Below are 55,568 nucleotides of genomic sequence, written 5' to 3'. Positions count from 1 at the left end.
CCACCAGCGCGATGGTGCAGTTGACGGCCATCAGCGCGCTGGTGACGACGTGCGGGGAGTCGGGGGAGGACTTGGTCAGCGACGAACTCGAGCCGATGTGCAGCATGATGCCGACGTCGTTGCGTTCGCATGCGGCGAAGAACGGATCCCAATAGCCGCTGTGAATGGATGGCAGGTCAAGCCGTGCCGGAAGCTCGGAGAAGCACACGGCCGGCATACCTTTCGCGGCGACCCGGTCAACCTCCTGCACAGCCAACTCGACATCCCAAAGGGGGATGATTCCGAGGGGGATCAACCGGCCGTCGGAGTCACCGGCCCACTCGTCGATCTGGAAGTCGTTGTAGGCCTGGACACAGAGCAGTGCCAGATCCTTGTCCTTGCCGTACAGGAAGCGCTGGCCGCAGAAGCGGACGAGCGTGTTGGGGAAGCAGGCGGATGCCTCGATGCCCGCGATGTCCATGTCGGCGAGCCGGTCTTTGGGACGGTAGCAGCCGGGGCGCATCTCGTCGTACGTGATCGGGTCTGTCGTGAGCTCGTCGATCTCGTACCCAGCGGCGGCGCTGATGAGCGGGATCGGGACGATCGAGTCCTCGTAGTGCCAGATGTCCGCGTCACGACCGTCGTCGTCTTCGACGAACGCGACATCGGAGGTAACTGTCGGATCCATGCGTCCTCGGTGCCGGATGATCCGCGGACCGACGTCGCGATAGCGCTCGGGCAGCCGGCTGGTCCACAGATCAGCCGGCTCCACCAGGTGGTCGTCCGGCGACACGATCAGGATGTCTGCGCTCATGCTGCACTCCTTCGAAATGCGCCACGCGGCATCAGGGCGCGAAACTCTGATTCCCGCAAGCGAGAATGACCGTTTCCAGGGTAGCGTATCCCCACCGTTCGGCAGACCCTGGGCGAGTGCGGCGCACGCTGGTCCCGGGACGCACGCAACGTACCCGTATAGGTAGGTCGCGCCCTGCTCGGAAGAACGCGTATTCTCAACTCATCATGACTGCGAAGAAACGCGCTGGACAAGAACCCGAAGCAGATCTCGAGCTGGTCGAGTCCGACACCGAGATGCCGACCAGTTGGCAGGAGCGAACGATCGAGAGGCGGCTGAGCCAGGCGCGGGCGCGCGCCCTGGCCCGCAGCTCCCGGTTCCTGGCCACGGCACTCGAGCTGGTCGAGGAGTCCGGTCGAGCCGACTTCACCATCCAGACGCTGATCGACAGGTCGAATCTGAGTTTGCGGGCGTTCTATCAACACTTCGCGGGCAAAGAGGAGCTGCTGTTGGCGCTCTATGAGAACGCCACCAGCCAGTTCATCGAGGCGATCCGGCATGAGGTTGCGGCGGCCTCGGCCGACGGTCCGATGGCACAATTGGAGGCGTTCTGCCGGGGATTCCTCTCCCGCGCGGAGTCCTCCGAGGCCATCGGCGGCCGCGTGATGACGATCTACAACCTCAGCCTCGAGATCGAGCGCCCCGCCGACTTCGCCAAGATCTGGGAGCCGCACCAGAAGCTGCTGACGAAGATCCTGACGTCGTGTTCGCGTGCCGGGTTGGTACGCAAAGACATGACCCCCGCGCAGTTGACGACGTTGCTGAATTCGACGCTCATCGCGCTTGCTCAGATCGGCGTGTTCCATCTGGGCGGCAAGGGCGCCGAACTCACTGAGGACCAGCTGTGGGCGTGGTGCCTGCAGGCGCTCACCCCGCCCGCAGGAACGGCTAAACCGAAAGCTGTCGCCGCCAAGCCTGCGGCCAAACGATCTACCGCTCGCAAGCCCAGAAAGCTAACGGGGTAGGCGAAGTCCACGTTGAGCGATGATCGAGCGCTGTACTTCGCTGGTGCCCGCGTAGATCGTGGTGCCCACCGAGAACCGCATCAGGTGTTCGAATCGGCCCTGCTCCGGGGCGGACGGCTCGAAGAAGCTGCGCATTGCGTCCGGTCCGACGAGCTCGACCATGTCCTGGCTCGCGCGGACCAGGGATTCGGTGCTGAACAACTTGGCCATCGGTCCCTCGGCAACGGGCATCCGTCCGGCCTCGACCATCCACACGCAACGACGCTGAAGCAGCATCGACACTTCGTACTCCATGGCGACTCTCGCTATCCGCCGTCGCACATCAGGCTTGGCGATCTGCCGGACGCCATCGTCCGCCACCGTCGCCTCGGCCCATTGCTCGGCGTGGGTCAGCAGCCGAGCGATATGCGGTCCCCAACCGGACGCATGCTCGTCCTGTAACGACAGGCTCAACACCTGCCATCCGGCATCGACCTCACCGATACGCCACTCGTCACCGATTCGGACATCGCTGTAGAAGGTGATGTTGGTGCGCTCACCCGAAAGCGTCCAGACGGCCTGGGCCTCGACCCCGTGCGAATCGAGCGGTACCAGAAACATGGTCAGGCCCTTGTGTTTGGGCTTCTCGGGGCTCGTGCGGGCGAGCAGAAAAACATAGTCGGCGATGTGACCGTTGGTGGTGAACATCTTGGAGCCGTTGATGATCCACTCGTCACCATCGCGCACGGCTTTGGTGGTGGCGGCCGCGACGTCAGACCCGCATCCGGGTTCGGTGAACCCGAGGGCGATGGTGACGTCGCCCTTCATCGCGCCGGCGAGGATACGGTCCTTCATCGCCTGATGACCCACCTCACGAATGATCGCGGCGACCATTCGCGTGGTCTCTGACAGGTACACCGGAGCATCCGAGCGCATCAGTTCCTCTTTGAGCACCTGGTCGTCCCATGCCCCGCGATTCTGGCCGCCGTACTCGGGCGCCCACGTTGGCGCGAATAAGCCCTTGTCGACGAGGCCCTTGGCGAAGTCATCGTCATGAGCGACGCCACTGCGGTACAGGTGTTCCTCGAATTCAGGGGTCATCACGTCATGCAGGTGGGCCCGGACCTCCGCGCGGTATGCCTGTGTCTCGGCATCGAGCTGAAAATGCATGGACTGTAACCGATCCTGTCTGATGAGTATAAGGGCCGACGTGGGCGATAATGTTACTCTCAAATATGAGAGCATTCATATCCGCATGTGATTGGACTGCATTTTGGACTTGAGCCTTTCCGGCGAACAGCGACAGCTCGTGGATGTCTTCGCGGCCATCTACGGGCGGGAGTCGACGTCGCAGCGGGTGCGAGCCGCCGAACCGCTTGGCTTCGACGTCAAGCTGTGGAAGGCACTGATGCAGGCCGGGGCTCTCGACATGGCTGCGGACGAGGCCGCAGGCGGTGGTGCGTCTGAACTGGATCTGGCGCTGATCGCCGAGCAATTCGGTCGCGCGGTCGCATCCGCGCCGGTCGTGGAAACGCAGGTCGCCGCGCGACTGCTCGCCCGATGCGGTGACGCCGGTGCCGAGCTGCTCGGCCGGGCGCTGGCCGGCGACCAACTAGTCACGTTCTCGCCGCGTACCGCCCGCGATGGCGTGCTGAAACTCGTGCCTGGCGGTGCTGTCGCGGATTCGGTCATCGCGTCTGTCGACGGGCGCCTTGTCGTCACGCCGGCGGGACGGGGCCGTCGCCCCGTGCAGAATCTCGGATCGCTACCTCTGGCGGATGTGGATATCGAAGACGGCGCCGTCGTGTTGGTCGACGGCGAGGATGCGTCGCGGTTGTACGGGTGGGCGTTGAATTTGTGGCTCACGCTGACCGCCTCGGTACTTGTCGGAGCGGCGAACAGGGCGGTTGAAATCGGGGTCGAATACGCAAAGCAACGCCACGCGTTCGGGACGCCGATCGGCACCTTTCAGGCGGTGTCACATCCGTTGGCGGACAGCGCTACTGCTGTCGACGGGGCGCGGTTGCTTGCCCTGAAGGCAGCGTGTGCTTTCACTGACGAACCCGCGCGCGCCGATGAGCTCGCGACGATGGCGTTCGCCTTCGCCTATGAGACAGCACGCGACGCCACCTATCGCAGCCTGCACATCCATGGCGGCTATGGCTTCGGCATGGAATGTGACGTTCAGCTGTACTACCGGCGCGTGCGCGGCTGGGCGATGGTGTACGGCGAGCCCGCCGTCGCACTCGACCGGGTGGCAGACGCCCGCTACGGACCGGTGGCGGGCTGACTCGGCCCACCTGGTTCCATGACGGCGAAGCTCAGCGTCGCGCGGGCAGCCAGCCGATCCCTGGCCACGTCGACGACATCGACAGCGACGACGATCAACCGCCTGCCTGGCCGCACCAGGGTGGCGCTCGCCCGCGCCGGCCCGCCCACGATGGGCGACAGGAAGTGGATCGACATGTCTGCGGTGCCGACGCCTGCGTTGGTATCCGCATACTTGACCGCCAGCCGGCCCCCGGCAACATCGATGAGGGTGGCGACCAGCCCGCCCTGCAACGCGCCCCGAGTGTTCACCAGATCCGGCCGGTGGTGCAGGTCGACGACCACGGTGTCATCGGCGTCGACGACATCGTAGAAGGGCAATCGGGCGAACAGGTGTCCTTCGATGCCCACCGGCATCGGCTCGCCGACGGCGGTCACCCGTCGGCTCGCACTTGGTTCTTCATCGACAACACCACCGGCGGCGCGGTGCGCCAATTCGGCACGCCCTGCTCCTCACCCGCGGTGGCCCGTTTGTCGTCACGCACGCCAACCCAGTGCGAATGGTTGAGCTGGTGCAGGCTGAAGCAGGACTGCAACGCGTTGTAGAAGCCCATGTTGTCCACAGACTGGTTCACCGATTCCTTGATGAGCAGAGCCGCCATTGTCGGCACCGTGGCGATGCGCCGCGCCAATTCGAGCGTGCGATCGGCCAGTTCGTCGCGCTTGAAGATCTTGCTCACCATTCCGAGGCGGTAGGCCTCCTCGATGTCGATCGCATCGCCGGTGAGCATCAACTCCTTGGTGCGACGGGGCCCGAATTCCCACGGATGCCCGAAGTACTCCATGCCGCACATGCCCAGCCGGGTTCCGACGACGTCGGCGAACCGCACCTCTTCACTGCCGACGATCAGGTCACACGCCCAGATGAGCATCAGGCCCGCCGAAAAGACATCACCATGCACCTGCGCGATGGTGATCTTGCGCAAGTTGCGCCAACGCAGGTTGTTCTGGAAGAAGTAGTGCCACTCCTGCAGCATGATCTTCTCCGCGCCCTCGCGGGTGCCGCCGTCGATCACCGCAGTGGGGTGTTGATCCGGTCCCGGCATGAACTCGGCGCGGGCCTGTTTGGAGCCGATGTCGTGCCCGGAGGAGAACATCGGCCCCTCACCGGCGAGGATGACGACGCGGACGTCGTCGTCGGCCTCGGCGCGCCTGAACGCATCGTCGAGCTCGACGAGCATGCCGCGGTTCTGCGCGTTGCGCTGCTCGGGACGGTTCAGCGAGATCCGGACGATCTGACCGTCATCGAACGTCTCCCATTTCAAGAACTTGTAATCGGTCACGATCTCCTCCATGGTGCTGTCGATGCGTAAATGGTGTTATCGACTAATGAGAAGGTATGTTCTCACAGTCGGGTGTGGCCAGGGGAAGGGTGTAGATGACGGACTGCCAACGTAACCCGAGAGTAATCCTCTGGGGTCCCGGACAAGTCGGGGTGGGTGCGCTGCGTGCATTGATCGCGCATCCCGGGCTCGACCTGGCGGGCGTCGTGGTGCATGCCGAAGCCAAGGACGGTATGGATGCCGGTGCGTTGTGCGGTATGCCGGCTACCGGCGTGATCGCCACCCGCGACATCGAGGCCGCGCTGGCACTCGACGCCGACGTCGTCGCCTACTTCGCCTCCGGGGACTACCGCTATCGCGAGGCCGCCGAGGACATCGCCCGCTGCCTACGGGCCGGAAAGAATGTGGTCACCACGTCACTGGTGCCGCTGTGCTATCCGCCCGCCGCCGACACCGAAACCGTCGCACTGATCGAGGCCGCCTGCACGGAGGGCAAAACCACCTTCTTCAACAGCGGCGTCGACCCGGGTTGGGCCAACGATGTGATCGCGTTGACGATGACCGGCTTCAGCAGCCGCGTCGACACCATCACGATGCTGGAGATCCTCGACTACGCCCCGATCAACCAGCCCGAGATCATGTTCGACTTCATGGGTTTCGGCCATCCGCCGGATCATCCTGCGCCGCTGTTCGACCCCGCCCGGCTGGCAGCGTTGTGGGCACCGACGGTCCATCTGGTCGCCGAGGGCGTGGGCCTTCCGCTGGATGAAGTCGACACGACGATCGAGAAGTGGCTGGCGACCGAACGATACGAGGTCGCTTCGGGCTGGATCGAACCGGGCACCATGGGCGGCATGCGGTTCAAGCTGGCGGGCGCGGTCGACGGTGAGGAACGCGTCGTGCTCGAGCACATCACCCGGATGGGCGAGTCCTCCGCCCCGGACTGGCCACGGCATCCGTCACGGCACGGCGGTTACCGGGTGGTCGTCGACGGTCTGCCCACCTACACTGTCGACGTCGAAATGCACGGCCGCGGAAACAATATGCGGGGGCTGACGTACGCCACGGTGATGCGTGAACTGAACGCGATTCCCGCCGTCGTCGCGGCGCCACCGGGTCTGCTGTCGACGCTGGACCTGCCGCTGGTCACCGGTCCGGTGCGCGGTGGCTCCTGGACCGGCACGCTGCCACCGACGTACTCGCGATGACCGACGATCTGTGGACGGTGATGCGCACCGCGTCTGCGGTCCGGCGCTACCGCAGCGAACCGGTCGACGACGCGGTCATCGAGCGGTGTCTGCAGGCTGCCACCTGGGCGCCGTCGGGTGGAAACCAACAGCCGTGGCGGTTCGTCATCGTGCGCAGGGCCGAAGTGCGCGCGGTGATCTCCGCCGCCGCACAGCGGACGTGGGAGGTGATGGCCGAGTTCTACGGGTTCGACGCACCGTCGGAGGATGCGACGGATCCCAAGTCGCGGGTGCTGCGCGCGATGCGCGAACACATGCGGGTCGGCGGCCACGCCCCGGTATGCGTGCTGTTCTGCGTGGAGCCGCAGCCGGGGGCCAGTGATCTGCAGCAGGGTGGGTCGATCTTCCCCGCCGTGCAGAACTTCCTGCTGGCGGCGCGCGCCCAGGGCCTCGGCGCGGCGATCACGTTGTGGCAGGACGCATGCGACAGCGAGTTGCGCGAACTCGTCGGTATCCCGCCGCACTGGCGGATCGCCACCCTGCTCACCGCTGGCTGGCCGGACGGTGGTCACCATCCGGTCCGGCGCAAACCCCTCGCGGAGGTCGCGACGATCGACTCCTGGACCAATCCGTGGCGCGCCTCCTAGTTCACGAAACGTACACTAGCGTCGCGATTTCGGCCGATCCGCAGCGCTGGTGTACGTTTCGCGAGAGGTCAGGTGCGGCTACAGCTGGATCGCGCCGAACACGGGCGCGGTGACGATTCCCGGCGGCGCGGCCAGCACGTAGGGGATCGCCCGCACCGCGCTCATCCCGATCATCAGGTGTCCGGGGTTGGCGTCGTCGAACCCGGGCGGCACGTCATCCCATGCTTGGCCGCTCGCGCCATCCCACCCGACATCGAGTTGCAACTCGAAACTCGGCACGCCCTTGATGACGGCCCGGATGAGCGGTGCCTTCTCGCCGTCGGCCAGCGGCCGAAGACCCCATTGCGGCAGGTCGCGGGTCAACACCCACTCTTCGTGGATGGCCAGCAGACCGCGGCCCTCCCACCAGCCGGTCCACGAGAAGCGTTGGCCCACAACCAACCCCGGGTCGATGGTCCCGACCGCGATTTCGATGGGATGGTCGAGGGTGGTGCACTCGACGCTGACCGCGATGTCCGACAGCGTGATGCCGAGAACGTCGGCGGTGGCGTTGAGCGCTTGACGGTAGGCCATGTCGAGCTTGGCGATGATCGGGGAGTCGGCGCTCACATCCTCAGGTGGACGGCCCATCCCCATCAGGTCGACGAGCATGGGCCTGCTGTCGATGCCCGAGACGTCGACTGCTTCATAGAGGTCGATGCGCTCGATGCTCTTGCTCAACCCGGTGACCGTCGTGACAAGGCGCTCGAACATGAACCCGGGGTTCTCGCCCGCGGCGTGAAACCTCGAGTTCCCCTCCGCGCACGCCCGGGCGAAGGCGGCCTCGACGTCGGCGCCGTAGGTCGGCAGGTGGTTGTAGGAGGTCGTGGTGATCACGCTGGACCCGGCGGCCAGCAACCGGCAGATGTCCTCGGCGTTCGTCTCCACGGCGTGGGCCTTGCTGGCCGCGTGCACCACCACGTCGGCCCCGAGCGCGGCGATCGCCTCCTTGTCCGTCGTCGCGGCGACGCCGGTGGTCGCGGGCAGGCCACACAGCGCGCCGGCATCCACCCCGGCTTTGTCCGGGTCATAGACCAGCACCCCGACCAGCTGGAAATCAGGGTTCTCGATGAGCTCGGCGAGTGCGGCCCGCCCGACCGCACCGGTGGCCCACTGAACGACCCGGATAGCCAATCGAACGCTCCTGGTTGCGGTTTGGTGGGCCCGAATCACCCACGGCCGATCAACCTACCCTATACAAACCGCAACCGACAGGGTGTATGTTGAGTTGCGTGGTGGAGCCGGCGACCGAAGACCTCGAGCAGCAGATCCGGGAAGCGCAGGAGAAGTTCAACGCCGGCATGGGCGCCGACGGCGACGCGTCGCCGTACCCGTTGCTCGAGGAACTGCGCGCACAGGGCCCCATCCATCCGGGCTGGCCGGAGATGGGCATGGTCGGTAACTCCGGCGATGGGCCACCGACCTTCACCGCCTACACGTTCGACACCGTCAAGGCGATCTTCACCGACCACATCACGTTCAGCACGCGCTGCTACGAGGACGTCGTGCGACCGCTGCAGGGACCGACCATCCTCGAAATGCAGGACCCCGAACACGCGGTATACCGCAAGCTCCATGAATTCGCGTTCGCGCGGTCGTCGATGAAACGGTGGGACACCGAACTCGTTGGCCCGCTGGTGAACCACACCATCGCGAAAATCAAAGACGCCAAACACGCTGACCTGGTCGACGCGGTGTTCATGCCGATTCCGGTGCGGGTGATCGCTGCGCTGCTGGGCCTACCTGATTCCGACGTTCCGCAGTTCCACCGACTCGCCATCGACCTGCTGGGCTTTCGCGCCGACATGGACTGCGCGCTGCGCGCATCCGCGCAGATGAAGGATTACTTCGTCGAGATCCTCGCCGACAAGCGTAGGTCGCCCAAGGACGACATGGTGTCGATCCTCGCGGCAGCCGAGGTCAACGGTATCAAGATGTCCGATGAACAGATCTACGGCTTCATGCGCAACCTGCTGCCCGCGGGCGCGGAGACCACTTCACGGTCGACGGCGAGCCTGGCGTTCGGATTGCTCACCCATCCCGACCAGCTCGACGCGGTGCGGGCGGACCGCTCCCTGCTGCCGCAGGCCATCGAAGAGGGAATCCGTTGGGAGACCCCACTGCTCAACTTCATGCGCGAGGTCACCTGTGACACCGAGCTGGCGGGGGTGGCGCTGCCGAAGGGCGCGACGATGATGCTCAGCCTCGGCAGCGCCAACCATGACGAAACCCGCTGGGATCGCGCGGAGAATTTCGACATCTACCGGGAGCGCAAGCCCCACATCGGATTCGCACACGGTGCGCACGTCTGCCTCGGCATGCATCTGGCCCGTCTGGAAACCACCAAGATCTTCAACGCCTTGTTCGACGAACTCCCGGGGCTGCGGCTGGACCCCGACGCGCCGGCGCCCTTCATCACCGGAATGATGTTCCGGTCACCGCCGCGCCTCGAGGTGGTGTGGGACTGAAGCGGTCGCGGCCTAGTTTGCCAGAACCCGCGGGAACCGCACATGTTCGGCGATCGAGGCCTGCCGGCTGAAGCTGGCCAGACCGAAGAAGTGGGTCTGCATCGACGGATCGCCATCGATGGTCAACGTCCAAGCGTCCCTGGGCTGTGGCCAGTGCTGCGAATAGTCGCCGCCGACCGTGACGCCGATCGGCTACCGGTACACCACATACACCCGGGCACCGACCGGCTGGAGATCGGGCCGATGGTCCAGGATCGTGGTGACCATCTCGGTTCCGACTCCACCGGTGGACCACTGAATCACTCGCAGTACAGGCATCTGCGGCATCCTCGGCGAAAACGCGCTGGGCTGGGCCGCGGCGAAATCGGCGAAAGAAAGCGTCAGCGCCCGGTGATCCGCGGTGCAAGGTGGACGATCTCGGGCACCACGGTCGGTGAACGGCGGGCCGCGGCCACCAGCGACACCAACGTCTCGGCGACATCCGAAACGGCCGACATCTGTTGGGGTATCTGACCGTGGTGCGCCCACGCCCGGTACAGCTCGGCGAGCAGGTCACGGTCGGCACCCCGCAGGATCTCGGTGCCCTCGGTCGGTCCGACGCTGACCCGGATGATCGGCAACTCGGGATGTTCGCTACGCCAGGCGCGCAGGATCTCGTTCAGCGCGGCCTTGCTCGCGTTGTAGGCGGCGACCCCGGCGCGCGGACGACCGACATCATGGCTGGACGCCACCAAGATCACCGGATCGGCCGATAGGTGCGGCAGTGCCGCGCGCAGCACATGTGAGGCGCCGACGGCGTTCACGGTGTAGGCATGCACCCACGTGGTGATGTCGGTGTCCTCGATGTGGGCGAAAGGAACCACGGTGCTGGTGAACACAACCACGTCGAGCCCGCCGAGGACATCGGCGACCTGGTTTACGACCGGTTCGATGGCCGGGGGTTTGGACACGTCGAGTTCGTGAGCCGAGCCGTCCAGCATGGCGGCTGACTTCTCCAGTACGTCGACGCGCCGTGCCGCCAACGCTACCCGCGCGCCACGGGCGTGGGCCGCGACGGCGAACGCCTGGCCGATACCCGATGACGCGCCGACGATGAGCGTTCGCGCTCCATCGAGATCGACTGGTTGTCCACCCATCTGACAAGCCCTCTTCCGGTGCGGCCCTCGAACTACAGGAGTATGAGAATAGATATTCTCATACTCGCCCGCCGTTACTGCTCGCGGTCTACCCTGGATGCGGTGGTGGTGCGCGGATGCGGCTGAACGATCAAGTGTCCCCGGACAAGCCGGCGATCATCCTGAACTCCAGTGGCAAGGTGGTGACCTACGCCGAACTGGACCGACGCGCCAACCAGATCGCCCATCTGCTGCACCGCCGCGGGATCGTCGCCGGGGACACCGTCGCGATCCTGATGGACAACAACGAGCACGTCCACGCCATGATGTGGGCCGCCCGTCGAAGTGGCCTGTACTACACGCTGCTCAACACCCACCTCACCGCTTCCGAGGCGGCATACATCGTGGGCGACTGTGCAGCCAAGGCGCTGATCGGGTCGGCAGGAACACGAGACATATGCGCGGTATTCGCCGATCACCTGCCCAACGGATTGCCCGCCGTCACGATGATCGCCGATGCCGACCTCGACGGGTGGCTGCGCTACCCGGAATGCGTTGCCCACGAACCAGCCACCCATTTCAGCGCGCACGACGAAGGTGAGCTGCTGCAGTACTCGTCGGGCAGCACCGGCCGGCCCAAAGGCATCAAGCGCCCGCGCGGCAGCAGCGGTCCCGCGCGGGGCGCCAAACCGTCGACACCGGTGTTCGAAAGGCTCGGCGTGAGCACCGAATCGGTGTACCTGAGCCCGGCGCCCCTGTACCACACCGCCCCAGCGATGTGGACCATGTGTGCTCAGGCCACCGGGGCCACGACGGTGATCATGGAACGGTTCGACGCCGAGGAGGCGTTGGCATGCATTCAGCGCCACCGGGTCACCCACGCACAGTTCGTACCGGCGATGTTCGTCAAGATGTTGCGGCTGCCCGAAGCGACCCGCGTTGAATACGACCTGTCCACCCTCGAACGCGTCGTGCATGCCGCGGCGCCGTGCCCGCCGGAGATCAAGCGTCAGATGATCCAGTGGTGGGGACCGATCGTCGACGAGTACTACGGCTCCTCGGAGGGCGCGGGCATCTCCTTCATCCGCGCCGAGGAGTGGCTGCGTCACCCGGGATCGGTCGGGCGTCCGCTGATGGGAACGCCGCACATCCTCGACGAGAACGGATCCGAAGTCTCCGCAGGGCGAGTTGGTGAGATCTACTACGAGGGCGGATACGAGTTCGCCTATCTCAACGACGATGCCAAAACCGCCGCCGCGCGGTCACCGCAGGGCTGGGTCACGGTCGGAGACGTCGGGTACCTCGACCGGGACGGCTATCTGTATCTCACCGACCGACGAGACCACACGATCATCTCCGGCGGCGTGAACATCTATCCGCAGGAGACGGAGAACATGTTGGTCAGCCATCCGCTCGTCGTCGACGCGGCCGTGTTCGGCGTGCCCGACGAGGTGATGGGCCAGCGCGTCAAGGCAGTCGTGCAGTTGACGCAGCCGGAACTGGCCTGCGACGCACTGGCCGCAACGTTGATGGGTTGGCTCAAAGAGCGGTTGGCGCACTACAAATGCCCACGCTCCATCTCGTTCGAACCGCAGCTGCCGCGTACCGACGCCGGAAAGCTCTACAAACACAGGCTCATCGAACGTTACGGTCGCGGCGCAACGACCTAGGGTGTCGCTTGTTGCCCCACGCCGGTCAGAAGCTCCTTCTCGCGAAATCGCCCGCCCGCGTTCGGGTCCAAGGGCGGGGTGGCCATACCCCCACCCGCCCGCAACCCTTCGAGAAACTCGCCGATCGCCTCGAGCGCCGTGTGGGACGGCGTCCAGCCGAGTTCGGTGCGCGCCCGCGTGGTGTCCATGATCGGCAAGCTCAGCGCCAGATCGAACAGCGTCGGGCTGGCAGGAACAAGATGCAACCGCCACGCCGCGGCCACCGCCGCACGGATGGGCGCGACGGGCAGCTTCACCGGTCGCGCGCCGAGAAGTTCACCGAGGGAACGGGGATCGACAACAGGGTCGGCCGCGACGTTGAACGCGCCGTGCACCGGCCGCAGCACGGCCAACCGAAACGCGTGCGCCGCGTCAAGCGAGTGCAACGCCTGCAGGCGTAGGCCGCGCAAGTCCGGCACGATCGGCAGCAGCGAAGGGCGCGCCAATATTCTGGGCAGCAGCGGGCCCGCGAAGAGTCGGCGTTGCTCGGATGCGGATTCGCGTTTGAAGATGAAGCCCGGCCGCAACCGCACGACCCGGATCTGTGGGTGGTCACGTTCGAACGCGTCGAGAACCCGTTCCAGGTAGGACTTTTCGCGCCCATAGGCCGCAGTCGGCAGCGCATGGGTCGGCCATGTCTCGTCGACACCGCGATCCGTGGGCCCGGGTGAGTACGCCCCAACCGACGACGCGTACACCAACACGCCGACGCCGGCGCGCGCCACCGCGTCGAAGACCCGGATCGCGCCGAGCACGTTGTTGGTCCAGGTCGCCAATTCATCGTGTGTCGGCTGAAAAAGCCACGCCAGGTGCACGACGGCGTCGGCGCTGCGGAAGTGCTCATCGAGTGCGTGACGCGATATGTCGGCCTCGACCCAGGTCGTCTTCGCCGGCTGCCACTTCGGCCGGCGGCGGGCGATTCCCACGATCGTGTCGACCTGCTCGTCGCCCGCGAGCACCTCGACCACGCTCGTTCCGACGTTGCCTGTCGCACCTACCACCACCACGCGCATCGCACCACCTCCAGCGGCGGATTACCCGCTGCTACCCGGCTTAGTCGCCGTCCGGCGGATAGGGCAGTTGGAATTCGTCGGCCAACAAGCTCTGGACGATGATCATCGCGGTTTGGGATCCCGCGGCGATGGCCCCGGCCACATACGGCTGTTCAGCGCACAGGTCGCCAGCGGCGAACACGCCCGGTGCGCTGGTTCGGTGCAGTGCGTCCACGCCGACGGTGTCGGCAGAAAGGGCGCCTTCGGCGCAGGCGGCGCCCAACTTTTCGGCAAGCGGCGAACGCTGGCGCAGCGGGGCTTCGACCAGGAGCCCGTCCCGCGGTAGCCGGTCACCGTCGGCGAATGCGATCGCGGTCAGCGCTCCGTCGTGGCTGATGAGTTCGACGACGCGGCGTTCGTCGATCGCGACGTTGGCTGCGTCCAGTCGTCGGCGCGCATCGGCGTCGAGTTCGGCGGCCCCGTCGGTGAGGAGGACGACGTCGTCGCTCCAGCCGCGCAGCATCAGCGCCGAGTGGACCGCTTCCTCCCCTGCGGCCAGGGTGGCCAGCCGCTTGTCCCGCATTTCCCAGCCGTGACAGAACGGGCACTGAAACACCGAGGTGCCCCACAGCGGGTCGAGCCCGGGAAGGTCCGGCGGGCAATATTGCATCCCGGTGGCCAGCAGCACCCGCCGGGCGGCTACCCGCTCACCGTTGTCCATGTCCAGCAGAAACCCGTCGTCGACGGCGGCTCCACTGACCACCTGTCCCTCGCGGTACTGCACATTCGGATACGCGGCCAGTTCACGGCGACCGGTCGCATACAGGTCGTCGGGCGCGCGGCCGTCGTGGCCCAGCAGCCCGCCGATCGCCGATGCCGCGGAGTTGCTCTGCTCGCCGGCGTCGACCAGCAGGGTGCGCCTGCGCGCCCGGCCCAATACCAACGCGGCGCTCAATCCCGCGGCGCCGCCGCCGACCACGACGCACTCCCAGTCTTCACTCATGGCACGAGCGTTACCGGTGCCGCTGGTAGCGAAACTTTCCGGGTGTTTCAACAGCGCTTGATCGGCTACCCGGCGGCCATGGCAACTCCAGGTACTCAAGGCAGTCCCGCGGCTTCACCGACCTCCGGCCGGGCACCCGTGCAGTGGGCGTCGCTCGCCGTCGGCGCGGTGTTTTTACTGGTGGGCGTGCTCGGCTTCATCCCGGGCATCACCACGAACTACGACACGATGACGTTCGCCGGCCACCATTCCGGGGCCCTGCTGTTGGGCGTGTTCAACGTCTCGGTCCTGCACAACATCGTGCACCTGTTGTTCGGAGTGTTGGGGCTGGCGCTGTCGCGCACCTTCAACGGGGCGCGCGGTTTTCTGATCGTCAGCGGCATCGTCTATGCGCTGCTGTGGCTTTATGGGCTGATCATCGACCATGACTCCGCCGCCAACTTTGTGCCGCTCAACACAGCCGATGATTGGCTGCATTTCGGTCTGGCTGTCGGAATGCTCGCGTTGGGTCTGATTCTCGGGCGCACCCGCAACGCCCCCGATGACCGACGCCACGTGTAGTTGGGCCTTGGAGTGGGCCTGGGCACATCGCGTTTGACATCGCGGCGATCGGTGAAACCCGTCCCCAGACAGTTTCAGGAGGAACAAGTGACCCAGCACAACAAGGCTGATCAGGCGCGTAAGGGAATGCTCGCGTCGGTGAAGGGCAAGGCGAAAGAGGTCGTCGGCGCCGTCACCCGCAACGACTCGCTCACCGCTGAGGGACAACTCGAGCAGACCGAGGCCCGCAAGCGCAAGGAGGCCAGCACCACCGCATCGGTGGCAGAGGCCGAAGCCGAGCAGGCGCGCGCCGAGGCCGCCGAAGCCCGCCTCGAAGGCGCCGCCGAGCGCACCGGGGTAGAGGCAGCGGCCGCGGCCGAAAAGCAGCAGGCCGACCGGCAGCGGGCCGCCGAAAAGCGCACCGTGACCGAGGCCGCCCACCAGGACCTGGCTGCCGAGCGGCAGCAGGCCCAGCGCGATGCGCAACGTCAGGTGCAGGAGGCCAGGGCGGAAGAGCGTGTCGAAACCGCCGCCGCACACGCAGAAGCCGACGAGGCACTCGATGACCAATGGGAGTCCGTGCGGACATCGGCGCATGACCGCGCTGACGCCGCGCGTGCCCGCGAGCGCGCCGAGGAACTGGCCGACGAGGCGGGCGTACCGAACGATCGGGAAGGGAGCTGACGATGAAAATCACCGATGTTCCGTTCGCAGTACTGCGCTTCCAGTACCAGCTCGCCCGGTTGCCCCTGCAGGTGATCGAGGAGCAGGTGGTCTCCCGGATGGACTCCGAGGCGCCGGCGCGGCTGTTCTATGAGCGTTCGCTCGGCAAGCTCGACGTCACCGTCGGAAGCGTGCTCGACGCCCCCGAGGTGGAACAGCGGGGCACGGCACTGCTCGAGCGCAGCGACGCGCTGCGCCGTGCCACCCAGCTCGAGGAGACCGCCACCGAGCGGGTCAAGCACGCCAACACCGAATTGAAGCGCACCCGCCAGGAAGCGGCTGAAGCCAAGAACCAGGCCCGCGAGGACAAGAACCAGCAAGTCAAGCAGGCACAAAGCAACGCTCAGCAGCGCAACCGCGCAGCGGTCGAGAATGCCGAAAACCGTATCTCCGGCGGTACCAAGCGGGCCGACGAAGTCGCTGAGCGGCGGAAGAAGTCCGTCGAATCGGCCAAGAACCAGGAGCGCGCCGAGATCACCAAGGCCGAACAGCAAGCCGCGGCGGCGGCCACCGCGAAGCTCAACGATTCGACGGACAAACGCGTCGCGGCGGCGAACAAGCGCTCCCAGGCCGACCAGATGTCAGATCTGGCCGACGCGGAGAAGCAGAAGCGCCAGGCCGACGGGGAAGCCGACAGCTGAGCGGCTTTACATGCCGATCAGCGACTCGATCCAGCCGCGGGCGAAGTAGAGCAGAAATCCCGCGGCCACGATCCACAGCAGCGGGCTGATTTCGCGGAACTTGCCGGTGGCCGAACGCAATACGACCCAGGCGATGAACCCGACGCCGATGCCGTTGGCGATCGAGTAGGAGAACGGCATCGCGACGACGGTGAGCACCACCGGCAGCGCAACCGAGAACTCCGAGAGGTCGACGTGGCGCAGGTGCGATGCCATCATCACGCCGACGACCACCAGCGCGGCCGCTGCGACTTCGGTCGGCACCACGGACGCCAGCGGCGAGACGAACATCGCGGCCAGAAACAGCCCGCCGGTCACCAGGTTGGCCAAACCGGTCCTGGCGCCCTCACCGATGCCGGCGCCCGATTCGGCGAAGACGGTGTTCGACGACGCCGACGTCGCACCGCCCACGACCGCGCCAGTGCCCTCGACGATCAGCGCCGAGCGCAGGCGCGGGAAGGTGCCCTTCTCGTCGGCCAGGTCGGCCTCGCGGGACAGTCCGGTGAACGTGCCCATCGCGTCGAAGAAGTTCGCGAAAACCAGCGTGAACACGAACATGACGGCGGCGATCACACCGATGCGTCCGAAGCTGTCCAGGCTGACCGCGCCGACCAGCGACAGATCGGGCACCGCGAACGGCGAACCCGACAGCGTCGGCGCCCCCAACGACCAGCCGCCGGGATGCTCGGCCGCCGAGCCGAGATGCCAGATGGCCTCGATGACCACTGCGGCAGTGGTGCCCGCGGTAAGCCCGATCAAGATCGCGCCAGGCACCCGTCGAGCAACCAGAACCGCGGTGAGCAGCAACGTCACCACGAACACCACCGTCGGCACCGTGCTGATCGAACCGCTTCCGTCGCCGCCCAACCCCACCGGCGGGGACGGCAGCCCGGTGGCGCTGATGAAGCCGGCGTCGACCAGCCCGATGAACAGGATGAACAACCCGATGCCTGCCGTGATGGCCAGCTTGAGCGGCATCGGCACCGCATCGAACACCAGCCGGCGCAGCCCGGTGGCGGCCAGGACCACGATGATCACGCCGTTGACGACCACGAGGCCCATGGCCTCGGCCCAGGTCAGCGAGCCGACCAGGGTGGTGGCGACGAACGAGTTGATGCCAAGGCCGGCGGCGAACCCGAACGGTAGCCGCGCCACCAGGCCGAACAGGATGGTCATCACACCCGCGGCCAGCGCCGTCACCGCCGAGACCTGCTCGAACGCCAGGCTGTTGCCTGCGACGTCGTCGCTGCCCCCGAGGATGCTCGGGTTGAGCACGATGATGTAGGCCATCGCGATGAACGTGACCAGGCCACCGCGAACCTCGGTCGCCACCGTCGATCCCCGCGCCGAGATCTCGAAGAAGCGATCGAGGCGGTTCATCCGTCTGAGCTTATGGGCGCCGCCCAGAGCCCGTCATCTCGGCGAGCGCGCGCAGAAACACCCGTCGGTCTCCGGCCGAGAGCACTGAAAGCCACTGCTCCTCGCCGCGTTGGATGTCGGCCTGCGCCGCATCCTTTACCGCCCGGCCGGTGTCGGTGATCGCCAGCAGGCGCACCCGCCGGTCGTCGGGGTCGGGTCTGCGCTCGATGTAGCCCTTGGCCTGCAGTTCGTCGAGCGTGGGAATGATGCGCGTCTTGTCGGCGCCGATGGCGGAGGCCAGCGCGGCCTGGGTGCGCACCGGCGCGTTGTCGAGTGCCAGGAGTACGGCGTACCCCCACATCGACAGCCCGTGTTCGGCCAGCACGGGCTGCTCGGCGGCGATCAACTCGCGGATGAGTGGGGCGAGCATCGCGGCCAGGTCGGGGCGGTTGGCCTCGAAGGGCATGACCGGATATTAGGCATTGACCAATCATAGACGTGTGCCTATCGTAAGCGCATGCATACGAATATCTCTGACGTCCGACCGCTGCATCGCCGCGCCGTCACCGCATCCGTCGACGTCGTCGCGGGCGTGACAACTGAGGACCTCGACCGTTCGACGCCGTGCGCGGGTTGGGATCTTGCCGATCTGCTGGCGCATATGACCGTGCAGCATTACGGGTTCGCCGCGGCGGCCCACGGACAGGGCGCAGACCTGGCGGTCTGGGCGCCCGCCACGGTGGCCGATACGGTCCGGGCCGATCCCGCGGCAGCGTACGCCGCGGCAGCAGCCGAGGTGCTCGCCGCGTTCGACGCCGACGGCGTGCTCGACGCCACCTTCGCCATGCCCGAATTCGGGCCTGGCGCAACCATTCCCGGCGAGATGGCGATCGGCTTCCACTTCGTGGACTATGTCGTGCATGCCTGGGACGTCGCCCGCTCGCTTGGCGTGGCGTTCACGCCAGAGGCCGACGTGCTGAGTGCCGTGCTGCCGCTGGCGCTGGCCGTCCCCGACGGCGACATCCGCACCGCGCCGAACTCTCCGTTCGCCAAGGCGCTCGATGTCAGCACGGCGGCAGGGAACTTCGACCGGCTCCTGCTGCACCTGGGCCGCCCGCCCGAGTGGGCGCCGGCCGCCGCTCAGCTCGGATCGACGAGGTTGCGCAACCTCTCCGCCGGGTAGACCGCTGCACCAGCGGCCCGGACCCGCTCGGACAGCGCGCGATCAGAGGTGGCGACAACGACGTCGGCGGGGTGCTCGTCGGCGAGCACCAACCGCACGATCTCGTCGTCGGCGGAGTTCGCCGCGGCTCGCGGTGCGTGGGCGATGGTGATGACGGAGGACTCGATGGGCGGCGATGGCGGACGTTCGAAGACCACCGTGACGTGGTCGTCTTCGGGAGCCCATCGCTCGAGGTGGCCGACGAGCGTGGCCATCGCCCCGGCCCGGTTACGCCACCAGCCATCGGGGCGCGACCCGATGACGTTCATGCCGTCAACGATCCAGTGCATATGCCCGCCCGTGCGGTGCGGAAGGCGTAGCGCGAAGCGCCGCTGGGTATGCATTCAAGGACACGCAATGAGAACGGAGGAGATGTTGGCACTCCAATGTCATCGCAGTCGAGTGATTTCCGCCGCGGCGCTCATCGGTGCGCTTGCGGCAGTACCCGCGGTCGTGGTGGTGGCTGGTCAAACCAACCCGACCCTGCTACCGAGGGCGCAGTCGTGCACCAACGAGATGACCGGCAGCATCAGGATCGCCGACTGCATACCGAGTGTGAACCCACCGGAAAGGCATATCGATGAGCGGGGCCCGAACCAATTGCCCACGCTGTACGGGATTCCGTGCGGCGGTAGCGAGTGCCTCGGCCTGAGCCGGGCGTTACAGGGCGCTGCGGCGCCGACGCCGGATACCGAGGTGCGAAGCAACCCCTAGGGGCGCTTGTCGTGCCGCCGACCGAGCAGGTATCCCAGCCAGCGAATATCGAGTAGCACGGTATTTGGACCTTTCCGCTATGCGGTCTTCTTGGTCAGCAACGGCAGCAGGCGGCGGCGTTCGTCGATACCTGCGGCGAATCGGTGAAGGGCGTCGGGCACAGAGGCGGCGACCGGGAAGCCGGCCGCGACGCCGCCGAGCGCGTCCTCCACCGCGGCGCTGGTGATCAACGCCCACTGGACCTCGGTGGCAAAGCAGGCTTCGTCTACGCCGTAGAACAACGAAACACATTGCGGGGTAAACGAAGTCACGCCACTCAGGTCGAGCACGAAGCCCTTCTCGGCGAGCACGAACCGCCGGGCGAACGCCGTAACGCGCTCGATGTTGGTGTCATCGACGACACCGCTGATGGTCACGACTGTGGCCAGTTGGCGACAAACCGCGTGAATCTGGGCCCCAGCGCAGTCGAATGACGGATTTCCGTACACCACTGCCTCCTCTCGAGGTCCTCAACTTGAAGTCCAAGGTAGGCGGCCAATCTAAGGCAACCGGGAGTGGTGGCTAATACTTTGGTAAGGAAGCCGTTTTCGGCCGCAGTAGCAAATCGTCAGTCGCGGCGCATCCATTGCGGACCCGAATAGTTCTCCCACGGGTCGTAATCGGCGAGCAAGAGTTCCTGTGGTGGCCGCTGTTTTTCCGGCACATGCTGCAGGTTGATCCGGATCCGATACCAGATCGAACTCGGCCCGCGCATGCCGTCGACGAGAACATCTGCGGGCCGCAGCTTTTCGGCTACCGACGGGTAACGTTGGCGCCACTCGTCAAGGGCTGCCATCGCCTCGTCCTTGGTTTTGGTGCGGGCGATCTCGATGAGCGGCTTCGAGGAGACCCGGCGGCCGGCCGAGCTCTTCTTTGCGCCGCGCGGCGCCTTCTCGGGCGGGCCGAGCCGGTCCGCGAGGTCGAGCAGGGCCTCCAGCGAACCGGCCGAGTCGTCCATGTCCGCCCACGGGTCGCCGATGGCCTCGAACCGTTTGGGCACCGTCGCGATCGTGAACTCCTCGGGCTGACAGTCGGGCACTTCGCCCCACCGCAGCGGTGTCGAGACCCGCGCGTCGGGCGTCGCGCGTACCGAGTACGCGGAGGCGACCGTGCGGTCGAAGGCGTTCTGGTTGAAGTCGACGAACACGCCTTCGCGTTCCTCTTTCCACCAGCGGGCGGTGGCCTGATCGGGTGCGCGTCGCTCGACCTCGCGGGCCACCGCCTGCGCGGCGAGGCGGACGAACTTGAACGGCCACCGCCGTTGGATGCGCGCATAGATGTGAAAGCCGCGCGATCCCGACGTCTTGGGCCACGCCGTCAGCCCGTGGTCCTCGAGGACCTCACGGGCGACCAGGGCGACGTCGACGATCTGGCGCCACGTCACGCCGGGCATCGGGTCGAGGTCGACGCGCAACTCGTCGGGGTGTGCGAGGTCGTCGGCCCTTACCGGATGCGGGTTCAAATCGACGCAGCCCATGTTCACCGCCCACACCAGCCCGGCGGCGTCGGAGATGACGGCCTCGGCGGCCGACGTCCCCGACGCGTATTTCAACTCCGCAACGTCGACGTACTCGGGTCGCTTCGCGGGTGCGCGCTTCTGGAAGACCGCTTCTTCGGTGATGCCCTTGACGAACCGCTTGAGGATCATCGGCCGGTCCGCGACCCCGCGCAGGGCGCCGTCGGCCACCGCGAGGTAGTAGTGGATCAGATCGATTTTGGTGACCCCGAGATCGGGAAAGATCACCTTGTCGGGGTTGGTGACCCGCACCTGCCTGCCGCCCACCTCGAGCTGGAGCGGACCGGCCATGTCGCCATGGTAGTTGCGCGCAGCATTCCTGCCGCCGTGCGACGCAAGTCACATATTGTGGCGGTATGCCCAAGCTGACAGATGTCCCGACGCTGGCCGCGGCCAAAGCGCAGCAGCTTCTCGAACGCGGCTCGGCCGAATTGCACTACTTCACCAAGATGTTCGGCGCTGGAGCGTTCAAGCTCGAGCCGCCCCAGAACATCGCCGCGATGTTGGCGGACATCCGGCGCTGGGGTGAGTTCGGGATGATCCCGGCGCTCAACGCCCGCCGCACCCCGGACCGCGCCGCGGTGATCGACGACGACGGCGAGATCACGTTCGGTGAACTCGACCACGCGGCGCACTGTGTGGCCAACGGCCTGCTGGCGATGGGCGTCAAGGGCGGCGACGGGGTCGCCATCCTGGCGCGCAACCACCGCTGGTTCCTCATCGCGTTCTACGGTGCCGCCCGCGTCGGCGCCCGCATCATCATGCTCAACAGCGAGTTCTCCGGCCCGCAAATCAAGGAGGTCTCCGAGCGCGAGGGTGCCAAGCTGATCATCTACGACGACGAGTATGCCGATGCGGTCGCCAAAGCCGAACCGCCCCTTGGCAAGTTGCGTGCGTTGGGGAAGAACCCCGATAAGGAGCAGCCGTCGGGCAGCACCGACGAGACCCTCGCCGACGTCATCGCCCGCAGCACCGGGCGGCCCGCACCCAAGGCCAGCAAGCACTCGTCAGTCATCATCTTGACCAGCGGCACCACCGGAACCCCGAAGGGCGCCAACCGCAGCACACCGCCCACGCTGGCGCCTATCGGCGGCGTGCTCTCGCACGTGCCGTTCCGGGCCAACGAGGTTACGTCGCTGCCCGCGCCGATGTTTCACGCGCTGGGTTTCCTGCACGCCACCATCGCGATGATGCTGGGCACCACGCTGGTGCTGCGCCGCCGCTTCAAACCGGCCACCGTGCTCGAGGACGTCGAGAAACACAAGGTGACCGCCATCGTCGTGGTGCCGGTGATGTTGTCGCGCATGCTCGACACCCTCGAGGGCATGGAGCGTAAACCCGACCTGTCGTCGCTGCGCATCGTGTTCGTGTCCGGCTCGCAGCTCGGGGCCGAGCTGGCGACCCGGGCGCTCGAGGACCTCGGCCCGGTCGTCTACAACCTCTACGGGTCCACCGAGATCGCGTTCGCCACGATCGCGCGGCCGCAGGATCTGAAGAAGAACCCGGCCACCGTCGGGCCCGTGGTCAAGGGTGTGAAGGTCAAGATCCTCGACGACGACGGCAACGAGTTGCCGCAGGGCGAGGTGGGCCGGATCTTCGTCGGCAACTTCTTCCCGTTCGAGGGCTACACCGGCGGTGGGCACAAGCAGATCGTCGACGGCCTGATGTCCTCGGGTGATGTCGGCTATTTCGACGAGGACGGACTGCTCTTCGTCAGCGGCCGCGATGACGAAATGATCGTGTCCGGCGGCGAGAACGTGTTCCCCGCCGAGGTCGAGGACCTGATCAGCGGCCATCCTGACGTTGTAGAGGCCACCGCGATCGGCGTGGAGGACAAGGAGTGGGGCCACCGCCTGCGGGCCTTCGTCGTCAAGACCGACGGCGCGTCCATCGGTGAGGACGACATCAAGCACTACGTGCGCGATCACCTCGCCCGCTACAAGGTTCCGCGTGAGGTCGTCTTCCTCGATGAACTGCCGCGAAATCCGACCGGCAAGATCCTCAAGCGCGAACTCCGGGAAATAGAAGTCGGCGAGCAGACGTGAAAAACCCGAAAAGCGAGGGTTTTTAGGGGAGTTTGCGTCTGCTCACGGTCAATTGGAGCCCATCATCGCGGCGCCGGGAACCGACAGGCAGACCAGCATCAGCAGGAGCAGAAACCAGCCGGCGCCCTGCCACGCCACCCAGCCGCTGTCCTGGGCCTTCCACATCCGGTAGGTCCTGACGAACGCAACGATGCCGCCGATGAGCAGGATCGCGGGCACGGTCGAGGCCGCGACGACCGAGGTTCGGTCGACGAACGCGTAGATCGCGAACGCGGCAGCGGCGATGGCGATCACCACGGCCCCGTACTTGACGGCCGCACGAAACGCGTCGGGCCGGTTGAACCGCTTCTCAACGTCGTTGGTCATAACACCTGTGTTTCCGTAGTTGTGGCCGCTAAAACGAACGTCACGGACCGTTGATGTACCAGGACAGACAACCGGGGAAGCCGCGGCAGGCGATCACTGCGTTCTGGTCGGGCAATCCGCCGCGCACCTTCGGCGGCCGCGGGCCGAAGTTGCACGACGTCACGTACGGGTTGCCCGGGGCGATGCCGTCGTAGCAGGGCGCAGCCTCGTGCTGGGCTGCCGGTTGGTCAATCAGCACAGTGGGCGCGACGAACAGGCCCACCGCCGCCGCGCCGACGGCCAGCACCCGCGCTGTGCGAACCCTCAGGCTGCTCATTCCACCAGGTTACGCCCGGTGGCAACCCGTTTTACGGATCGCGCGGCAGGCCGAGCAACCGCTCGGCGATGATATTGAGCTGCACCTCGGTGGTGCCGCCGTAGATCGTGGTGGCCCGGCTGCCGAGCAGGTACTCGATCCACCTGCCCTGGGTCTCGTCGGGTTCGGCGATCGCGCCGTCGGTGCCGAACGACGTCACCGCGAACTCCGCGTAGCCCTGCCCCGTCTTCATCGACAACAGCTTAGAGATCGCGGCGGCGGGCATCGGGTCACCGCCTGCCAGGGTCAGCAGCGTCGAACGCATGTTGAGGATCTTGGCGGCGTGACCCTCGGCGATCAGGTGACCGGCGTGGTTCTGCTCGATCTGGTCGAACTGGCCGTCGCGAATGAACTCCACGAACCCGTTGAGGTTGGCCAGAAACGGCGGCTCGCTGCTGCCGATCGAAACCCGCTCTGCGGTCAGCGTGTTGCGGCTGACCTCCCAGCCGCGGTTCACCTCCCCGAGAACCATGTCGTCGGGCACGAACACGTCGTCGATGAAGACCGTGTTGAACATCGCGTTGCCGGTCAGCTCCCGCAGCGGCTTGACCTCGACGCCGTCGCTGGCCATGTCGAGCAGGAAGTAGGTGATGCCATTGTGTTTCGGAGCGCTGGGGTCGGTACGGGCCAGCAGGGCACCCCACTGCGAGTACTGCGCACCGGTGGTCCAGATCTTCTGCCCGCTGATCCGCCAGCCGCCGTCGACCTTGGTGGCTTTGGTGCTCAGGCTGGCCAGGTCCGAACCGGCGCCGGGCTCGGAAAACAGCTGACACCAGATCATCTCGCCGCGGAACGTCGGCGGCAGGAAGCGCTGCTTCTGCTCATCGGTGCCGAACGCGACGATCGACGGGATGATCCAGGCGGCGATGCCCATGGCCGGGCGCTTGACCCGTCCCGTTTCGAATTCCTGAGCGATGATGATCTGCTCGACGGGTCCGGCCGAACGGCCCCACGGCTTGGGCAGGTGCGGCTGCACCCAGCCACCCTCCGCGATCGCGGTGTTGCGCTCTTCACTCGGAATCGCTTTGAGCCCAGCGACTTCCGCGCGGATCTCGTCACGCAGCTTTTCGGTATCCGGATCGAGGTCGATGTTGAGTGGGCGCATCCCCGCGTTGGTCGCGACGTCGACGACCTGCTGCGGATAGTCGGCGAGGCGCCCGAACGCCGCCGCCAGCACCAGCGCGCGCCGGTAGTACACGTTGGTGTCGTGCTCCCAGGTGAAGCCGATACCGCCGTGCACCTGGATGCAGTCCTGGGCGCAGTGTTGAGCGGCCACCGGGGCCAGGGTCGCGGCGACGGCCGCGGCGAACTCGAACGCGCTGTCGTCGGCGCTGTTCTCGGTGCCTTCACGCGCTTCGTCGATGGCGCGGGCCGCGTCCCACACCGCGGCGGTGGCCCGTTCGGTCTCGGCGATCATGTTCGCGCACTTGTGCTTGACGGCCTGGAACTGGCCGATCGGGCGGCCGAACTGCTCGCGGATCTTGGCGTACTCCGACGCGGTGTCGGTGGCCCAGCGCGCGACGCCGATGCACTCGGCCGACAACAGCGTCGAGATCAGCGCGCGCGCCAGCGTCGGGCTCAGGTTCTGCAACACTCGGTCGTCGCCGACCTCCACGGCGTTGGCGCGCACATGGGCCACTGGCCGCAGCGGGTCGACGCTCTTGACGGGTTCGATCTCGAGCTGGTCGGCGTCGAGCACCACCCACTTGGAACCGCTCGTTCCCTCCTCCAGGCCGGCGACGGGGAGCACCAGCAGCGACGCCTCCGCGGCGGCCGCCACCGCGCGCACTTCGCCGCGGATGACGAGGCGCGCCGAATCGTCTTCGCTCTGCCGGGTGGCGGTCAGCCCGGAGTCGATGGCGTATGTGGCGATGGTGCTGCCGGACGCCAGGTCGTTGAGCAGTTTGGCGTCAGGGTCGTGCGCTGCGATGAGCGCGCTGGCGATGGCCGACGGGACGAACGGCCCCGGCACCGCTCCGTAGCCGAACTCGGCGAGGACGATGGCCAGCTCGAGGATGCCGAACCCCTGTCCGTCGACGCTCTCGGCGAGGTGCACCCCCTGAAGACCCTGCTCGGCCGCGGACTTCCAGTACGGCGGCGGGTTCGGGATCGGTGTTTCCAGCGCTTCGTGCAGCACCTCCGACGGCGCCACCCGCTCCACCAGGGACCGCACCGAATCGGCGAGGTCGTTGTGCTCAGTGCTGATTGCGATCGGCATGGTCGTCTTCCCTCGTATCGTCTGTCCCCAAACTAACCGGTGGGTTGGGACCGAGGCTACCTTGACGCGATCGGTCCCGAGCAGGCGTGGCGCGCAACGTGGCCACTACGACCGCCGAGAGCACCATCACCGCGCCCACCGTCCACATTCCGGCCCGCTCGCTTCCGGTGAGATCGACGAGTGCGCCGGTCACATACGGTGCGGCGAAGCCGCCGAGGTTGCCGACCGAGTTGATCAACGCGATCGCGCCGGCGGCGGCCACCCCGGTCAGGAATCGCGACGGCAACGCCCAGAAACTGGGTATCGCACTGAACACCCCGACCGCGACGACGGCGACCGCGATCATCACCAGGACCGGGCCGTCCAGATACAGCGCGACCGGAATAGTCAGGCCGCCGATCAGCATCGGGACCCCGACGTGCCACACGTGTTCGCCGGTCCGGTCGGCGTGGCGCGACCACAGATACATCCCGATCGCCGCGCAGGCGTAAGGGATCGCGGTGATCATCCCGATCTGCAGGATCGACAGCGTGAGCCCGAAGCTCTGCTGGAAACCTGAGATGATCGACGGCAAGAAGAACGCCAGCGCGTACAGGCCGTAGGCGATCCCGAAGTACACCACCGCCAGCGCCCAGATCCGCGGGCTGCTCAACGCGCGCCGCAGCGAGAAGTCGAAGTGCTCGCTGACCTGACGCTCTTCGTCGGCCAATACCTCGACGAGCCAGCGGCGTTCCTCGTCGGTGAGCCAGCGCGCGTCGGCGGGTTCGTCGGTGAGGTAGAACCAGCACACCACCCCGAGCACCACCGCCGGGATGCCGCAGCAGATCATCATGAACTGCCAGCCGGCCCCGAAGACGTCGTCGCCGACGTGGATCAGCCATGCCGCCAGCGGTGTGCCGACGGCGGCGGCGATCGGGGTGGCCAGCATGAACATCGCGACGATGCGGGCCCGGTAGCCGCTGGGAAACCAGCGGCTCAGGTAGAAGATGACGCCGGGAAACAGCCCCGCCTCGGCGACCCCCAGCAAGAACCGCAACACCAGCAGGGTGGCTGCGTTGGGGGGCAAATCCGATGGCCACCACGACAATTCCCCACGACACCGCGATCCGGGCCAGCCAGCGTCGCGCACCGAACTTGTGCAGCGCGAGGTTCGACGGCACCTCCACCAGGACGTAGCCGATGAAGAAGATGCCCGCCGCAAAACCGAACATGGTCGCTGACAGCTGCAGGTCTTCGCTGATGCTGGCTTTCGCGATGCCGAGGTTGGTCCGGTCCAGATAGTTGACGAAGTACAGCGCCATCAGAAACGGCACCAACCGCACGACGGCTTTGCGCACGGTGCGGGCCCGCAGCGACGGCGCGCTAATGGCGTTTCCCGTCGACCGCGTTGACCACATTCTCCAGGCCGTGGCCCTCCTGCAGCCGCCGGCAATTGGCCACGGCGTGGGTCAGGTAGCGCTGCATGGTGTCGACGGTGTACCAGCTGACGTGCGGGGTGAGCACCACGTTGTCCAGGCGCAGCAGCGGGTTGTCGGGGGAGACCGGTTCGGTGGCGAACACGTCGAGCCCGGCCGCGGCCAGCCGACGGGCGCGCAGCGTCTCGGTCAGCGCGATCTCGTCCACGATCGGACCACGCGAGGTGTTCACCAGCACCGCTTCGGGTTTCATCCGGGCCAGCGCGGTCGCGTCGAGCAGGCCCAGCGTCTGGTTGGTCAGCGGAAGGTGCAGCGAGACGATGTCGCTGGCGGCCAACAGGTCCGGCAGCGACCGCCAGCCGGGATGCCCGTCGTCTGCAGTGCTGGTGTGCAGCACCTTCGATGGCGGTGTGCCCATCGCGACCACGATCCGTTCGACGCGTCTTGCGATGTTGCCGTAGCCGATGAGCCCGACGGTGCAGCCGCTGATGTCGCGCACGGTCTCACCGAGGCTGGGGTCCGACGGCCAGCCCCGTCCCTCGCGGGTGGCGCGGTCCAGTTCGATCAGCCGGCGCAGCGCGGCCAGCATCAGCAACACCGTGCCTTCGGCTACCGACGCTGCGTTGGCTCCCGGCATGTTGGCCACCGCGATACCCAGCCGGCTGGCGGTGTCGACGTCGACCGTGTTGACCCCGGCGCCCAGCTTGTGCACGAGCCGCAGCCGACTCGCCTTCTCCAGGTCGGCGCCCGAGATCGGGCGCAGCACATGCCAGAGCACGTCGGCGTCGGGTAACTCGCGGTAGAATGTGTCGTCGTCATCGGCTGCGCAGTAGCGGATGTCAAGCCAATCAATGTGCGGGGCAAGGGATTCGGCGACCTTGTCACCAGGCGCGAAGTGGGCGAGGACTTTTAACGCCATCGCTTCGCAATCCACTTGGCGATCAGGTCGGCCTTCTCGCTGCGGGCCCCGGGCGTGGTGAAGTAGTGGTCGGTGTCGACCGAGCACGGCGTCTTGTCGGTGCTTGCCAGCGCGTCATAGATGCGCTTGGCGTCCGACGGGTAGACCCCGGTGTCCTGCTCGGCGTTGATCACCATTGCGGGACAGTCGATTCGGGCCAAGTGCGGTTCGGCGCGGGTCTGGGCGTGACGCAGGCTCCACATGCCGATCCAGTTGCGCAGCGTGGATGCCGCGGCGATGCCGTGCGCCGAGCGGTTGGCCTTCACCGGGACGCCGGCGTAACACATGTTGGGCGGTCGTTTCGTCGGTTCCAGGGTCGGATCGACCATGCGCGGATCAGCCCAGGTGCGCATCACCGTAAACGGGCGGTCCGAGTAGCCGGCGGCGCGCACCCGCTTGAGTTCGGTGTCGGCCCAGTCGGTGATCGCGTGATTGCGGGCGATCTGGGCGGCGCGGTAGCGCTCGACGAACTCCGCAGAGTACGGCGGCCCGTTCCGCTCGTTGAACAGGTCCAGGTCGGGATCGGTTGCGACGGCGTTGTTCTCGTCGGTCACCGCACCGTCCATCCAGGCGGTGAGCACGTCCGGCCGGCCGGGGTGCGCGGCGCTGGCGATGTAGCCGTCGGCGGGCGGCAGGTCGCTGAGACCGGCTGCCGGCCGCATCCCGAGCAGCGGTGTCGCATGCGGGTCGACGGCCTGCGCCTGATAAGCCGCCATCAACGACCCGCCACCGGAGTTGCCGAGCAGCACAACGGTTTCCACCCCGGCGACCTCACGCAGCCAGCGCACCCCGACGCCGATGTCGACCAGCGCATGGTCGAGCAGGAAGCTGCTCTCGAAGCCGCGGTAGCGGGTGTTCCAGCCCAGAAAACCGATGCCGCGGGTGGCCATGTAGTCGGCCAGATAGTGCTCGGAGAAATCGATCTGGTAGTGCGTGGCGATCATGGCCACCTTGGGTTTACGGCCCAGCCCGCGGTGGTAGAGGCCCTGGCACGGATGGCCGCCGGCGCCTGCTCGGCGCGCGGTCGCCGAGTCGAGCCCGACGAACTCGCGGGTGACACCCGGCGCGCCGCCATTCACCGGTGTTCTGCTCATCTGGGTCCCTTGCAGTAGATCGTCCGGTAGAAGATGTTGGCCAGCGTGGTGATGCACGCTTCGTCGTTCACGGCGGCCGTTCCCTCGCCCGACAGCTGCGTGTAGCAGAACTGGTTGAGCATCGACACCAGCGCCACCGCGATCAGGTGTGGATCGTCGTCGCGGCAAAACCCTTGCCGCGCTGCATGTTTGACCATCTTAGTGATCAGCGCGATCGGCAGCGCGCAGATGTCCTTCCAGTACTGGGCGAAGTCGTCGTTGACCATCGCCAGCTGTGACACGCTGATCATCTCGGCCAGCCGGTCGCGGTACGTGGTCCAGTGCGCGGTGGCGGCCTGATGCGAGCGTTCCCAGTTGGTCAGCGCGGGATCCTCCGCGCCGCGGGACCGTTGCCTGGCCTCGTCGCGGAACCGCACGGCCCACTCGCGGACCATCGCTTCCTTGGAGTCGTAGTAGTTGTAGAACGACGCCGTGGACCGTCCGGCTTCGGCCGCGATATCTGAGATCGTCGTGGCCAGAATGCCTTTGCGTGCAATCACCGCGCGGGCGGCGGCGTCGATGGCCGCCTTGGTCTGCCTGCCGCGCACGGTCGGCAGCGGCATGCGCGGCGTGACGGTCATTCCGGTGGACTCCTTCGAATGCCATTGCTCGAAACTGAACCTGATGTTAGATTCAGTTTGCGTTCTTGGCCATAGGTTCGCCCGAGGAGGCGCGGCATGATCAAGCCCAACAATCCCAACTCCGAGTTCGAGCTCGGCGGCATTAACCATGTGGCGTTGGTCTGCTCGGATATGGAGAAGACCGTCGACTTCTACAGCAATGTGCTCGGCATGCCGCTGATCAAGTCGCTGGATCTGCCGGCCGGCATGGGCCAGCACTTCTTCTTCGATGCGGGTAACGGTGACTGCGTGGCGTTCTTCTGGTTCGCCGATGCGCCGGACCGGGTCGGGGGCATCTCCTCGCCGGAGGCCATCCCCGGCATCGGCGATATCGTCAGCTCGGTCAGCTCGATGAACCACCTGGCGTTTCACGTGCCTGCCGAGAAGTTCGACGAGTACCGCCAGAAGCTCAAGGACAAGGGTGTTCGCGTCGGGCCGGTGCTGAACCACGATGAGAGCGAGATGCAGGCGTCACCGACCGTGCATCCCGGTGTGTACGTGCGCTCGTTCTATTTTCACGACCCCGACGGCATCACGCTCGAGTTCGCGTGCTGGACCAAGGAGTTCACCGAGCAGGACACCGCGACCGTGCCGAAGACGGCCGCCGACCGCCGCCCCCGCGTCACCGCATAGCGCGGCATAGACGCCGAAAGGGACAAACGGGCGGGAAAGTGCGAGAGATCGGCGCCTAAACGTCGGTTTCGGCGTGGCGGGGGCCGCAGATTCACCCCTGCGCGAGGATATCCAGCGTCGTCGCCAGCACCTCGACGAGTTGGTCGGGCGCCAGATCGAGGTCCCCCGACAGCCAGGCGCTGATGGTCTGACCGACCCCGCCGACCGCGAAGTGCGCGCTGGCCTTGGTGCGGTCGTCGCTTCCGGCGCCCAGCGCGCCGGCGTGCTGAAACAGCAGCGAAGCGAACAACACCGTGGACTCCGCGCGTTTGCGCACGATCACCGTGTTGGACAACTCGACGCTGAACAGCAGCCGGCCCACCCGGGCGTCGGCGGCGATGCTGTGCACGATGTTGGCCATCCCAATGCGGGCCTGCTCGTGCGGTGGCGCTGACGCGACGGCGGCCTGCGTGGTGGTGGCGATGTCGGCGACGACGCTGTCGAACACCGCGCCCACGTAGTCGTCCTTGTCGGAGAAGCTCTCGTAGAAGTAGCGCACCCCGAGACCGGCCCGCGCGCAGATCGCGCGCACGGTCAGCTCGGCCGGATCCTGGTCACCGGCGCCGAGCAGGTCCAGACCGGCGTCGAGCAGCCGTCGCCGACGCCCCGCGAGGCGCTCGGCGGCATCGACGCCGCGGTACGGCCGCACCTGTGCCATACCCGACATCTTGACACCCGTCATCCAGGTGCGGCAATATCGGGAAACATACGTTCTCAGATTTGCTCAAATTTGGAGTAGGGGTCGCCAATGACGGTCAGCGAGCCTATTGCGCACGTCGAACGGGCGGTCAGCGATCCGCCTAAGCCGGCAGCAGTCGCCAAACGCGGCCGCGGAGCGCACTTCGACGACGGTCTGATGGGCGTCGCGCTGCTGGCGGGCCCGGCCAACGTGATCATGCAGCTGGCCCGGCCCGGCGTCGGCTACGGCGTGATGGAGAGCCGGGTCGAAAGCGGCCGGGTGGACCGGCACCCGATCAAGCGCGCGCGCACCACGTTCACCTATCTCGCGGTCGCGACCGCAGGCAGCGATGAACAGAAGGCCGCGTTCCGGCGCGCGGTGAACGGCGCCCACGCGCAGGTCTACTCACTCGACGACAGCCCAGTGCAGTACAACGCCTTTGACAAGGACCTGCAGCTGTGGGTGGGTGCATGCCTGTACAAGGGCGGCGTGGACATCTACCGCCTGTTCATCGGCGAGATGGACGATGAGACGGCCGATCGACACTTCGAAGAGGGCATTGCGCTGGGCACCACGTTGCAGGTCCCCGAGGACATGTGGCCCAAGGACCGCGCGGCCTTCGACAAGTACTGGCAGGAGTCGCTGGAGAAGGTCCACATCGACGACGCGGTGCGCGAGTACCTGTGGCCGATCGCCGCGGGCCGCATCCGCGGGGTCAAGCTGCCGGGCCCGATGCAGCGCCGCATCGACGACTTCAACCTGCTGATCACCGGTGGGTTCCTGCCGCAGCGCTTCCGCGACGAGATGAAGATCGAGTGGAACGCCGACAAGCAGCGCCGGTTCGACCGGGTGATCGCCGTTCTGCGCACCATCAACAACCTGCTGCCGCGGCTCCTGCGGCAGTTCCCGTTCAACGTGCTGCTCAAGGATCTGGACCGGCGGATCCGCACCGGCCGACCGCTGGTCTAGGCAGACGGGCGTATACGCGCAGAGTGCGCGCCGACGACGACAGCTGGGACATCACCACCAGCGTCGGCTCGACCGCGCTGTTCGTCGCCGCCGCGCGAGCGCTCGAGGCGCAGAAGCCACACCCGGTGGCCGTCGACCCGTTCGCCGAGGTGTTCTGCGGCGCTGACCCGACCCCGCTACCGGACGTGTTGCGCGACAACGGCGGAACCATACCTGCGCCCGACCCCGACACCGACCTGATGACAAGCACTATCACGCTGGTCAGCGCGCTAAAACGGGGAATCGGGCTCCGGTAGCGGACCCGACCGTGCGTCTCGACAGTTAGCTTATGCAATGCTAACTTCAGCAAAAGTTTTGGGTAGCCATATCGAGGCCATATCGAGGGAGACGACGGGGCATGCCCCTTTCGACGGGAATTGCCGCTGCGGCCCGGGTCGACCGCGATGTCGTCAGCCGGTTCGCCACTTGTTGCCGGGATCTGGGGCTGTCCGTGCACGACCGGCGACGGCCGACCGACCTGGCCGCCGCGCGCTCGGGGTTCGCCGAACTCACTCGTATCGCCCGTGACCAGTGCGACGCCTGGACGGGGCTGGCCGCCGCCGGGGACACCAGCCCCCGGGTGATCGAGGCTGTGTGGCAGACCGTGGCGACCGCCGGTGTGCTGCAGCGGCAGGTCGAGCTCGGCGACGGCGATCTCGGGTTCACCTATGACACCGGCCTGTACCTGCAATTCCGCGCCGCCACGGCCGACGATTTCCAGCTGGCCTACGCCGTCGCCCGCAGCGACGCCGGTGACTTCGCCGGCGCCGACAAACTCGTCGAACCGCTTCTGGCCAGGCGGCCCGACTGGGGTGAGGCCCGCTGGGTGCGCGTCGCGATGTACTACCGCACCGAACGCTGGTCAGATGTCGTGCGAATGCTGAGCCCGATCGTCAACGACTCCACGTTGGACGAGACGTACGCCCATGCCGTGCGCACCGCGTTGGGCACGTCGTTGGCGCGGTTGGGCATGTTCGCGCCCGCGCTGTCCTATCTCGAGGAGCCCGGCGGTCCCATCGACGTCGCCGCGGTGGACGGCACCCTGGTCAAAGCGCTGTCGATGCGCGCCCAAGGCGAGGATCTCGACGCGGCCGACGTGCTCGCTGAGCTGTATGCGGCCAACCCCGAGAACCACGAGGTCGAGGTGGCGCTGTCGGATTCCTCCTACGGCATCGTGCCCACCACGGCGGCGCGCATCGAGGCGCGCACCGACCCGTGGGATCCGCAGACGGAGCCGGACGAAACCGACTTCGTCGATCCCGGCGCCAAGGAACGCAAGGCGCACCTGTTGATCGAGGCCGAGGCCGAGCTCGCCGAGTTCATCGGCCTCGAGGAGGTCAAGTACCAGGTGGCCCGGCTCAAAAGCTCGGTGGCGATGGCGATCCGGCGTCAGGAACGCGGGCTGGCGGTCGCCAACCGCGCCAACCACTTGGTGTTCGCCGGACCGCCCGGCACCGGTAAGACGACGATCGCGCGCGTCGTCGCCAAAATCTATTGCGGCCTGGGCATTCTCAGGAAAGAGACCGTCCGTGAGGTCCACCGCGCGGACCTGATCGGTCAGCACATCGGCGAGACTGAAGCCAAGACCAACGCGATCATCGACAACGCGCTGGACGGCGTGCTGTTCCTCGACGAGGCGTACGCGCTGGTGTCGACCGGCGCCAAGAACGACTTCGGGTTGGTGGCCATCGACACGCTGCTGGCCCGCATGGAGAACGACCGCGAACGGCTGGTCGTGATCGTCGCCGGCTACCGCAAGGACCTCGACGCGTTCCTCGACACCAACGAGGGGCTGCGGTCCCGGTTCACCCGCAGCATCGATTTCCCGTCGTACACGCCGCATGAGCTTGTCGAAATCGCCACCCGCATGGCCGAAAAGCGCGACAGCATCTTCGAACCCGCCGCGCTGACGCACATGGAGACGCTATTCGGGCAGCTGGCCCAGGGCACCACGCCCGACGCCAATGGGGTGGAACGGCGCAACCTCGACATCGCGGGCAACGGCCGGTTCGTCCGTAACCTCGTCGAGCGTTCAGAGGAGGAACGTGAGTACCGGCTCGACCACCGTCCGCCGACGGGCGATTCGACCGCCGATGCCACCGAGTTCACCGATGACGAGTTGATGACGATCACCGACGAAGACGTGACCAGATCGGCGACTCCGTTGCTACGCGGACTCGGCCTGCCGGTGCCCGAATGAGCACACCCGACGACCAGAACGAATACCCCGCGCACGGAAACCGCCGGGGTTTCAGTTCGCGTACACCGACCAACCACAACCCCGACCACGTTGCCTACCGGCGCGGGTTCGTCACCCGCCACCAGGTATCAGGGTGGCGATTCATCATGCGCCGCATCGCATCTGGTGTCGCACTGCACGACACCCGCATGCTTGTCGATCCGCTGCGCACCCAGTCGCGGTCGGTTCTGGTGGGTGCGCTGGTGCTCATCACCGGGTTGGCGGGCTGCTTCGTCTTCTCGCTCATCCGGCCGGCCGGGGAGCCGGGCGACGACGCGATCCTGGCCGACCGCACCACGTCGGCGCTCTACGTGCGCCTCGGCGACAAGCTGCATCCGGTGCTGAACCTGACCTCCGCGCGGCTCATCGCGGGCCGCCCCGACAACCCGACGATGGTCAAGAGCGACGAGCTCGACCAGTTCGCGCGCGGCAACCTCATCGGCATCCCGGGTGCGCCGGAACGCATGGTGCAGAACATGACTCGCGACGCGGACTGGACCGTCTGCGACGGCGGTTTCGGTCCGGCGACCGGCGTGACGATGATCGCGGGTCCGCTGACCGACGGTGGTGAACGGGCTGCCACGCTGCCCGCCGACAAGGCCGTCCTGGTCGACAACGCCGGCGGGCCGAACGCAGGAACGTGGCTGCTGTGGGACGGCAGGCGCAGCCGCGTCGATCTCAACGACCGCGCCGTCACCAGCGCACTCGGGTTCGGCGTCCAGGCACCGAGCATCCGCCCCATCGCGCCCGGACTGTTCAACGCCGTTCCCGAAGCGCCCCCGCTGAGCGCGCCCGCCATCCCCGGGGCCGGCGAACCGCCTCGTTTTGCGCTGCCGGTGGGTGCGCCGGTCGGGGCAGTCGTGGCGTCCTTCGATGCGAACAACACGCTGCGTCACTACGTCGTGCTCAGCGATGGGCTGCAGCCGGTCTCACCGGTTGTCGCGGCAATCCTGCGCAACACCGACTCGTTTGGTCTCGATCAGCCTCCGCGGCTGGCCGCCGATGAGATCGCCCGGCTGCCCGTCGCGAGCGTGATCGACGATTCGGCGTACCCCAGCCAGCAGGTGACGCTGGTCGACGCCGCAGCTGCGCCACTGACGTGTGCACAGTGGACCCGACCCGCCGACGCCACCAGCGGCACCCTCGATCTGCGTTCCGGTGTCACGCTTCCGGTCTCCGAAGAGCTGGGCAGCGTGCCGTTGGTGGGAGCGGGCTCGGGCGCCACCGCCGACCGGGTCGTGATCGCACCGGGGCGCGGCTACCTGGTGCAGAGCGGAGGCGCGAACTTCTGGCTGTCCGACACCGGGGTGCGCTACGGGCTCGACACCGACGGTGACCAGGAGACGCTTTCAGCGCTCGGACTCAATCCGCCCGCGCTGCCGATTCCGTGGTCAATGCTGAGCCAGTTCGCGCAGGGCCCGACGTTGTCGCCCGCCGATGCCTTGCTGGCCCATGACGGGCTCGCCGCCGATCCCCGACCCGCCGTCGTGAGGGAGACACCGTGAGCGACGCTTGCGAGCGAACCATGAGCACAGAACGCGCCGGTCGAGCCTGCGAGGACGACGCGTGAGCCGCCTCATCTTTGAAACGCGCCGCCGAATCCCGCCGCCGACGACGCGCCAGGGCACTATCACGATCGAGCCGCCGCCGGAACTGCCGCGGCTGGTGCCGCCGTCGCTGCTGCGTCGAGTGCTGCCGTATCTGATCGTCGTCCTCATCGTCGGCATGATCGTGGCGTTGGTGGCCACCGGCATGCGACTGATCTCCCCGACGACGCTGTTCTTCCCGTTCGTTCTGCTGCTGGCGGCGACGGCGCTCTACCGCGGCACCGACAACAAGATGCGCACCGAAGAGGTCGACGCCGAACGCGCCGACTACCTGCGTTACCTGTCGGTGGTGCGCGACAACGTCCGCGCCCACGCCGCCGAACAACGCGCCGCACTGGAGTGGTCGCATCCGGATCCCACCCTGCTCGCCGACGTTCCCGGCACCCGGAGACAGTGGGAACGTGACCCCGGCGACGCCGACTTTTTGGTGCTGCGCACCGGATTACACGATGCGCCGCTAAACGCGAAGCTGCGCGTGAAAGACACTGCGAACGAGATCGACCTCGAACCGGTGTCGCACAGCACGTTGCGCGGCCTGCTCGATGTGCAGCGCACCGTGCGGGCCGTGCCGTCGGGCATCGACCTGGGCAAGGTGTCGCGCCTGACCGTGCTCGGCGACCCCGACGAGGTCCGGGCAGCGCTGCGCGCGTGGATCACCCAGGCTGTGACGTGGCACGACCCGGCCGTGCTCGGGTTGGCTGTACTGTCGCCGCACATCGAGGGCGACGACTGGTCGTGGGCGAAGTGGTTGCCGCACGCCGACGTTCCCGGCGCCGCCGACGGGGCAGGTCCGGCGCGGTTCCTCAGCAGCGACGTGGCAGAGCTGCGGTCCATGATCGCCCCCGTCCTCGAAGACCGCGAGCCCTTCGGTGTGACAGCCGATTCCGGGGCCAAGCACCTGCTGATCATCATCGACGACCCCGACATCGACCCCGCCGTGCTGTTGCCCCGCACCGGGCTGTCCGGTGTGACCGTGGTGCACCGGTCCGTCGAACCGCCGCACCGCGAACAGTACGTCGACCCCGAACGGCCGTTCCTGCGTATCGTCGACGGGCGGCTGGAGCGCTGGCAGACCGGCGGGTGGCAGCCCTACGTCGACGCCGCCGACCGACTCGATGTGGCTGCGGCCCGCCACATTGCGCGTCGGCTGTCGCGCTGGGACTCCAACCCCGGCCACGCGCGTACCAGCAACGCCGGGGTCGCGACGTTCTCCACCCTGCTCGGCATCCCCGACGCCGCGGCGCTGGATGTGGCCAGCCTGTGGGCACCGCGCCCACGCGCACAGGAGCTGCGGGTGCCCATCGGCGTCACCGCGACCGGTGACCCGTTGATGTTCGACCTCAAGGACGAGGCCGAAGGCGGCATGGGCCCACACGGCCTGATGATCGGCATGACTGGATCGGGCAAGTCGCAGACGCTGATGTCGATCCTGTTGTCGCTGTTGACCACCCACTCCGCTGACCGGCTGATCGTCATCTACGCCGACTTCAAGGGTGAGGCCGGCGCCGACATCTTCCGCGAGTTCCCCCAGGTGGTCGCGGTCATTTCGAACATGGCCGAGAAGCGTTCGCTGGCAGATCGTTTCGCCGACACCCTGCGCGGCGAGGTGGCGCGGCGCGAACAGCTGCTGATGGAGGCGGGCCGTCGGGTACAGGGCAGCGCGTTCAACTCGGTGCTCGAGTACGAGGCCGCGATGGCGGCAGGCCACGATCTGCCGCCGCTGCCGACGCTGCTGGTGGTCGCCGACGAGTTCTCGCTGATGCTGGCCGATCACCCCGAATACGCCGACCTTTTCGACTACGTGGCGCGCAAGGGCCGGTCGTTCCGCATCCACATCCTGTTCGCGTCGCAGACGCTGGATGTGGGGCGCATCAAGGACATCGACAAGAACACGTCGTACCGGATCGGGCTGAAGGTCGCCAGTCCCGCCGTCAGCCGCCAGATCATCGGCGTGGAGGACGCATTTCACATCGAGTCGGGACCCGAGCACAAAGGTGAGGGTTTTCTGGTGCCGAACCCCGGCGCGATGCCGGTGAAGTTTCGCAGCACCTACGTCGATGGCATCTACGACCCGCCGCGGGTGGAGAAGTCGGTTGTGATGCAAGCGGTTCCGACACCGCAGGTGTTCACCGCCGGCCATGTGGAGGCCCCCGCCGACACCGTGACCGTCGTCGAACCCGCCGCGCATGAGGACCGCCCGCCCCGCAAGCTTGTCGCCACCATAGGTGATCAGCTCGCGCACTACGGTCCCAGGGCGCCGCGGCTGTGGTTGCCGCCGCTCGATGAGAACATCCCCCTTGACGGGTTGCTGGCGCGCGCGGATGTGCCCGAAGGGCAATGGCGTTGGCCGTTGGGCGAGATCGACCGGCCGTTCGCGATGCGGCGTGACCCGCTGATCTTCGATGCAACATCGGCGGCGGCCAACATGCTGATCCACGGCGGGCCGAAGTCGGGTAAGACGACGGCGCTGCAGACCTTCATCCTGTCGGCGGCCGCGCTGCACTCTCCGCGTGAGGTCACGTTCTACTGCCTCGACTACGGCGGTGGCCAGTTGCGGCCGCTCGCAGATCTCGCGCATGTCGGGAGCGTCGCGTCACCGCTGGAGCCCGAACGGATCCGGCGTACGTTCGGTGAACTGGAACAGCTGCTGCGGGCCCGGCAAGCCCGCACGCACAACGGTTCAGCCGAAGAAGGTGACGAGTACGGGGAAGTGTTCCTGGTCATCGACAACCTATACGCGTTCAGCCGCGACAACACCGATACGTTCAACACCCGAAACCCGTTGCTGACTAAGGTCACCGAGCTGGTCAACACCGGAATGTCCTACGGCATCCACGTCGTCGTCAGCACGCCGAATTGGCTGGAGGTGCCGTTGGCGATGCGCGACGGACTCGGGTTGCGCCTCGAGCTCAAACTGTCGGACGCGCGTGACAGCAACGTGCGGGTCACCGGCGCGCTGCGCCGCCCTGCCGAGGCGGTGCCTGCCGATCAGCCGGGCCGCGGACTGACGATGGCCGCCGAGCACTTCCTGTTCGCCCAACCGGATCTGACCGACATCGCGGTGATCAACGCCCGCTACCAGGGCGTCGGGGCGCCCCCTATCCGGCTGCTGCCACACGATCTGTCACCCGGAGCGGTCGCGCCGCTGTACCCGGCGCCCGAGCGGGTGGTCGTCGGCCAGCGCGAAGAGGATCTGGCAGCGGTGACGGTGGATTTCGCGCGCAACCCGTTGTTGATGGTGTTCGGAGACAGCAAGTCGGGCAAGACGACGCTGCTGCGTCACTTGATCCGGACCGTGCGCGAACACTCCACGCCGGATCAGGTCGCATTCACGGTGATCGACCGGCGCCTGCATCTGGTGGACGAGTCCCTGTTCCCCGACAACGAGTACACCCCGAACATCGACCGGATCACCCCGGCCATCCTCGGCTTGGCGGGGCTACTCGAGAAGCGGCGCCCGCCTGCGGGTTTGACGCCCCAGCAGCTCGCCGACTGGAGCTATCGACCCGATGAGAGCGGGCACACCCACTACCTGATCATCGACGACGTCGACCAGATCCCCGACGCTCCCGCGGTCAGCGGTCCCTTCGTCGGGCAACGCCCGTGGACAGCGCTCCTGGGCCTGCTGTCACAGGCCAGCGAGCTCGGGCTGCGCGTCATCGTGACCGCGCGCGCCACCGGGTCAGCACATGCGTTGATGACCGCGCCGCTGCTGCGCAGGCTCAACGAACTGCAGGCCGCGATCCTCATGCTGTCCGGTAATCCCCAGGACAGCGGCAAGATTCGGGGCCACCGGTTCCGCCGGTTGCCTTCCGGGCGAGCGATGCTGCTCGACGCCGACGGCGATGACGCCACATTCCTACAACTGGTCAATCCGTTCGCCGACGCGGTTGTGGGCAATCCGAGAGGCAACCGAAGAGACAATGGAAGGGAGTTGAACTGATGACTCTGCGTGTTGTTCCCGAAGGCCTGACCGCGGCCAGCGCCGCCGTCGAAGGGCTGACCGCACGGCTGGCCGCAGCGCATGCGGCCGCAGCGCCACTGGTTACCACCGTCGTGCCCCCCGCGGCGGATGCGGTCTCGCTGCAGACCGCTGTCGGCTTCAGCACCCTTGGGGCGCAGCACAATACGATGGCCGCCCAGGGCGTCGAAGAGCTCGGCCGGGCCGGCGTCGGCGTCGGCGAGTCCGGGGCAAGCTATGCCGCCGGTGATGCGATGGCCGCTTCGTCGTACCTGGTGTCGGGTAGCTGACATGACCGCCCCCATCTGGATGGCGCTTCCCCCGGAAGTGCATTCGGCGATGCTGAGCAGCGGCCCCGGGCCGGGTTCGCTGCTGGCCGCCGCGGGGGCGTGGCAGTCGCTGGCCACCGAATACTCCGCGGCCGCGGCGGAATTGACCGGCCTGCTGGGCGCCGTGCAGAGCGGTGCCTGGGAAGGTCCCAGCGCCGAGCAGTACGTCGCAGCGCATACGCCGTATCTGGCGTGGCTCGCGCAGGCCAGCGCCAACAGCGCGGCCAGCGCCGCTCAGCACGAGGCCGCCGCGGCGGCGTACTCGACGGCGTTGGCGACCATGCCCACGCTGGCCGAGCTGGCGCTGAACCGCAGCACCCAAGTCACGCTGATCGCCACCAACTTCCTTGGCATCAACACCATTCCGATCGCCATCAACGAAGCCAACTACGTGCGGATGTGGATTCAGGCGGCCACGACGATGGGCACATATCAGGCCGTGTCAGGTGCCGCGGTGGCGGCCACCCCGACGACCCCGCCCGCCCCGTTCGTGCTCACCCCTGGCGTGGGGGAGGCCGGATCGGCGGCGGCGACGGCGCAACAGTCTTTCGCGCAGCTGACCGCGGCCGATTCCGGTTCGGCGCTGGCGAATTCAGACATCATCGCGCAGCTGTTGCGGTTCGTCGGGCAGATCTTCGATGCCTATGGGCAGTATGTCTATCAGCTGTTCGAACCCATCATCGAATTCATGGCCGACCCGATCGGCAACACCCAGCAGCTGATCGTCGGGCTGCTGACCAACCCGGGCCCGACGCTGGTGACCTACGGTCCCTTCCTGTTCGCCGTCGCCTACCAGGCCGTCTCGTGGGTCGGCGCGTCGGTGACCTACCCCAACCTGCTGCTGACGACGTGGATGGCACCGCTGGCGCTGGGAATCGGCGGGTACTTCCTGCACCAGTACCTCAACCCGCCGGCTCTCCCGGCGCCGGAAGCTGCACCCGCGCCGCCGCAACCGGCGTCGAACACGCCCGCGCCCGCACAGCGCGCCGACCCGCTGCCCGCGGCCGCCGTCGCCCCGACGGTGCCCGCCGCGCCCGCAGCACCCGCCGCATCGGTGGCCGGCGGCGTCGCTCCCGCGGGCGGTGTGGCCGCTGCGGCCGCCGCACCGGTGGTGCCCTACGCCGTCGCCGGTCCCGGACCCGACGAGGGTTTCACGCCGACCCTGCGCGAGGGCACCGGAGCCAAGGCCCCCGCATCCGATATCGCCGCGTCGGCATCCGCCGCGGCCGCGGCGTCGTCGCTGGCCAAACGCAAGGCACGGCGGCGCCGCGCGGCACCGGTGCACGAACGCCAGTACGCCGACGCCTACATGGATTACGAACCCGACCCGGAGGACACGCCGCCGGAGCCGGTCCGCAAGCCGCGGATGAGCGCATCCGACAAGGGCGCGGGCCCAATGGGTTTCACCGGTGCAGCGGCCAAGCCGGAGACCGAAGAAGCGGCCGGGCTGACCGAACTGGCCGGCGACCCGTTCGGCGGCGGTCCGACCGAGCCGCTGCTGCCCGGCGACTGGGATACGGAAGGGGGCTCGCGCAACTGAGAAGACCGACCGATCACCACCGTCCAGTTACGACAATCCGAAAGGTAAACCCATGAGCCTCTTAGACGCTCACATCCCGCAGCTCGTCTCGTCGGAGGCGGCGTTCTCCGCCAAGGCCGCGCTGATGCGTAGCACGATCGCCCAGGCCGAACAGGCTGCCCAGTCGGCGCAGGCGTTCCACATCGGCGAATCCAGCGCCGCCTTCCAGGCCGCGCACGCCCGGTTCCTCGAGGTCTCCGCGCGGGTCAACTCGTTGCTGGACATCGCGCAGGTCAACCTGGGCGACGCCGCGGGCAGCTACGTCGCGCAGGACGCCGCCAACGCCAGCACCTACACCGGCATCTGAACCACGAACTGACAAGAGGGAGAACCTGATGTCACAGATCATGTACAACTACCCGGCGATGCTGGCGCACGCGGGTGAGATGGCCGGTTACGCCGGTGCGCTGCACGCCGTCGGCGCCGACGTCGCCAGCGAGCAGGCCGCCCTGGCCGCCGCATGGCAGGGCGACACCGGCATGACCTACCAGGCGTGGCAGGCGCAGTGGAACGTCGCCATGGAGGAACTGGTCCGGGCGTACCGCGCCATGGCCACCACCCACGAGACCAACACCATGGCGATGAGCGCGCGCGACGCCGCCGAAGGCGCCAAGTGGGGTGGCTGACCGTCGGTGTCTGCTAACGCAGTCGAACTGACCGCGGAGCAGGCCTGGTTCATCGCTGATGCGTTGGGCGCCGGGAGCTTTCCCTGGGTGCTCGCCATCACGCCGCCGTACAGCGACCATGCGGCGCGCAGGGCGGTCGAGGACAGGCTTACCGCGGAACTTGTCTCGCTCGGGTTGATGACCGCGGACCGCGTCGTCAATCCCGATGTGCAGCAGTGGGTCACCACCACATGTCGGCCGCGGCGCTGGCTGGAGCTGAGGTTCGTCAGCGCCTCGAACAACCTGTTGCGCGGCCATGTTGCGCGCCAAGGGGACTCCACGATCGTCGCGCTGCGCGGCGGAGGGCTGGTGACGTTCACGGCGGTGGATATCGACCATCCGCAGGCGCTGGTGCCGGTGCTGACCGCAGGCCTTCCGGGACGTACGCCGGCCGCGTTCGAGGAGTTCGCGATCCCCGCGCGCATCGGGGCGCGCGCCGACGAGCAGTTGCGCAACGGCGCAACGCTCACCGAAGTCGTTGACGACCTGGGTCTTCCGGCGTCGGCGCTGCCGGTCGTGGAAGCCGCATACGCACCCGGCCGCAGCTATGTGGAGATCGTGGCCGGTGACCACCGCGACGGACACCGCGTCAGCACCGACGTCGGCGTCAGCGTCGTCGACACCAGCGCGGGACGCGTACTGGTGCACCCGTCCCGCGCCTATGACGGCGAATGGGTGTCGACCTTCACCCCAGGCACCACCCTTGCGATCGCGACCGCGGTCGAGCGGCTGACCGCGACGCTGCCCGACGGCGCGTGGTTCCCACACTTGCAGTTGACTCGAGACTTCGATCTCGACCAGAGAACGGAACACCGGAAATGGCGTCACACAGTTCATTGAACGGCAGCACCGTGTTGAAGGCGATGCCGATCGTTCGCGTCGCCGTACTCGCCGTCGGCGACGGCGGCGGAGGCCGCGTCACCGACATGGTGCTGCCCACCGAACTTCCGCTGCGCGAAATCCTTCCCGCCGTGCGGCGGATGGCGATGCCGGACGACGGCGACGGTGAGCACAGCCTGGCGGCGCTCTCGCTCGCCCCGGTCGGCGGTGCCCCGTTCAGCCTCGACGCCACCCTGGACACCGTCGGCGTCGTCGACGGTGATCTGCTGGCCCTGCAGCCCGTCCCCACAGGCACACCCGCCCCGCGGATCGTCGAGGATATCGGCGACGCGACGGTCATCTTCTCCGCCGCCCGCGAAAAGCCGTGGGGCGCCGAACACATCGCCCGCGGCGCGGGCGTCGCGGTCCTCGGGCTGACCCTGGTCGCCACCGCGCTGGCGACCGCGCATCGCATCGTCAACGGCGGTGACGCGGGCCTGTTCGCGGCCGCGGGTATCGCCATGGCCGCGGTGCTGACCGCTCTGCTCACCCGGGCCCCGTTGCCCCGTTTCGCCACGGCGATGTCGGTGGCGGCGTTGGCGCCCATCGCCGCCGCGCTCGCGCTAGCGGTGCCCGGTGAATTCGGGCCATCGCAGGTGTTGCTCGGCGCCGCCGGTGTCGCGGCGTGGTCGATCGTCTGCATCACCGTCGCCGAGCGCGGGATCGCGCTGTTCACCGCAACCAGCGTCGTCGGGTTGGGCGCGCTGATTACCGCGGGGGCTGCGGCGATCTGGGAGCTGGACTCCGTGGTGATCGGATCGGTGCTGGTGGTGCTGGCGCTGTTGATCATCGTCTCAGCGCCGCAACTGTCCGCGCTGTGGTCGCGGCTACCGGTGCCGGTGATTCCCGCGCCGGGCGACCCGCCGCCGTCGGCGCCGTCGATCTCGGTGCTTCGGGACCTGCCGCGTCGGGTGCGGATCAGCGACTCTCACCAGACGGGTTTCATCGCCGGTGGTGTCCTGCTGATCACCGCCGGGGCAGTGATACTGGCTGCGCCGGAAGGGGTCTCGAACTGGACGTGGTACGTCGGCGGGGCGGTGGCGCTGGGAAGTGTGTTGAAGGCGCGGGTGTGGGACTCAGCCCCGTGTAAAGCGTGGCTGCTGAGCCAGCCGTTCCTCATGGCGATCGCGTTTCTCGCGGTGTTCGTCGCCGACGGCCGCTACACCGCGGCATGGTGGACGCTCGCGGCGGTGACCGGTGTGACGGCCGTGTGGGTGGTTGCGGCGCTGTTCCCGCACGTGGCCTCACCGGACACCTACTCGCTGCCGATGCGTCGCCTGGTCGGGTTCCTGGCTTCTGCGGTGGACGCCTCGCTGATCCCGGTGTTGGCCTACCTGGTCGGATTGTTCGCCTGGGTTTTGAACCGATGAGGCGTCGGTGATCCGCACCAGGCTGCGCCCCGCACTCGCGGCCGCGACGGTCCCGCTGACCGTCGCGATGGTGAGTTGCCCTGCGGCACTGGCGATCACGTCGCCGGAAGTCGACCCCGCGGTGACGCCGCCGTCGGGCAGCGCAGGCCCCGTGCAGCCGATGACGCAGCGCGCGCCGTGCGTCGCCGCAGCGGTGCTGCCCGGCACCGATACCGGCGTGGTCAACCCGAACCAGCTCATGCTCAACCTCGGCGACGCCTGGGAGTTCAGCCGCGGGGAAGGCCAACTGGTCGCGGTGATCGACACCGGCGTCCGGCCCGGACCGCGGCTGCCGAACGTCGACCCGGGCGGCGACTTCGTCGAGTCGACCGACGGGCTCTCCGACTGCGACGGGCACGGAACGCTGGTGGCCGGCATCGTCGCCGGCCAACCCGGCGCCGACGGCTTCTCCGGCGTCGCACCGGCCGCGCGGGTGCTGGCGATCCGCTCGACGTCGGCGCGGTTCGCACCGAGCACCACCGGTGAGGACCCGGCCACCGCACGGGTCGCCCACGACGTCGCCACGCTGGCACGGGCCGTGGTGCGTGCGGCGGACCTGGGTGCACGCGTCATCAACATCTCGGCCGTCACCTGCCTGCCCGCCAACGAGACCGTCGACCAGAACGAACTCGGCGCTGCGCTGCGGTACGCCGCCGTCGAAAAGGATGCGGTGATCGTCGCGGCGGCCGGTAACAACCGGGCCGGGTTGAACCCCGGGTCGGCATGTCCGTCCAACCCGCTGTCGGATCCGGGCCGTCCGGAGGACCCGCGGAACTGGGCGGGCGTGACGTCGGTGTCGATCCCGTCCTGGTGGCAGCCATTCGTGCTGTCGGTGGGATCGGTCAACACCGCGGGACAACCGTCGGATTTCACGATGGCCGGCCCGTGGGTGGGCATCGCGGCGCCCGGTGAGAACGTCACCTCGGTCGGTAACGGCGAGGGCGGCGCTCTGGCAAACGCCCTGCCCAACGAGCGTGGGGAATTATTCGGGCTCAACAGCTCGAGTTTCGCCTCGGCCTACGTCGCAGGTACTGCCGCGTTGGTGCGCAGCCGATTTCCCCAGCTGACTGCACAACAGGTGATCGACCGGCTGACGGCAAGCGCTCGGGGCGCCGCCCGGACGCCGTCCAACCTGACCGGCGCGGGCCTCGTCGACCCGGTGGCGGCACTGACCTGGGACGTCACCGACGCCGCTGACAACGGTGTGGCCGAGCCCAAACCCGTTGCCGCACCGCCACAGCCGCCGCCGACCGATCCCACTCCGCGCACTGTCGCGTTCGTGGGCGCCGGCGTACTGGCGGCCGTCGCCGCCGTAACGGCCGCGGTCGCAGCCCACCGCAAACGGACCACCGCGGCCGACGCCGCACCTGGGAGGCACTCGAAGTGACCATACGACTGGCGTTGGCGCTGTTGGCTGTCGTGGCCGCGGCGATGGCCTATCCGTGGGAGACGACCACCGAACGCTGGGTCCTCGGGGCGGCTGTTGCCGTGGTGGTTGTGGTGTTCGCGTGGTGGCGTGGGCTTTTCCTGACGTCCAGGGTCGCGCGGCGCTTCGGCGTGTGGCGCCGCAACCATTCGAAGCCGAAGCCGCAGCCGTCCAACGAAGCCACGGTGTTGTTGCGGATCGACGATCCGAACGGCGTGGGGCTGTCGTTGCCGTTGGTAGCCGGCTACGTCGAGCGGTTCGGGATCCGGTGCCAGAAGGTGCGGGTCACCAGTCGCGACCAGGCCGGTGTGCGTACGACGTGGATCAGCATGACGCTCGACGCCGCCGATAACCTCACCGCGCTGTTGGCCCGCTCACCGGAGCTTCCGCTGCTGGCCACCACCGAGGTGGTCGGCCGTCGACTGGCCGACCACCTGCGCGAGACCGGACTGGAAGCGGTGATCGTCGATGTCGCCGATCCCCCCGCCGGCCCGGGCCGCGAGAAATGGCGCGCGGTCATCGACGACCACGGCGCGGTCTCGGCTTACGGCATCCCCGTCGATGACCGGCTCGGCGAACGACTTGACGAGGTGTGGTCACGGCCGAGCGAAACGTGGACTGCGCTGGAATTCAGCGGCACTGCAACACATCCCACGGTCACCGCGATGTGCGCATTCCGCACCGCGGAGGCCGTCCGGGAGACGCCGCTGCCCGGTCTCGTCGCGCATCCAGGGATCCAGCGGCCGCTGCTCAACGCGTTGGATCCGCGGACCGCAGAGCGGCTCGGCACACCGACCGGCCCGTTGCCGTCGGGTCTGCTGGAGCGGATCGACTGGCGCGTGGGCCCGTCGGGCGGTGTCAGTCGAAAAGGAACGGCCGCAGAAAGCGCGTCATCCGGCGCAGGTAGTCCGGTTGGCTGACGTGTAACACGTGATTGCCGGGGAACCAGTGAAACGCGCAGCGATCCCAGTGTTCCCACAACATCTCGGCTTGTTCGGGCGGGGCGAGCCGGTCACCGAGGCCGGTGATGATCAGCCGTCGGTCCTTGGGCACCAGGGGTGTGTAGTTCAGCGGTGACGAATACATCGTTGCCGCACCGGCCAGTTCGTCGTCGGTGTGGGCGAGCACGTTGCGCAGCCGCATCACCTGGTTAGCCGGGAACCACTCGTCGGCCGTCCGATCCGGCGTGACCACAGGAACATTCGGAATCACCGCCTGGATGCGGTCGTCGATGCAAGCGAGCAACGCGGCGGTGTAGCCGCCCAGCGACATGCCGGTCAGCGCGACCCGGTCTACCCCGGTGTACTCGAGATAGTCGACCAGAGAACGGAAGTCGTGTACCGCCTGGGCCATCGCCTCGGCGAACCCGGCGAAGCCGTGTGCGAAGTAGCCGTAACCGGAAAACGGTGAGAAGCGTTCAGCGCGCCGACCGTGAAACGGTAGCGTGAGCAGCAGCACGTCGTAGCCGGACCGGTAGAACCACGGCAGCGAGAAGAACAGCCCGTTGAACAGGTAGGCCGACCCCATGAAACCGTGGATCAGGCACAGCGTCGGATGCGGTCCGTCGCTGTGGCGCCAGTGCTGGGCGTGTACGATGTTGTTGCGCTGGTACGCCCGGCACTCGTCGCGCAAGGCGGGGTTGACCGCCTCGAAGCTGCTGTTGAACCGGATGTTGTGGACCTGGCCTTTGGCGATCCACTCGGCGACCGGATTGGCCGGCCGCGACGAGATCCGCGGTTCGATTGTCGGCGCGGGAAACGACAGTTGGGCATCCTGTTCGGCGGCTAGTTCGGCGTAGAAGCGCAAATGCTCGCGCTCCACGCGCGATTGCGACCGCAGCGCGGCGCCGACAAGCGATGGCAGCACCGATGCGCCGATCATCGACGCGATCGCCGTGCGCAACGCGATGTCGGCAACGGCCGAGGAATCCACGATCAGGCGCTGCCGCAACGTGAGGTCCATCCGACGCGGAAGGCCACGAGAACCGGCGTCGGCGCCTGGGACATCGAGAACAGGGATGGGCGGATCGACCGGGGCGGCGTCCGACGTGATCACATTCGCATGTTAACGCGGTCGTCTCGCGCCGAGTGTGGGGTCGTGTCACGCCTGGCGCGCTGCGGGCGTGCGGGTAACCCACGTTCGGCGGAGCAAAGCTAGGGGTCGTAGGGCACGCCGACCGCGCGGAAGACGTATTCCGGCGGCACGTCGAACGCCAGGGACCGGCGCGGCAAGCACGTCAACAGCTCGTCCGGGAGCGCCTCTTTGTAGTGCAGCGACAGCTGGCCCTCGCACCGCGGATCCACCGCGTGGATGTCGACCTCGATGAACAGGCCGGTCTCGGACAACTCGGCGGTCACGGCGCCCGCCTGCGGGCCGTCCCAGCGCTGGTCGACCGTGCGCGGCGCCAACTTCGGCACCGTCGACAGCGTGGCCAGCACCCGCTGCTTCGTCAGCACCAGCGAGCCGACATAACTTGCGATGTCGCCGCTGGCGCGTTTACCCGGGATCTTGCCGCTGAACCGGCGCGTCACCGGCACGTACTCGGCCAGGTGAAGTACTCCCTCGGCCTCCACCTCGGCGCGCAGTTCGGCGGGTAGACCGCCGATGCGGAACAGCTTGCGCAGAAATACGGCCATGTGCAGCCACCCTAATCCGCGCGGCATCGTAGGTGGTAGAGCTAATGCGTGGCACCGAACAAGCGCTGGCTGATCGGCTCGGCCGTCGCCGCGGTCGGGGTGTATGCGTTGTTGTGGATCGGATACGCCCAGCACTGGCGGTGGCTCACCGATCTGGACAACGCGCTCCTGGACGGCTTCTACCGCTACGGCGACGCGCATCCCGGCTGGGTGCTCGGGTGGCATGTGTTCTGCACCGTGTTGGGGCCGATGGCTTTTCGTTTGGTGACCCTCGTGGTGATCGTGATCGCGCTCGTGCGGCGCAACGTGCGCATCGCGATGTTCTTGCTCATCACCGTGGAGATCAGTGGGCTCATCACCGAAGCCGCCAAGCGGGCCGCCGATCGGCCGCGGCCCGACACCGCCCTGGTGTCCGCGATGAGCTCATCGTTTCCGTCCGGCCACGCGCTCGGCGTGATGGTGGCAGTGCTCGCGCTGCTGACCGTGGCCCTACCGGTCGTGCGCAGGCCGCTGCGGGTATGGCTTGTGGTGTTGGGCGTCGTGATCGTCGCCGCGATCGGACTGGGCCGGGTGATCCTCAACGTGCACCATCCCTCCGACGTGCTCGCCGGATGGGCGCTGGGGTACGCCTATTTTGCGGTCTGTTACGCGTTGGTGTCGCCGACGCAACCGATCACGCAGCCGGACGATATACCGGAAGCACGCGGTACCGCGTGACGAAGCTGGCCTCCTGACATTCGGTGCCGACCTCGCCGTCGTGCGCCAGCGTCGTCGTACCGTCGACGACCGTGAAATGAAACTCCGGCACCCGAAGCTCGTGGTAGAGCGGGCTGCGTTCCAGGCGTCCGGTCGCCAGCGCGGCCAGGATCCGCAGCTTGGCCCACCGCCGCCCGGTCTCCAGGATCCGGATGTCGAGCAGGCCGTCGTCGATGCGGGTACGCCGCGACGGAGCGAATCCGGACGGCAGATACGTCGAGTTGCCGAGGAAGAACAGCGACGTCTGCAGCGTCTTGTTGTCGTAGCGGATGCGGACCGGATCGTCGTAGCGCAGCGTGTGATACATCGCGTACACGCTGGCCAGCGGTTTGCCGATCCGGTGCTCGTACTTCTCCCGCGTTTCGACGAACGACGGGTAGGCGCCGATGCTCGCGGTGTTGATCACCATGTGGTTGTCGTTGAGGCACACCAGGTCTACGCAGGCGACAAGGCCCTCCCGGATCGCCTCGACGGTCTTGGCCACGGTGTCGCAGCCGATGTCCTTGGCGAAGTGGTTGAACGTCCCACCCGGAAACACCGCCAGCGGAATGCCCGCCTCGACGGCGATCCCGGCCGCACACGACACCGTGCCGTCCCCGCCGCTGACGGCCAGCACCTCTGCCTGCTCGGCGGCTGACCGTAACGTCGCGGCAATATCGTCGTCGCCGTCGAGCTCCACAACCTGCGTGCGCGGCAACGCTTCTCGCACCTCGTCGATGGTGTCGGCTCCAGCGCCGCCGCCCGACGCGGGGTTGGCGACCAGCACCACGCCCGCACCGTCTGGACGTTTCGGGGCACCGACCCACAGCGGGTCGGCGGCGGGAATTTCGGTCGGAACCACCGGCGGCACCACCCGCCCGCCGAGCACGGCCACCGCGGCACCGACGCCGAACCCCGCCAGCACATCACCGGGGTAGTGCGCACCGGTTGCCACCCGCGACATCCCGACCAGGCCGGCCAACAGCGCCAGCATCAACCCCAGCAGCGGACTCTCCAACCCGACACCGACCGCGAACGCCGCCGCGCTCGCCGAATGACCCGACGGCAGCGAGTTCGACGTCGGGGTGCGCCGCGCGCGACGCGCCAACGGCACCAGGGTCCAGTTGGGGCGCGCCCGTTTCCACACCCGTTTGGCCACCTGGTTGGTGAGCAGGCTCGTCACCGCGAGGCTCAGCACGCCCCGAGTTGCCCCACGTCTGACCGACGGCCCGCCGACGAGCGCCAGCACCGCCGCGATCGCAAACCACAGCTTCGAGTAGTCCGCGGCCCTGGTCAGCTTGGGCATCACCGCATCGAGCAGCGGGCTGGGCGAATCCGCGATGGCCTCGAACACCTCCTGGTCGAGGCTGCCGAGGCCCTGACCGATCTGGCGGATACCGCGGCGCCGTCGTACGGGCAGTAAATCCATCCCTTCAACTTATCCAGCCAGCGCGCGGCTTAACCCAAACCGAACGCACCGCGACTTAGCATGGTTGCGTGCGCCGGCTGTTGATCTTGATGTGCGCCTTGGTGGCGTTGGTCGGCACCGCCGCGGTCGGGCGCGCCCAACCCGCCCCGTGGTTCGCCGACTCCGTCGGATCGGCAACGCAGGTGATTTCGGTTGTGGGCGTGGGTGGTTCGAAGGCCAAGATGGACGTATATCAACGCACCCCGGCGGGCTGGCAGCCGATCGGAGTGGCCATCCCCGCCTGGATCGGGGCCAAGGGGATGGCGCCGCAGACCCACGACGGCCAGATGAAGACCCCGATGGGGGTCTTCACCCTCGATTTCGCGTTCGGCACCGCGCCCAACCCCGGCGGCGGTCTGCCCTACGTGCAGGTCGGTCCGGACCACTGGTGGGACGGCGACATGAAAAGCCCCACCTACAACACCATGCAGGTGTGCAAGAAGGCGCAGTGTCCGTTTGACACCGACCCGGCGAGCGGCACCGAGAACCTCGACATCCCGCAGTACGTGCACGCGGTCGTGATGGGCGTCAACAAAGCGCGTGTCCCCGGCAACGGCGGCGCCTTCTTCCTGCATGCCACCGACGGCGGACCGACGGCGGGATGCGTGGCGATCGACGACGACATGCTGGTCAAGATCATGGCTTGGCTGCGCCCGGGCGCGCTGATCGCGATCTCGAAGTAGACCTCAGATGTTCAGCGCACGACCGGGTTTCACCTTGAAGTTCAGTGCTTCGGTGGACATCGACGCGTCGTAGGTGCGGTCGTAGCCGGTCTCGCAGATCTTCCAGCCGTCGCCGGTGCGTCGGTAGCGGTCGTGGTAGAACCCGGCGCCGATCAGCATGAAGTTGAAGTCCGGGGCGATCACCCGGTCCTGCAGGTACCAGGTCGCCGACGCCTCGTCGCCGTCGACGCGGATCTCGGGGTGGGTGACGCGGTGCTCGGTGATGATCTCGGGCCCCAGCGAATTGCGCATGAACGTCACCAGCTCGTCGCGGTTGGTGAAGTGATGCTCCTCGCCGATGGACTCGCCGTACCTGCCGACCACGTCCTCGGTGAGGGTGTCGGCGAACTCGTCCCAGAACTTGGTGTCCAGCGCGCGCAGGTACCGGTACTTGACTTGTTTGATCTCATCGATGTCGCCCATGGTCGACATTGCAGCACAACCGCCCAGCACCGCATAAAGTGCCACCATGAAATTTGTCGACGGGTACCTCAGGTCGCCCCTCGCGGGCATCGCACCGTGGATTCTGATGGGGATCATCAACGGTCCCGGCCGCTTCGAAGAGGCCGCCTCTGTCGCGCTGGCACTGTCGCTGCTGACGCTGTGGGTCGGTGCGCGCCGCGGCGTGCCCGTGCACCTGCTGGAAGCGTTCACCGTCGCCTACTTCGGCGTTCTCGCGGTGCTCGGCCTGGTGGCCTCCGACCGCGTCATCGAATGGCTGCAACTGTGGGCCGGCGCGCTGAGCAATGTCGCGCTGGCGGTGTTCGCGATCATCACCCTGCTGATCCGCAGACCCTTCACCCTTGCCTATGCCAAGGACACCACACCCGAAGAGTACTGGGACAGCCCGGTGTTTTTGCGGATCAACTACGTCATCTCAGCGGCCTGGGCCGGTGCGTTCTTGTTCTCCGCCGTGGCCGGCGTGTACGGCGACGCCGTGCTGGGCGACAACGACAACTTCTGGACGGCGTGGATTCTGCCGATCGGCGCGATGATCTTCGCCGTGTCGTTCACCGAGTTCTACCCGGACTACGCCACCGGGGAGAAGACGTCGATCGCCGCGGTCGTCGACTGGTTCCCACCGTTTGTCACCGTGGTCGGCATCGTCGGATGGGTGAGCGACGCGCTTCCCGACATCCCGGCGATCGCGCTGATCGTCGTCGGCGTGGCGGGGTCGGCACTGATGAAAAGGCTCGTGCCGGACCAGGCGGAAACTACTGCGCCGCAGTGAGGTTGCGCGTCGCCGGGCCCTCCAGCAGGGTGCCGTCAGGGGCGAACCGTGACCCGTGCAGCGGGCATTCCCACGCCTCGTCGGCGTCGTTCCAGTTGACGATTCCGCCCAGGTGCGGACACACCGGCGACACCCTGTGCTCGACGCCGTCGACGACGCTGCGGGCCTCCAGATCCCATGGGGGACCGCTGACCACGCCGCCCTCATCGGGCGTCCGGTCGCCCATGCGGGTCGCCGGGGTGATCCAGCCCCGCGCCAGATACATTGCCACCTCGAGGTTGAGCTGCATGGCTTTGGGAATCCCCGACAGTTCGTGGGGGCTCCAGCTGGAAAAGGCCTCGGCCCAGTCCATCCGCCCGCCGAGGATACGGCTCGACAGCGCCAGCGCCGCCGCCGTGCCGTTGGTCATCCCCCATTTGTCGAAACCCGTTGCGACGAAGATCTTGTCGTGGCCGGGCAGGATGGGCCCGACATAGGGCAGCTGGTCGATCGGCGTGTAGTCCTGCGCTGACCAGTAGTTGGTCTGCATCGCGCCGGGGTAGTGGGTCTTGGCCCACGCGTCGAGTTCCTGCACCGACGACGCCGGGCTCTTCTGGTGGCCGACCGGGTGACCGGCGCCGCCGACCAGCAGCCGGTCGCCCTCGGCCGTCGGCGCGTACCGGATCGACCTGGTCGGCGAATCTGCTGAGATGTACATACCGCGGGTGATGTCGCCGGGCACCTGATAGGCCATGCAGTACGAGCGGCTCGGCTCCAGGCGCGCGAAGAATCCGCCACGGTCGAGGATCGGAATGCCCGTGGCGAGCACGCATTGCTTTGCGCGCGTGTCGAACTCGGCGCCGTCGTTGGTGCGCACGCTGAGCTTCAGGCCGTCGCCTTCGTTCGAAACCTTCTGCACCCGAACGCCTTGCGCAAGCCGACCACCGCGCTCGTCGAGCTCGACGATCAGGCTGTCCAGCAGCGGCATCGGATCGAACTGCGCTTGATCGGCCAGCCGCACCCCGCCCGCGAACGGAAACGGCACCCCGGCCTCGTCCACCCACGACACGTCGAGGCCGGCGGACTTGCAGGCCGCCAACTCCTCGCGCACCGACGGCACACCCTTTTCGGACTGCGCGTAGGTGTAGGCGTCCTCGCGCTGCACCGAGATACCGTGCGACTCGCAGTGCCCGATCAGCCACTCCAGGCCTTCGCGGTTGCCGTCGACGTACTGCTTGGCCTTTTTGACCCCGTGCTTGCTGACGATCTTCGAGATCTTCGTGCTCTGCAGCAGGGAGATCTTGGCGGTGGTGTTGCCGGTGGCGCCGGCGCCGGGGAACAGCGCCTCGAGCACCAGGACGTCCTTGCCGGCCCTTGCCAGCAGGACAGCGGTGATCAACCCGGTGATGCCCGCGCCGACGACCACGACGTCGGCAGATCGGTCGGCATCGACCATCGGATTGGCTGGAGTCGCTCGGTTGGCGCGGTTTGCTAGCCACAGTGACGTCATGGCTTGCGTAGTACCCGTTCCGGTCGGTCCAAAACCGTGACGGCCGAACGTCGTTGGACCGGAGTGTCGGACGGGTTTCGGCAGGTGCGACGGCTATCGTGTGGTCCGTTATGAGCGACCCGTTGGGGTTGTCGATCGGGACGACGAACTTGGTCGCGGCGCGTATCGGCAATCAACCCGTGATACGACGTTCCGTGCTGGTCGACGCCGACGGCACGGTGTTCAGCGGTTTCGTCGACCGCGTCGGTGACGCCGTGCCCTTGGTGGCGGCCGACGGATCGACGCATCGGGCCGAACAACTGGTGGTCGACGCGCTGACGGAGCTGGTGCACGCCAGCGGAGAGCCGCCAGCAGACATCACCATCGCCGTGCCCGCGCACTGGA

The 55,568-nt window shown here is 67.3% G+C and carries 55 protein-coding genes and 2 pseudogenes (2 of these 57 cut by a window edge); 30 read left to right on the top strand and 27 right to left on the bottom strand.

Annotated elements, in window-relative coordinates:
- On the bottom strand, positions 1–793 hold the 5' portion of the coding sequence (locus tag ABQE44_RS09765; protein ID WP_448392519.1) for an amidohydrolase family protein. Its footprint begins 395 nt before the window's first position; 793 of the gene's 1,188 nt are visible here — the first part of the coding sequence; the start codon lies at positions 791–793; its stop codon lies off the left edge, out of view.
- 206 nt (positions 794–999) lie between these two features.
- Here ABQE44_RS09765 and ABQE44_RS09760 point away from each other — a divergent pair, with 206 nt between their 5' ends.
- Positions 1,000–1,797 (top strand): TetR/AcrR family transcriptional regulator, encoded by a 798-nt coding sequence (locus ABQE44_RS09760; RefSeq protein WP_448392518.1) that lies wholly within the window; start codon positions 1,000–1,002, stop codon positions 1,795–1,797.
- Here the strand turns inward: ABQE44_RS09760 and ABQE44_RS09755 are convergent.
- Positions 1,786–2,946, bottom strand: coding sequence for an acyl-CoA dehydrogenase family protein (locus ABQE44_RS09755; RefSeq protein ID WP_448392517.1), 1,161 nt, complete (start codon positions 2,944–2,946; stop codon positions 1,786–1,788). The genes ABQE44_RS09760 and ABQE44_RS09755 overlap by 12 nt on opposite strands.
- Before the next feature lie 103 nt (positions 2,947–3,049).
- Between ABQE44_RS09755 and ABQE44_RS09750 the strand changes: the two genes are divergently transcribed.
- Entirely contained in the window at positions 3,050–4,066 is a 1,017-nt protein-coding gene (locus tag ABQE44_RS09750) for an acyl-CoA dehydrogenase family protein (protein WP_448429415.1), read from the top strand.
- Here ABQE44_RS09750 and ABQE44_RS09745 read toward each other — a convergent pair.
- Positions 4,045–4,461 (bottom strand): PaaI family thioesterase, encoded by a 417-nt coding sequence (locus tag ABQE44_RS09745; RefSeq protein WP_448392688.1) that lies wholly within the window; start codon positions 4,459–4,461, stop codon positions 4,045–4,047. The genes ABQE44_RS09750 and ABQE44_RS09745 overlap by 22 nt on opposite strands.
- 17 nt (positions 4,462–4,478) lie before the next feature.
- Positions 4,479–5,387 carry an enoyl-CoA hydratase gene (locus ABQE44_RS09740; RefSeq protein WP_448392515.1) on the bottom strand — a complete coding sequence of 303 codons (909 nt, stop codon included), beginning with the start codon at positions 5,385–5,387 and terminating at the stop codon, positions 4,479–4,481.
- Positions 5,388–5,482: 95 nt separating this feature from the next.
- On the opposite strand from ABQE44_RS09740, the gene ABQE44_RS09735 reads away from it, so the two are divergent.
- Positions 5,483–6,595, top strand: coding sequence for an NAD(P)H-dependent amine dehydrogenase family protein (locus tag ABQE44_RS09735; RefSeq protein WP_448392514.1), 1,113 nt, complete (start codon positions 5,483–5,485; stop codon positions 6,593–6,595).
- A complete protein-coding gene (locus tag ABQE44_RS09730) occupies positions 6,592–7,221 on the top strand; it encodes a nitroreductase family protein (protein ID WP_448429413.1) in 630 nt (209 codons plus the stop codon). The genes ABQE44_RS09735 and ABQE44_RS09730 overlap by 4 nt, the downstream gene beginning before the upstream one ends.
- 78 nt (positions 7,222–7,299) lie before the next feature.
- On the opposite strand, the gene ABQE44_RS09725 is transcribed toward ABQE44_RS09730, so the two are convergent.
- A complete protein-coding gene (locus tag ABQE44_RS09725) occupies positions 7,300–8,394 on the bottom strand; it encodes an NAD(P)H-dependent amine dehydrogenase family protein (protein ID WP_448429411.1) in 1,095 nt (364 codons plus the stop codon).
- A 98-nt stretch (positions 8,395–8,492) separates the two neighbouring features.
- Between ABQE44_RS09725 and ABQE44_RS09720 the strand changes: the two genes are divergently transcribed.
- Positions 8,493–9,728: a cytochrome P450 gene (locus ABQE44_RS09720; RefSeq protein ID WP_448429409.1), complete on the top strand. Its 1,236-nt coding sequence runs from the start codon at positions 8,493–8,495 to the stop codon at positions 9,726–9,728.
- A 192-nt stretch (positions 9,729–9,920) separates the two neighbouring features.
- Here the strand turns inward: ABQE44_RS09720 and ABQE44_RS09715 are convergent, their stop codons facing one another.
- Positions 9,921–10,046 carry a hypothetical protein gene (locus tag ABQE44_RS09715; protein ID WP_448392510.1) on the bottom strand — a complete coding sequence of 42 codons (126 nt, stop codon included), beginning with the start codon at positions 10,044–10,046 and terminating at the stop codon, positions 9,921–9,923.
- 62 nt (positions 10,047–10,108) lie between these two features.
- Positions 10,109–10,864, bottom strand: coding sequence for an SDR family oxidoreductase (locus tag ABQE44_RS09710; protein WP_448392509.1), 756 nt, complete (start codon positions 10,862–10,864; stop codon positions 10,109–10,111).
- 116 nt (positions 10,865–10,980) lie between these two features.
- Here ABQE44_RS09710 and fadD4 point away from each other — a divergent pair, with 116 nt between their 5' ends.
- Positions 10,981–12,513 (top strand): fatty-acid--CoA ligase FadD4, encoded by a 1,533-nt coding sequence (gene fadD4, locus ABQE44_RS09705; RefSeq protein ID WP_448429407.1) that lies wholly within the window; start codon positions 10,981–10,983, stop codon positions 12,511–12,513.
- Here fadD4 and ABQE44_RS09700 read toward each other — a convergent pair.
- Both ABQE44_RS09700 and ABQE44_RS09695 read right to left on the bottom strand, forming a co-directional pair.
- Entirely contained in the window at positions 12,510–13,565 is a 1,056-nt protein-coding gene (locus ABQE44_RS09700; RefSeq protein WP_448429405.1) for an NAD-dependent epimerase/dehydratase family protein, read from the bottom strand. The genes fadD4 and ABQE44_RS09700 overlap by 4 nt on opposite strands.
- Positions 13,566–13,605: 40 nt before the next feature.
- Positions 13,606–14,547, bottom strand: coding sequence for an NAD(P)/FAD-dependent oxidoreductase (locus ABQE44_RS09695; RefSeq protein WP_448429403.1), 942 nt, complete (start codon positions 14,545–14,547; stop codon positions 13,606–13,608).
- 78 nt (positions 14,548–14,625) lie between these two features.
- Here ABQE44_RS09695 and ABQE44_RS09690 point away from each other — a divergent pair, with 78 nt between their 5' ends.
- From ABQE44_RS09690 to ABQE44_RS09680, 3 genes are all read left to right on the top strand, one after another.
- Positions 14,626–15,108 carry a DUF4383 domain-containing protein gene (locus tag ABQE44_RS09690; RefSeq protein WP_448429401.1) on the top strand — a complete coding sequence of 161 codons (483 nt, stop codon included), beginning with the start codon at positions 14,626–14,628 and terminating at the stop codon, positions 15,106–15,108.
- An 87-nt stretch (positions 15,109–15,195) separates the two neighbouring features.
- The gene (locus ABQE44_RS09685; RefSeq protein WP_448429399.1) at positions 15,196–15,771 is read left to right on the top strand and encodes a CsbD family protein; all 576 of its coding nucleotides are present in this window, start codon (positions 15,196–15,198) and stop codon (positions 15,769–15,771) included.
- 2 nt (positions 15,772–15,773) lie between these two features.
- Positions 15,774–16,451, top strand: a complete 678-nt coding sequence (locus ABQE44_RS09680) for an IF2 family translation initiation factor (RefSeq protein ID WP_448392503.1) — start codon at positions 15,774–15,776, stop codon at positions 16,449–16,451.
- A gap of 6 nt (positions 16,452–16,457) precedes the next feature.
- On the opposite strand, the gene ABQE44_RS09675 is transcribed toward ABQE44_RS09680, so the two are convergent.
- Entirely contained in the window at positions 16,458–17,870 is a 1,413-nt protein-coding gene (locus ABQE44_RS09675) for an NCS2 family permease (protein WP_448429397.1), read from the bottom strand.
- A 10-nt stretch (positions 17,871–17,880) separates the two neighbouring features.
- Positions 17,881–18,315, bottom strand: a complete 435-nt coding sequence (locus tag ABQE44_RS09670; protein WP_448392501.1) for a MarR family winged helix-turn-helix transcriptional regulator — start codon at positions 18,313–18,315, stop codon at positions 17,881–17,883.
- Positions 18,316–18,366: 51 nt separating this feature from the next.
- On the opposite strand from ABQE44_RS09670, the gene ABQE44_RS09665 reads away from it, so the two are divergent.
- Positions 18,367–19,032, top strand: coding sequence for a TIGR03086 family metal-binding protein (locus ABQE44_RS09665; RefSeq protein WP_448392500.1), 666 nt, complete (start codon positions 18,367–18,369; stop codon positions 19,030–19,032).
- On the opposite strand, the gene ABQE44_RS09660 is transcribed toward ABQE44_RS09665, so the two are convergent.
- A complete protein-coding gene (locus ABQE44_RS09660) occupies positions 18,990–19,361 on the bottom strand; it encodes an NYN domain-containing protein (RefSeq protein ID WP_448392687.1) in 372 nt (123 codons plus the stop codon). The two genes, ABQE44_RS09665 and ABQE44_RS09660, sit on opposite strands and share 43 nt — an antisense overlap.
- Before the next feature lie 67 nt (positions 19,362–19,428).
- Here ABQE44_RS09660 and ABQE44_RS09655 point away from each other — a divergent pair, with 67 nt between their 5' ends.
- Positions 19,429–19,785: a hypothetical protein gene (locus ABQE44_RS09655; protein WP_448429395.1), complete on the top strand. Its 357-nt coding sequence runs from the start codon at positions 19,429–19,431 to the stop codon at positions 19,783–19,785.
- Positions 19,786–19,862: 77 nt separating this feature from the next.
- Here the strand turns inward: ABQE44_RS09655 and ABQE44_RS09650 are convergent, their stop codons facing one another.
- Together ABQE44_RS09650 and ABQE44_RS09645 are read right to left on the bottom strand one after the other, a co-directional pair.
- Positions 19,863–20,201, bottom strand: a complete 339-nt coding sequence (locus ABQE44_RS09650) for an STAS domain-containing protein (protein ID WP_448392499.1) — start codon at positions 20,199–20,201, stop codon at positions 19,863–19,865.
- 191 nt (positions 20,202–20,392) lie between these two features.
- A complete protein-coding gene (locus ABQE44_RS09645; protein ID WP_448392498.1) occupies positions 20,393–21,631 on the bottom strand; it encodes a DNA polymerase domain-containing protein in 1,239 nt (412 codons plus the stop codon).
- Positions 21,632–21,696: 65 nt separating this feature from the next.
- Here ABQE44_RS09645 and fadD2 point away from each other — a divergent pair, with 65 nt between their 5' ends.
- The gene (gene fadD2 / locus ABQE44_RS09640; protein WP_448392497.1) at positions 21,697–23,385 is read left to right on the top strand and encodes a long-chain-fatty-acid--CoA ligase FadD2; all 1,689 of its coding nucleotides are present in this window, start codon (positions 21,697–21,699) and stop codon (positions 23,383–23,385) included.
- A 48-nt stretch (positions 23,386–23,433) separates the two neighbouring features.
- Here the strand turns inward: fadD2 and ABQE44_RS09635 are convergent, their stop codons facing one another.
- The 7 genes and pseudogenes from ABQE44_RS09635 to ABQE44_RS09605 form a co-directional block, all read right to left on the bottom strand.
- The gene (locus ABQE44_RS09635; RefSeq protein WP_448392496.1) at positions 23,434–23,751 is read right to left on the bottom strand and encodes a hypothetical protein; all 318 of its coding nucleotides are present in this window, start codon (positions 23,749–23,751) and stop codon (positions 23,434–23,436) included.
- 40 nt (positions 23,752–23,791) lie between these two features.
- Positions 23,792–24,067 carry a hypothetical protein gene (locus tag ABQE44_RS09630; protein WP_448392495.1) on the bottom strand — a complete coding sequence of 92 codons (276 nt, stop codon included), beginning with the start codon at positions 24,065–24,067 and terminating at the stop codon, positions 23,792–23,794.
- Between the two features lie 31 nt (positions 24,068–24,098).
- Complete coding sequence (locus tag ABQE44_RS09625) at positions 24,099–26,324, bottom strand: acyl-CoA dehydrogenase family protein (protein WP_448429394.1); 2,226 nt, start codon at positions 26,322–26,324, stop codon at positions 24,099–24,101.
- A pseudogene (locus ABQE44_RS09620) lies at positions 26,302–27,721 on the bottom strand (MFS transporter). The gene ABQE44_RS09625 and the pseudogene ABQE44_RS09620 overlap by 23 nt, the downstream one beginning before the upstream one ends.
- Entirely contained in the window at positions 27,687–28,658 is a 972-nt protein-coding gene (locus tag ABQE44_RS09615) for a 2-hydroxyacid dehydrogenase (protein WP_448392492.1), read from the bottom strand. Before ABQE44_RS09615 ends, ABQE44_RS09620 begins: the two are co-directional and overlap by 35 nt.
- Positions 28,649–29,791, bottom strand: a complete 1,143-nt coding sequence (locus ABQE44_RS09610) for an alpha/beta hydrolase family protein (RefSeq protein WP_448429392.1) — start codon at positions 29,789–29,791, stop codon at positions 28,649–28,651. The genes ABQE44_RS09615 and ABQE44_RS09610 overlap by 10 nt, the downstream gene beginning before the upstream one ends.
- On the bottom strand, positions 29,788–30,411 hold the full coding sequence (locus ABQE44_RS09605) for a TetR/AcrR family transcriptional regulator (protein WP_448392490.1): 624 nt from the start codon (positions 30,409–30,411) through the stop codon (positions 29,788–29,790). Before ABQE44_RS09605 ends, ABQE44_RS09610 begins: the two co-directional genes overlap by 4 nt.
- A gap of 96 nt (positions 30,412–30,507) precedes the next feature.
- On the opposite strand from ABQE44_RS09605, the gene ABQE44_RS09600 reads away from it, so the two are divergent.
- On the top strand, positions 30,508–31,083 hold the full coding sequence (locus tag ABQE44_RS09600; RefSeq protein ID WP_448392489.1) for a VOC family protein: 576 nt from the start codon (positions 30,508–30,510) through the stop codon (positions 31,081–31,083).
- A gap of 91 nt (positions 31,084–31,174) precedes the next feature.
- On the opposite strand, the gene ABQE44_RS09595 is transcribed toward ABQE44_RS09600, so the two are convergent.
- Positions 31,175–31,780: a TetR/AcrR family transcriptional regulator gene (locus ABQE44_RS09595; RefSeq protein ID WP_448429390.1), complete on the bottom strand. Its 606-nt coding sequence runs from the start codon at positions 31,778–31,780 to the stop codon at positions 31,175–31,177.
- Positions 31,781–31,870: 90 nt separating this feature from the next.
- On the opposite strand from ABQE44_RS09595, the gene ABQE44_RS09590 reads away from it, so the two are divergent.
- From ABQE44_RS09590 to eccE, 13 genes and pseudogenes are all read left to right on the top strand, one after another.
- The gene (locus tag ABQE44_RS09590) at positions 31,871–32,770 is read left to right on the top strand and encodes an oxygenase MpaB family protein (protein WP_448392487.1); all 900 of its coding nucleotides are present in this window, start codon (positions 31,871–31,873) and stop codon (positions 32,768–32,770) included.
- Positions 32,771–32,793: 23 nt separating this feature from the next.
- A pseudogene (locus ABQE44_RS09585) lies at positions 32,794–32,946 on the top strand (SAM-dependent methyltransferase); the annotation flags it as partial.
- 221 nt (positions 32,947–33,167) lie between these two features.
- On the top strand, positions 33,168–35,009 hold the full coding sequence (eccA, locus tag ABQE44_RS09580) for a type VII secretion AAA-ATPase EccA (protein ID WP_448429388.1): 1,842 nt from the start codon (positions 33,168–33,170) through the stop codon (positions 35,007–35,009).
- Entirely contained in the window at positions 35,006–36,553 is a 1,548-nt protein-coding gene (eccB, locus tag ABQE44_RS09575; RefSeq protein ID WP_448429386.1) for a type VII secretion protein EccB, read from the top strand. The genes eccA and eccB overlap by 4 nt, the downstream gene beginning before the upstream one ends.
- A 61-nt stretch (positions 36,554–36,614) precedes the next feature.
- Positions 36,615–40,598 carry a type VII secretion protein EccCa gene (gene eccCa / locus ABQE44_RS09570; protein ID WP_448429384.1) on the top strand — a complete coding sequence of 1,328 codons (3,984 nt, stop codon included), beginning with the start codon at positions 36,615–36,617 and terminating at the stop codon, positions 40,596–40,598.
- Positions 40,598–40,906, top strand: coding sequence for a PE family protein (locus ABQE44_RS09565; protein WP_448429382.1), 309 nt, complete (start codon positions 40,598–40,600; stop codon positions 40,904–40,906). Before eccCa ends, ABQE44_RS09565 begins: the two co-directional genes overlap by 1 nt.
- A gap of 1 nt (position 40,907) precedes the next feature.
- The gene (locus ABQE44_RS09560) at positions 40,908–42,485 is read left to right on the top strand and encodes a PPE family protein (RefSeq protein ID WP_448429380.1); all 1,578 of its coding nucleotides are present in this window, start codon (positions 40,908–40,910) and stop codon (positions 42,483–42,485) included.
- A gap of 52 nt (positions 42,486–42,537) precedes the next feature.
- Positions 42,538–42,831, top strand: coding sequence for a type VII secretion protein EsxS (locus tag ABQE44_RS09555; protein WP_069407214.1), 294 nt, complete (start codon positions 42,538–42,540; stop codon positions 42,829–42,831).
- A gap of 28 nt (positions 42,832–42,859) precedes the next feature.
- Entirely contained in the window at positions 42,860–43,150 is a 291-nt protein-coding gene (locus ABQE44_RS09550; RefSeq protein WP_069407215.1) for a WXG100 family type VII secretion target, read from the top strand.
- A gap of 6 nt (positions 43,151–43,156) precedes the next feature.
- Positions 43,157–44,029 carry an ESX secretion-associated protein EspG gene (locus tag ABQE44_RS09545; RefSeq protein WP_448392481.1) on the top strand — a complete coding sequence of 291 codons (873 nt, stop codon included), beginning with the start codon at positions 43,157–43,159 and terminating at the stop codon, positions 44,027–44,029.
- On the top strand, positions 44,008–45,438 hold the full coding sequence (eccD, locus tag ABQE44_RS09540) for a type VII secretion integral membrane protein EccD (protein WP_448429378.1): 1,431 nt from the start codon (positions 44,008–44,010) through the stop codon (positions 45,436–45,438). The genes ABQE44_RS09545 and eccD overlap by 22 nt, the downstream gene beginning before the upstream one ends.
- A 67-nt stretch (positions 45,439–45,505) precedes the next feature.
- Positions 45,506–46,864 carry a type VII secretion-associated serine protease mycosin gene (mycP, locus tag ABQE44_RS09535; RefSeq protein WP_448429572.1) on the top strand — a complete coding sequence of 453 codons (1,359 nt, stop codon included), beginning with the start codon at positions 45,506–45,508 and terminating at the stop codon, positions 46,862–46,864.
- On the top strand, positions 46,861–47,823 hold the full coding sequence (eccE, locus tag ABQE44_RS09530; RefSeq protein WP_448429376.1) for a type VII secretion protein EccE: 963 nt from the start codon (positions 46,861–46,863) through the stop codon (positions 47,821–47,823). Before mycP ends, eccE begins: the two co-directional genes overlap by 4 nt.
- Here eccE and ABQE44_RS09525 read toward each other — a convergent pair.
- Positions 47,762–48,955: an alpha/beta hydrolase family protein gene (locus ABQE44_RS09525; RefSeq protein WP_448429570.1), complete on the bottom strand. Its 1,194-nt coding sequence runs from the start codon at positions 48,953–48,955 to the stop codon at positions 47,762–47,764. The genes eccE and ABQE44_RS09525 overlap by 62 nt on opposite strands.
- Positions 48,956–49,056: 101 nt before the next feature.
- Entirely contained in the window at positions 49,057–49,539 is a 483-nt protein-coding gene (locus ABQE44_RS09520) for a hypothetical protein (RefSeq protein WP_448392478.1), read from the bottom strand.
- Between the two features lie 48 nt (positions 49,540–49,587).
- Between ABQE44_RS09520 and ABQE44_RS09515 the strand changes: the two genes are divergently transcribed.
- Complete coding sequence (locus ABQE44_RS09515) at positions 49,588–50,256, top strand: phosphatase PAP2 family protein (RefSeq protein WP_448429374.1); 669 nt, start codon at positions 49,588–49,590, stop codon at positions 50,254–50,256.
- Here ABQE44_RS09515 and ABQE44_RS09510 read toward each other — a convergent pair.
- On the bottom strand, positions 50,213–51,703 hold the full coding sequence (locus ABQE44_RS09510) for a bifunctional phosphatase PAP2/diacylglycerol kinase family protein (protein WP_448429372.1): 1,491 nt from the start codon (positions 51,701–51,703) through the stop codon (positions 50,213–50,215). The genes ABQE44_RS09515 and ABQE44_RS09510 overlap by 44 nt on opposite strands.
- 68 nt (positions 51,704–51,771) lie before the next feature.
- Here ABQE44_RS09510 and ABQE44_RS09505 point away from each other — a divergent pair, with 68 nt between their 5' ends.
- Entirely contained in the window at positions 51,772–52,425 is a 654-nt protein-coding gene (locus ABQE44_RS09505) for a L,D-transpeptidase family protein (protein ID WP_448429370.1), read from the top strand.
- 3 nt (positions 52,426–52,428) lie between these two features.
- Here ABQE44_RS09505 and ABQE44_RS09500 read toward each other — a convergent pair whose 3' ends face one another.
- A complete protein-coding gene (locus tag ABQE44_RS09500) occupies positions 52,429–52,887 on the bottom strand; it encodes a nuclear transport factor 2 family protein (RefSeq protein ID WP_448392474.1) in 459 nt (152 codons plus the stop codon).
- Positions 52,888–52,933: 46 nt separating this feature from the next.
- Here ABQE44_RS09500 and ABQE44_RS09495 point away from each other — a divergent pair, with 46 nt between their 5' ends.
- Positions 52,934–53,695: a DUF3159 domain-containing protein gene (locus ABQE44_RS09495; protein WP_448429368.1), complete on the top strand. Its 762-nt coding sequence runs from the start codon at positions 52,934–52,936 to the stop codon at positions 53,693–53,695.
- Here the strand turns inward: ABQE44_RS09495 and ABQE44_RS09490 are convergent.
- A complete protein-coding gene (locus ABQE44_RS09490) occupies positions 53,679–55,184 on the bottom strand; it encodes an FAD-dependent oxidoreductase (RefSeq protein WP_448392472.1) in 1,506 nt (501 codons plus the stop codon). The genes ABQE44_RS09495 and ABQE44_RS09490 overlap by 17 nt on opposite strands.
- Before the next feature lie 110 nt (positions 55,185–55,294).
- On the opposite strand from ABQE44_RS09490, the gene ABQE44_RS09485 reads away from it, so the two are divergent.
- Positions 55,295–55,568: the 5' portion of an Hsp70 family protein gene (locus ABQE44_RS09485; RefSeq protein WP_448429366.1), read on the top strand. 1,397 nt of this gene lie beyond the right edge of the window; 274 of the gene's 1,671 nt are visible here — the first part of the coding sequence; it begins with the start codon at positions 55,295–55,297; its stop codon lies beyond the right edge, outside the window.

It is taken from the genome of Mycolicibacterium sp. XJ2546 (assembly GCF_053483195.1).
The sequence above is the reverse complement of the archived record's forward strand: the minus strand, read 5'-3'. Positions and strand labels throughout refer to the sequence as shown.

Excerpts from the sequence above, each read along its gene's own strand:
- mycP (WP_448429572.1), top strand. The coding sequence starts at position 45,506 with ATGGTGAGTTGCCCTGCGGCACTGGCGATCACGTCGCCGGAAGTCGAC.
- eccB (WP_448429386.1), top strand. The coding sequence starts at position 35,006 with ATGAGCACACCCGACGACCAGAACGAATACCCCGCGCACGGAAACCGC.
- ABQE44_RS09745 (WP_448392688.1), bottom strand. The coding sequence starts at position 4,461 with ATGCCGGTGGGCATCGAAGGACACCTGTTCGCCCGATTGCCCTTCTAC.
- fadD2 (WP_448392497.1), top strand. The coding sequence starts at position 21,697 with ATGCCCAAGCTGACAGATGTCCCGACGCTGGCCGCGGCCAAAGCGCAG.
- ABQE44_RS09590 (WP_448392487.1), top strand. The coding sequence starts at position 31,871 with ATGACGGTCAGCGAGCCTATTGCGCACGTCGAACGGGCGGTCAGCGAT.
- ABQE44_RS09615 (WP_448392492.1), bottom strand. The coding sequence starts at position 28,658 with ATGGCGTTAAAAGTCCTCGCCCACTTCGCGCCTGGTGACAAGGTCGCC.
- eccA (WP_448429388.1), top strand. The coding sequence starts at position 33,168 with ATGCCCCTTTCGACGGGAATTGCCGCTGCGGCCCGGGTCGACCGCGAT.
- ABQE44_RS09490 (WP_448392472.1), bottom strand. The coding sequence starts at position 55,184 with ATGACGTCACTGTGGCTAGCAAACCGCGCCAACCGAGCGACTCCAGCC.
- ABQE44_RS09675 (WP_448429397.1), bottom strand. The coding sequence starts at position 17,870 with ATGAACCGCCTCGATCGCTTCTTCGAGATCTCGGCGCGGGGATCGACG.
- ABQE44_RS09695 (WP_448429403.1), bottom strand. The coding sequence starts at position 14,547 with ATGAGTGAAGACTGGGAGTGCGTCGTGGTCGGCGGCGGCGCCGCGGGA.
- ABQE44_RS09555 (WP_069407214.1), top strand. The coding sequence starts at position 42,538 with ATGAGCCTCTTAGACGCTCACATCCCGCAGCTCGTCTCGTCGGAGGCG.
- fadD4 (WP_448429407.1), top strand. The coding sequence starts at position 10,981 with ATGCGGCTGAACGATCAAGTGTCCCCGGACAAGCCGGCGATCATCCTG.
- ABQE44_RS09670 (WP_448392501.1), bottom strand. The coding sequence starts at position 18,315 with ATGCCCTTCGAGGCCAACCGCCCCGACCTGGCCGCGATGCTCGCCCCA.
- ABQE44_RS09565 (WP_448429382.1), top strand. The coding sequence starts at position 40,598 with ATGACTCTGCGTGTTGTTCCCGAAGGCCTGACCGCGGCCAGCGCCGCC.
- ABQE44_RS09500 (WP_448392474.1), bottom strand. The coding sequence starts at position 52,887 with ATGGGCGACATCGATGAGATCAAACAAGTCAAGTACCGGTACCTGCGC.
- ABQE44_RS09700 (WP_448429405.1), bottom strand. The coding sequence starts at position 13,565 with ATGCGCGTGGTGGTGGTAGGTGCGACAGGCAACGTCGGAACGAGCGTG.
- ABQE44_RS09730 (WP_448429413.1), top strand. The coding sequence starts at position 6,592 with ATGACCGACGATCTGTGGACGGTGATGCGCACCGCGTCTGCGGTCCGG.
- ABQE44_RS09495 (WP_448429368.1), top strand. The coding sequence starts at position 52,934 with ATGAAATTTGTCGACGGGTACCTCAGGTCGCCCCTCGCGGGCATCGCA.
- ABQE44_RS09645 (WP_448392498.1), bottom strand. The coding sequence starts at position 21,631 with ATGGCCGGTCCGCTCCAGCTCGAGGTGGGCGGCAGGCAGGTGCGGGTC.
- ABQE44_RS09755 (WP_448392517.1), bottom strand. The coding sequence starts at position 2,946 with ATGCATTTTCAGCTCGATGCCGAGACACAGGCATACCGCGCGGAGGTC.
- ABQE44_RS09630 (WP_448392495.1), bottom strand. The coding sequence starts at position 24,067 with ATGAGCAGCCTGAGGGTTCGCACAGCGCGGGTGCTGGCCGTCGGCGCG.
- ABQE44_RS09600 (WP_448392489.1), top strand. The coding sequence starts at position 30,508 with ATGATCAAGCCCAACAATCCCAACTCCGAGTTCGAGCTCGGCGGCATT.
- ABQE44_RS09550 (WP_069407215.1), top strand. The coding sequence starts at position 42,860 with ATGTCACAGATCATGTACAACTACCCGGCGATGCTGGCGCACGCGGGT.
- ABQE44_RS09610 (WP_448429392.1), bottom strand. The coding sequence starts at position 29,791 with ATGAGCAGAACACCGGTGAATGGCGGCGCGCCGGGTGTCACCCGCGAG.
- ABQE44_RS09560 (WP_448429380.1), top strand. The coding sequence starts at position 40,908 with ATGACCGCCCCCATCTGGATGGCGCTTCCCCCGGAAGTGCATTCGGCG.
- ABQE44_RS09605 (WP_448392490.1), bottom strand. The coding sequence starts at position 30,411 with ATGACCGTCACGCCGCGCATGCCGCTGCCGACCGTGCGCGGCAGGCAG.
- ABQE44_RS09715 (WP_448392510.1), bottom strand. The coding sequence starts at position 10,046 with ATGCCTGTACTGCGAGTGATTCAGTGGTCCACCGGTGGAGTCGGAACC.
- ABQE44_RS09595 (WP_448429390.1), bottom strand. The coding sequence starts at position 31,780 with ATGGCACAGGTGCGGCCGTACCGCGGCGTCGATGCCGCCGAGCGCCTC.
- ABQE44_RS09690 (WP_448429401.1), top strand. The coding sequence starts at position 14,626 with ATGGCAACTCCAGGTACTCAAGGCAGTCCCGCGGCTTCACCGACCTCC.
- ABQE44_RS09510 (WP_448429372.1), bottom strand. The coding sequence starts at position 51,703 with ATGGATTTACTGCCCGTACGACGGCGCCGCGGTATCCGCCAGATCGGT.
- ABQE44_RS09660 (WP_448392687.1), bottom strand. The coding sequence starts at position 19,361 with ATGCACTGGATCGTTGACGGCATGAACGTCATCGGGTCGCGCCCCGAT.
- ABQE44_RS09710 (WP_448392509.1), bottom strand. The coding sequence starts at position 10,864 with ATGGGTGGACAACCAGTCGATCTCGATGGAGCGCGAACGCTCATCGTC.
- ABQE44_RS09760 (WP_448392518.1), top strand. The coding sequence starts at position 1,000 with ATGACTGCGAAGAAACGCGCTGGACAAGAACCCGAAGCAGATCTCGAG.
- ABQE44_RS09735 (WP_448392514.1), top strand. The coding sequence starts at position 5,483 with ATGACGGACTGCCAACGTAACCCGAGAGTAATCCTCTGGGGTCCCGGA.
- ABQE44_RS09655 (WP_448429395.1), top strand. The coding sequence starts at position 19,429 with ATGAGAACGGAGGAGATGTTGGCACTCCAATGTCATCGCAGTCGAGTG.
- ABQE44_RS09625 (WP_448429394.1), bottom strand. The coding sequence starts at position 26,324 with ATGCCGATCGCAATCAGCACTGAGCACAACGACCTCGCCGATTCGGTG.
- ABQE44_RS09635 (WP_448392496.1), bottom strand. The coding sequence starts at position 23,751 with ATGACCAACGACGTTGAGAAGCGGTTCAACCGGCCCGACGCGTTTCGT.
- ABQE44_RS09520 (WP_448392478.1), bottom strand. The coding sequence starts at position 49,539 with ATGGCCGTATTTCTGCGCAAGCTGTTCCGCATCGGCGGTCTACCCGCC.
- ABQE44_RS09665 (WP_448392500.1), top strand. The coding sequence starts at position 18,367 with ATGCATACGAATATCTCTGACGTCCGACCGCTGCATCGCCGCGCCGTC.
- eccD (WP_448429378.1), top strand. The coding sequence starts at position 44,008 with ATGGCGTCACACAGTTCATTGAACGGCAGCACCGTGTTGAAGGCGATG.
- ABQE44_RS09680 (WP_448392503.1), top strand. The coding sequence starts at position 15,774 with ATGAAAATCACCGATGTTCCGTTCGCAGTACTGCGCTTCCAGTACCAG.